The sequence below is a fragment of the Oerskovia douganii genome (genome assembly GCF_015142735.1).
In the GTDB taxonomy this organism is placed as follows: Bacteria; Actinomycetota; Actinomycetes; order Actinomycetales; family Cellulomonadaceae; genus Oerskovia; species Oerskovia douganii.
Genome location: NZ_JACSPN010000001.1, coordinates 125,618 through 181,949, shown reverse-complemented (window position 1 = coordinate 181,949; position 56,332 = coordinate 125,618). Strand labels below are relative to the sequence as shown.

General features: G+C 73.5%; 51 protein-coding genes and 1 pseudogene (1 of these 52 only partly in view). 25 read left to right on the top strand and 27 right to left on the bottom strand.

Annotation, left to right across the window (positions count from 1 at the left end):
- On the bottom strand, nt 1–347 hold the 5' portion of the coding sequence (locus H9623_RS00785) for a potassium channel family protein (protein WP_227747942.1). Its footprint begins 181 nt before the window's first position; the window shows 347 of its 528 coding nt (coding positions 1–347); the start codon lies at nt 345–347; its stop codon lies off the left edge, out of view.
- Between the two features lie 144 nt (nt 348–491).
- Here H9623_RS00785 and radA point away from each other — a divergent pair, with 144 nt between their 5' ends.
- On the top strand, nt 492–1,976 hold the full coding sequence (gene radA, locus H9623_RS00780) for a DNA repair protein RadA (protein ID WP_321575186.1): 1,485 nt from the start codon (nt 492–494) through the stop codon (nt 1,974–1,976).
- Nucleotides 1,977–2,092: 116 nt separating this feature from the next.
- The gene (disA, locus tag H9623_RS00775) at nt 2,093–3,148 is read left to right on the top strand and encodes a DNA integrity scanning diadenylate cyclase DisA (RefSeq protein ID WP_193718329.1); all 1,056 of its coding nucleotides are present in this window, start codon (nt 2,093–2,095) and stop codon (nt 3,146–3,148) included.
- 56 nt (nt 3,149–3,204) lie between these two features.
- On the opposite strand, the gene H9623_RS00770 is transcribed toward disA, so the two are convergent.
- Complete coding sequence (locus tag H9623_RS00770) at nt 3,205–4,047, bottom strand: hypothetical protein (protein ID WP_193718183.1); 843 nt, start codon at nt 4,045–4,047, stop codon at nt 3,205–3,207.
- Nucleotides 4,048–4,216: 169 nt separating this feature from the next.
- Here H9623_RS00770 and H9623_RS00765 point away from each other — a divergent pair, with 169 nt between their 5' ends.
- Nucleotides 4,217–5,176: an A/G-specific adenine glycosylase gene (locus tag H9623_RS00765; RefSeq protein ID WP_193718182.1), complete on the top strand. Its 960-nt coding sequence runs from the start codon at nt 4,217–4,219 to the stop codon at nt 5,174–5,176.
- 64 nt (nt 5,177–5,240) lie between these two features.
- Here H9623_RS00765 and H9623_RS00760 read toward each other — a convergent pair whose 3' ends face one another.
- Both H9623_RS00760 and H9623_RS00755 read right to left on the bottom strand, forming a co-directional pair.
- Entirely contained in the window at nt 5,241–5,768 is a 528-nt protein-coding gene (locus H9623_RS00760; protein WP_193718181.1) for an amino-acid N-acetyltransferase, read from the bottom strand.
- Between the two features lie 37 nt (nt 5,769–5,805).
- Nucleotides 5,806–6,810: a sugar-binding transcriptional regulator gene (locus H9623_RS00755; protein ID WP_193718180.1), complete on the bottom strand. Its 1,005-nt coding sequence runs from the start codon at nt 6,808–6,810 to the stop codon at nt 5,806–5,808.
- A gap of 250 nt (nt 6,811–7,060) precedes the next feature.
- Between H9623_RS00755 and H9623_RS00750 the strand changes: the two genes are divergently transcribed.
- From H9623_RS00750 to glpK, 3 genes are all read left to right on the top strand, one after another.
- Entirely contained in the window at nt 7,061–8,809 is a 1,749-nt protein-coding gene (locus tag H9623_RS00750; RefSeq protein WP_193718179.1) for a glycerol-3-phosphate dehydrogenase/oxidase, read from the top strand.
- Nucleotides 8,810–9,027: 218 nt separating this feature from the next.
- Nucleotides 9,028–9,789, top strand: a complete 762-nt coding sequence (locus tag H9623_RS00745) for an MIP/aquaporin family protein (protein ID WP_193718178.1) — start codon at nt 9,028–9,030, stop codon at nt 9,787–9,789.
- Nucleotides 9,790–9,965: 176 nt separating this feature from the next.
- On the top strand, nt 9,966–11,483 hold the full coding sequence (gene glpK / locus H9623_RS00740; protein ID WP_193718177.1) for a glycerol kinase GlpK: 1,518 nt from the start codon (nt 9,966–9,968) through the stop codon (nt 11,481–11,483).
- A gap of 88 nt (nt 11,484–11,571) precedes the next feature.
- Here glpK and H9623_RS00735 read toward each other — a convergent pair whose 3' ends face one another.
- Nucleotides 11,572–11,934 carry a hypothetical protein gene (locus H9623_RS00735; RefSeq protein ID WP_193718176.1) on the bottom strand — a complete coding sequence of 121 codons (363 nt, stop codon included), beginning with the start codon at nt 11,932–11,934 and terminating at the stop codon, nt 11,572–11,574.
- Between the two features lie 40 nt (nt 11,935–11,974).
- Nucleotides 11,975–12,439, bottom strand: a complete 465-nt coding sequence (locus H9623_RS00730; RefSeq protein ID WP_193718175.1) for a Fur family transcriptional regulator — start codon at nt 12,437–12,439, stop codon at nt 11,975–11,977.
- Nucleotides 12,440–12,535: 96 nt separating this feature from the next.
- Here H9623_RS00730 and H9623_RS00725 point away from each other — a divergent pair.
- Nucleotides 12,536–13,195 (top strand): annotated as a pseudogene (locus H9623_RS00725) (alpha/beta fold hydrolase); the annotation flags it as partial.
- Between the two features lie 39 nt (nt 13,196–13,234).
- On the opposite strand, the gene H9623_RS00720 reads toward H9623_RS00725, so the two are convergent.
- Nucleotides 13,235–14,506 carry a hypothetical protein gene (locus H9623_RS00720; RefSeq protein ID WP_193718174.1) on the bottom strand — a complete coding sequence of 424 codons (1,272 nt, stop codon included), beginning with the start codon at nt 14,504–14,506 and terminating at the stop codon, nt 13,235–13,237.
- Nucleotides 14,507–14,672: 166 nt separating this feature from the next.
- On the opposite strand from H9623_RS00720, the gene H9623_RS00715 reads away from it, so the two are divergent.
- Nucleotides 14,673–15,803 (top strand): hypothetical protein, encoded by a 1,131-nt coding sequence (locus H9623_RS00715; RefSeq protein ID WP_193718173.1) that lies wholly within the window; start codon nt 14,673–14,675, stop codon nt 15,801–15,803.
- Nucleotides 15,804–15,925: 122 nt separating this feature from the next.
- On the opposite strand, the gene H9623_RS00710 is transcribed toward H9623_RS00715, so the two are convergent.
- Entirely contained in the window at nt 15,926–17,419 is a 1,494-nt protein-coding gene (locus H9623_RS00710) for an XRE family transcriptional regulator (protein ID WP_193718172.1), read from the bottom strand.
- Nucleotides 17,420–17,557: 138 nt separating this feature from the next.
- Here H9623_RS00710 and H9623_RS00705 point away from each other — a divergent pair, with 138 nt between their 5' ends.
- Complete coding sequence (locus H9623_RS00705) at nt 17,558–19,513, top strand: phosphoenolpyruvate carboxykinase (GTP) (RefSeq protein ID WP_193718171.1); 1,956 nt, start codon at nt 17,558–17,560, stop codon at nt 19,511–19,513.
- 114 nt (nt 19,514–19,627) lie between these two features.
- Here the strand turns inward: H9623_RS00705 and trpS are convergent, their stop codons facing one another.
- From trpS to H9623_RS00685, 4 genes are all read right to left on the bottom strand, one after another.
- Nucleotides 19,628–20,770, bottom strand: coding sequence for a tryptophan--tRNA ligase (gene trpS / locus H9623_RS00700; protein WP_193718170.1), 1,143 nt, complete (start codon nt 20,768–20,770; stop codon nt 19,628–19,630).
- Nucleotides 20,771–21,272: 502 nt separating this feature from the next.
- Entirely contained in the window at nt 21,273–21,770 is a 498-nt protein-coding gene (locus H9623_RS00695; protein WP_193718169.1) for a DUF1269 domain-containing protein, read from the bottom strand.
- Between the two features lie 136 nt (nt 21,771–21,906).
- Nucleotides 21,907–22,671 carry a cation transporter gene (locus tag H9623_RS00690; protein WP_193718168.1) on the bottom strand — a complete coding sequence of 255 codons (765 nt, stop codon included), beginning with the start codon at nt 22,669–22,671 and terminating at the stop codon, nt 21,907–21,909.
- On the bottom strand, nt 22,668–23,000 hold the full coding sequence (locus tag H9623_RS00685; protein ID WP_193718167.1) for an ArsR/SmtB family transcription factor: 333 nt from the start codon (nt 22,998–23,000) through the stop codon (nt 22,668–22,670). Before H9623_RS00685 ends, H9623_RS00690 begins: the two co-directional genes overlap by 4 nt.
- Nucleotides 23,001–23,173: 173 nt before the next feature.
- Here H9623_RS00685 and H9623_RS00680 point away from each other — a divergent pair, with 173 nt between their 5' ends.
- Both H9623_RS00680 and H9623_RS00675 read left to right on the top strand, forming a co-directional pair.
- A complete protein-coding gene (locus tag H9623_RS00680) occupies nt 23,174–23,749 on the top strand; it encodes a tRNA (cytidine(34)-2'-O)-methyltransferase (protein ID WP_193718166.1) in 576 nt (191 codons plus the stop codon).
- A 183-nt stretch (nt 23,750–23,932) separates the two neighbouring features.
- Nucleotides 23,933–24,919, top strand: coding sequence for an aldo/keto reductase (locus H9623_RS00675; RefSeq protein ID WP_193718165.1), 987 nt, complete (start codon nt 23,933–23,935; stop codon nt 24,917–24,919).
- Between the two features lie 158 nt (nt 24,920–25,077).
- Here H9623_RS00675 and xylB read toward each other — a convergent pair whose 3' ends face one another.
- Entirely contained in the window at nt 25,078–26,553 is a 1,476-nt protein-coding gene (gene xylB, locus H9623_RS00670; RefSeq protein ID WP_193718164.1) for a xylulokinase, read from the bottom strand.
- A gap of 11 nt (nt 26,554–26,564) precedes the next feature.
- Complete coding sequence (xylA, locus tag H9623_RS00665) at nt 26,565–27,746, bottom strand: xylose isomerase (RefSeq protein ID WP_193718163.1); 1,182 nt, start codon at nt 27,744–27,746, stop codon at nt 26,565–26,567.
- Between the two features lie 98 nt (nt 27,747–27,844).
- On the opposite strand from xylA, the gene H9623_RS00660 reads away from it, so the two are divergent.
- Together H9623_RS00660 and H9623_RS00655 are read left to right on the top strand one after the other, a co-directional pair.
- Nucleotides 27,845–29,161 (top strand): ROK family protein, encoded by a 1,317-nt coding sequence (locus H9623_RS00660; RefSeq protein ID WP_193718162.1) that lies wholly within the window; start codon nt 27,845–27,847, stop codon nt 29,159–29,161.
- Between the two features lie 136 nt (nt 29,162–29,297).
- On the top strand, nt 29,298–30,071 hold the full coding sequence (locus H9623_RS00655; RefSeq protein ID WP_193718161.1) for an ABC transporter ATP-binding protein: 774 nt from the start codon (nt 29,298–29,300) through the stop codon (nt 30,069–30,071).
- A 92-nt stretch (nt 30,072–30,163) separates the two neighbouring features.
- On the opposite strand, the gene mgrA is transcribed toward H9623_RS00655, so the two are convergent.
- Nucleotides 30,164–31,207 carry an L-glyceraldehyde 3-phosphate reductase gene (gene mgrA, locus H9623_RS00650; protein WP_193718160.1) on the bottom strand — a complete coding sequence of 348 codons (1,044 nt, stop codon included), beginning with the start codon at nt 31,205–31,207 and terminating at the stop codon, nt 30,164–30,166.
- Nucleotides 31,208–31,353: 146 nt separating this feature from the next.
- Entirely contained in the window at nt 31,354–33,630 is a 2,277-nt protein-coding gene (locus tag H9623_RS00645) for an LLM class flavin-dependent oxidoreductase (protein ID WP_193718159.1), read from the bottom strand.
- Nucleotides 33,631–33,747: 117 nt separating this feature from the next.
- Here H9623_RS00645 and H9623_RS00640 point away from each other — a divergent pair, with 117 nt between their 5' ends.
- Nucleotides 33,748–34,266 (top strand): MarR family winged helix-turn-helix transcriptional regulator, encoded by a 519-nt coding sequence (locus tag H9623_RS00640; RefSeq protein WP_321575184.1) that lies wholly within the window; start codon nt 33,748–33,750, stop codon nt 34,264–34,266.
- A 5-nt stretch (nt 34,267–34,271) separates the two neighbouring features.
- On the opposite strand, the gene H9623_RS00635 is transcribed toward H9623_RS00640, so the two are convergent.
- Nucleotides 34,272–34,916: a hypothetical protein gene (locus H9623_RS00635; protein WP_193718157.1), complete on the bottom strand. Its 645-nt coding sequence runs from the start codon at nt 34,914–34,916 to the stop codon at nt 34,272–34,274.
- A 64-nt stretch (nt 34,917–34,980) separates the two neighbouring features.
- The gene (locus tag H9623_RS00630) at nt 34,981–36,003 is read right to left on the bottom strand and encodes a beta-ketoacyl-ACP synthase III (RefSeq protein ID WP_193718156.1); all 1,023 of its coding nucleotides are present in this window, start codon (nt 36,001–36,003) and stop codon (nt 34,981–34,983) included.
- Between the two features lie 183 nt (nt 36,004–36,186).
- On the opposite strand from H9623_RS00630, the gene bsh reads away from it, so the two are divergent.
- Nucleotides 36,187–37,134, top strand: a complete 948-nt coding sequence (gene bsh, locus H9623_RS00625; RefSeq protein ID WP_193718155.1) for a choloylglycine hydrolase — start codon at nt 36,187–36,189, stop codon at nt 37,132–37,134.
- Between the two features lie 72 nt (nt 37,135–37,206).
- Here bsh and H9623_RS00620 read toward each other — a convergent pair whose 3' ends face one another.
- Nucleotides 37,207–38,091: an alpha/beta fold hydrolase gene (locus H9623_RS00620; RefSeq protein ID WP_193718154.1), complete on the bottom strand. Its 885-nt coding sequence runs from the start codon at nt 38,089–38,091 to the stop codon at nt 37,207–37,209.
- A gap of 84 nt (nt 38,092–38,175) precedes the next feature.
- Here H9623_RS00620 and H9623_RS00615 point away from each other — a divergent pair, with 84 nt between their 5' ends.
- The 4 genes from H9623_RS00615 to H9623_RS00600 all read left to right on the top strand — a co-directional run bounded on the left by H9623_RS00615 (nt 38,176) and on the right by H9623_RS00600 (nt 42,646).
- The gene (locus tag H9623_RS00615; protein WP_193718153.1) at nt 38,176–38,568 is read left to right on the top strand and encodes a hypothetical protein; all 393 of its coding nucleotides are present in this window, start codon (nt 38,176–38,178) and stop codon (nt 38,566–38,568) included.
- Between the two features lie 9 nt (nt 38,569–38,577).
- Nucleotides 38,578–39,174 carry a hypothetical protein gene (locus H9623_RS00610; protein WP_193718152.1) on the top strand — a complete coding sequence of 199 codons (597 nt, stop codon included), beginning with the start codon at nt 38,578–38,580 and terminating at the stop codon, nt 39,172–39,174.
- A gap of 79 nt (nt 39,175–39,253) precedes the next feature.
- Entirely contained in the window at nt 39,254–40,852 is a 1,599-nt protein-coding gene (locus H9623_RS00605) for a Na+/H+ antiporter (protein WP_193718151.1), read from the top strand.
- 123 nt (nt 40,853–40,975) lie between these two features.
- On the top strand, nt 40,976–42,646 hold the full coding sequence (locus tag H9623_RS00600) for a peptide chain release factor 3 (protein ID WP_193718150.1): 1,671 nt from the start codon (nt 40,976–40,978) through the stop codon (nt 42,644–42,646).
- 90 nt (nt 42,647–42,736) lie between these two features.
- Here H9623_RS00600 and H9623_RS00595 read toward each other — a convergent pair whose 3' ends face one another.
- The gene (locus H9623_RS00595) at nt 42,737–43,507 is read right to left on the bottom strand and encodes an AfsR/SARP family transcriptional regulator (RefSeq protein ID WP_193718149.1); all 771 of its coding nucleotides are present in this window, start codon (nt 43,505–43,507) and stop codon (nt 42,737–42,739) included.
- 519 nt (nt 43,508–44,026) lie between these two features.
- Between H9623_RS00595 and H9623_RS00590 the strand changes: the two genes are divergently transcribed.
- Nucleotides 44,027–45,109 carry a type 2 periplasmic-binding domain-containing protein gene (locus H9623_RS00590; protein WP_193718148.1) on the top strand — a complete coding sequence of 361 codons (1,083 nt, stop codon included), beginning with the start codon at nt 44,027–44,029 and terminating at the stop codon, nt 45,107–45,109.
- Nucleotides 45,110–45,182: 73 nt separating this feature from the next.
- Entirely contained in the window at nt 45,183–45,530 is a 348-nt protein-coding gene (locus H9623_RS00585) for a hypothetical protein (protein WP_193718147.1), read from the top strand.
- Nucleotides 45,531–45,654: 124 nt separating this feature from the next.
- On the opposite strand, the gene H9623_RS00580 is transcribed toward H9623_RS00585, so the two are convergent.
- Both H9623_RS00580 and H9623_RS19175 read right to left on the bottom strand, forming a co-directional pair.
- Nucleotides 45,655–47,244, bottom strand: coding sequence for an MDR family MFS transporter (locus tag H9623_RS00580; protein WP_193718146.1), 1,590 nt, complete (start codon nt 47,242–47,244; stop codon nt 45,655–45,657).
- Between the two features lie 104 nt (nt 47,245–47,348).
- Nucleotides 47,349–47,936, bottom strand: coding sequence for a winged helix-turn-helix domain-containing protein (locus tag H9623_RS19175; RefSeq protein WP_227747941.1), 588 nt, complete (start codon nt 47,934–47,936; stop codon nt 47,349–47,351).
- A 90-nt stretch (nt 47,937–48,026) separates the two neighbouring features.
- Between H9623_RS19175 and H9623_RS00570 the strand changes: the two genes are divergently transcribed.
- Entirely contained in the window at nt 48,027–49,388 is a 1,362-nt protein-coding gene (locus tag H9623_RS00570; protein WP_193718145.1) for an MFS transporter, read from the top strand.
- A 109-nt stretch (nt 49,389–49,497) separates the two neighbouring features.
- Here H9623_RS00570 and H9623_RS00565 read toward each other — a convergent pair whose 3' ends face one another.
- The gene (locus H9623_RS00565; protein ID WP_193718144.1) at nt 49,498–50,442 is read right to left on the bottom strand and encodes a serine/threonine dehydratase; all 945 of its coding nucleotides are present in this window, start codon (nt 50,440–50,442) and stop codon (nt 49,498–49,500) included.
- Nucleotides 50,439–51,125 carry a FadR/GntR family transcriptional regulator gene (locus H9623_RS00560; RefSeq protein ID WP_193718143.1) on the bottom strand — a complete coding sequence of 229 codons (687 nt, stop codon included), beginning with the start codon at nt 51,123–51,125 and terminating at the stop codon, nt 50,439–50,441. Before H9623_RS00560 ends, H9623_RS00565 begins: the two co-directional genes overlap by 4 nt.
- A gap of 257 nt (nt 51,126–51,382) precedes the next feature.
- Between H9623_RS00560 and H9623_RS00555 the strand changes: the two genes are divergently transcribed.
- The 3 genes from H9623_RS00555 to H9623_RS00545 are packed head-to-tail and all read left to right on the top strand — an operon-like array spanning nt 51,383 to nt 54,422.
- Nucleotides 51,383–52,180 (top strand): (Fe-S)-binding protein, encoded by a 798-nt coding sequence (locus H9623_RS00555; protein WP_193718142.1) that lies wholly within the window; start codon nt 51,383–51,385, stop codon nt 52,178–52,180.
- On the top strand, nt 52,177–53,760 hold the full coding sequence (locus H9623_RS00550; RefSeq protein WP_193718141.1) for a LutB/LldF family L-lactate oxidation iron-sulfur protein: 1,584 nt from the start codon (nt 52,177–52,179) through the stop codon (nt 53,758–53,760). The genes H9623_RS00555 and H9623_RS00550 overlap by 4 nt, the downstream gene beginning before the upstream one ends.
- Nucleotides 53,757–54,422, top strand: coding sequence for a LutC/YkgG family protein (locus H9623_RS00545; protein WP_193718140.1), 666 nt, complete (start codon nt 53,757–53,759; stop codon nt 54,420–54,422). Before H9623_RS00550 ends, H9623_RS00545 begins: the two co-directional genes overlap by 4 nt.
- 45 nt (nt 54,423–54,467) lie before the next feature.
- Here H9623_RS00545 and H9623_RS00540 read toward each other — a convergent pair whose 3' ends face one another.
- From H9623_RS00540 to H9623_RS00530, 3 genes are read right to left on the bottom strand one after another with little or no spacing between them, the layout of a single operon-like run.
- The gene (locus H9623_RS00540; protein WP_193718139.1) at nt 54,468–55,034 is read right to left on the bottom strand and encodes a TetR/AcrR family transcriptional regulator; all 567 of its coding nucleotides are present in this window, start codon (nt 55,032–55,034) and stop codon (nt 54,468–54,470) included.
- Nucleotides 55,031–55,615: a sugar O-acetyltransferase gene (locus H9623_RS00535; RefSeq protein WP_227747940.1), complete on the bottom strand. Its 585-nt coding sequence runs from the start codon at nt 55,613–55,615 to the stop codon at nt 55,031–55,033. The genes H9623_RS00540 and H9623_RS00535 overlap by 4 nt, the downstream gene beginning before the upstream one ends.
- A 35-nt stretch (nt 55,616–55,650) precedes the next feature.
- Nucleotides 55,651–56,235, bottom strand: a complete 585-nt coding sequence (locus tag H9623_RS00530) for an NUDIX hydrolase (RefSeq protein ID WP_321575183.1) — start codon at nt 56,233–56,235, stop codon at nt 55,651–55,653.
- Between the last annotated feature and the right edge of the window lie 97 nt (nt 56,236–56,332).

Genomic DNA, 56,332 nt, shown 5'->3' with positions numbered 1-56,332 from the left:
GTGAAGTACAGCGCGTCGGTGCGCGTCTCGATCCCCACGAACTCGGTGTCGCTGTGGATCGCCAGGAGGTAGTAGGCGATCGAGAAGAAGACGATGATGGGCGACAGCAGCCCGATCACGGACTGGACGCGCACGCTCGGCTCGCGACCCGCGCGGAGCTGGCGCCGCACCTGGAACCTGACGAGGTAGCACAGCCCCAGGAAACCGACCGCGAACAGCAGGATCTGCACCCACTCGCGGTCGGCGTCCCCGAGCGGCACGCCGTAGTAGAGGAGCAGGCACGCCGCGAGCGAGCCCAGGGTGGTGATGACGGTCCACCACGGGCTGTCCTTCCGGAGCCTGCGCATGGCTTCATGATGGGCAGGGGCCGGGCCGCGCGCCATCGGGACCACTTCCGCCGCCCCCGGGGCGGGCGCCCCTCGCCGCCGACGGCGCGCCGCGCGGGCCGCGGCCCCGCCGGGCTGTGGGTGCCGACGGCTAGCGTGACGCGCGTGACCACATCGACCTCCGCCTCCCGTGCCACGAGCAAGCGCCCGGCCAAGCCCGCCTACCGCTGCAGCGAGTGCGGGTGGACCACGGCCAAGTGGGTCGGCCGCTGCGGCGAGTGCCAGGAGTGGGGCACCGTCACGGAGGAGGCCGCGGCGAGCGCCGGGCCCCGGACCGCGGCGGTCGCCCCGACCCGCAACCCGGCGCGGCCCATCGGAGAGATCGACGTCGAGACCGCGCGCGCCACGCCCACGGGCGTCGCCGAGTTCGACCGCGTGCTGGGCGGCGGCCTGGTCCCGGGGGCCGTGGTCCTGCTCGCGGGAGAGCCGGGCGTGGGCAAGTCGACGCTGCTGCTCAAGGTCGCGAGCAACGTCGCGGCCGGAGTGAGCGACAAGGTGCCGTCCCCGGGCGACTCCCCGCGCCCGACGCCGCAGCCTCGCACGGTCCTGTACGTCACGGGCGAGGAGTCGGCCGGGCAGGTCAGGTTGCGGGCCGAGCGGGTGGGCGCGCTCGCGCCGGGCCTGCTGCTCGCGGCCGAGACGGACCTCGCGACCGTGCTGGGGCACATCGAGGCCACGAACCCCGCGATGCTCGTCGTCGACTCGGTGCAGACGATCGCCTCGGCGCAGGTCGAGGGCGCCCCCGGCGGCGTGAGCCAGGTGCGCGAGGTCGCCGCGGCGCTCATCGCCGCGGCCAAGGAGCGGGACCTGCCCGTGATCCTCGTCGGGCACGTGACCAAGGACGGCTCGGTCGCCGGGCCGCGCACGCTCGAGCACCTGGTGGACGTCGTGTGCCAGTTCGAGGGCGACAGGCACTCGCGCCTGCGGCTCGTGCGAGCCGTCAAGAACAGGTACGGGCCGACCGACGAGGTCGGCTGCTTCGACCTGTCGGAGACCGGGATCGTGGGTCTCACGGACCCCAGCGGGCTGTTCATGTCGCACTCGGGGGCCGGCGCCCCCGGCACCTTCATCACCGTGACGCTCGAGGGGCGTCGCCCGCTCGCGCTCGAGATCCAGTCCCTCGTGGTCCCCAGCTCGCTGACGAACCCGCGGCGCACCACGAGCGGCGTGGACTCGAGCAGGCTCGCGATGATCCTCGCCGTCATGCACCGGCACGCCGGGGTCCGCCTGGTCGACCAGGACGTCTACGTCTCGACGATCGGCGGCGCCCGCGTCACCGAGCCCGCGGCGGACCTCGCGATCGCGCTCGCGACGTTCTCGGCCCGCGAGGACCAGGTCATGCCACCCGGGACCATCGCGATCGGCGAGGTCGGGCTGGCCGGCGACATCCGCCCGGTCTCCGGCCTGGACCGGCGCCTGGGCGAGGCCGCGAGGCTCGGCTTCACCCGTGCCGTGGTTCCTCGCGGGTCGTCCCCCAAGCCCCCTGCGGGCATGACCGTGCTGCCCGCGCAGCACCTGGGCGAGGCCGTCGAGCTGGCGCGCGCCGGTCACCTTCCCTCGCAGCAGGAGCGCACGCGCTTCGACGAGTGAGAACCGTTGCGCCATCGTGACCTCCGGTCGTCCCAGGAACGGTGTTTTCTCGCCCCTCGAACGGCCCGGCAGCGTAGGATGCCCACGTGGCCAACTCCCCTGTGCACCCTGACGACATGCTCCGGGAGACCCTCGCAGCAGTGGCTCCGGGCACCGAGCTCCGCGACGGCCTCGAGCGCATCCTGCGTGGCCGGACGGGCGCACTGATCGTCCTCGGCCTGGACAAGGTCGTCGAGACCATGTGCTCGGGTGGTTTCGTGCTGGACGTCGGTTTCTCCGCGACCCGCCTGCGCGAGCTCTCCAAGATGGACGGCGCCGTGGTCCTCGACCGGGACGCGAACCGCATCCTGCGCGCGGCGGTCCAGCTCCTGCCGGACGCGACCATCGAGACCACCGAGTCGGGCACGCGCCACCGCACCGCGGAGCGCGTCGCCAAGCAGTGCGGGTTCCCCGTCATCTCGGTCAGCCAGTCCATGCGGATCGTCGCGCTGTACGTGGGCGGTCAGCGCTACGTGCTCGAGGACTCGGACACCATCCTCTCCCGTGCCAACCAGGCCCTCGCGACGCTCGAGCGCTACCGCGCCCGCCTCGACGAGGTCAGCGGCACGCTGTCGGCCCTGGAGATCGAGGACCTCGTCACGGTCCGCGACGTGTGCGCCGTGGTCCAGCGCCTCGAGATGGTCGGCCGCATCTCCGAGGAGATCGCGGGCTACGTCGTCGAGCTCGGCACGGACGGTCGACTGCTCGCGCTCCAGCTCGACGAGCTGATCGGCGGGATCGGCTCGGACCGCGAGTCCGTCATCCGCGACTACGTCGAGCTCGGCCGCAAGGAGCGCTCGCTCGCGGACGTCAAGAACGCCCTCGGTGCACTCGACTCGACGCAGCTCCTCGACCTCACCCTCATCGGGCGCGTCCTCGACCTCCCGGGTGGTGGCGAGGCCCTCGACGCGGCGGTCGCACCGCACGGGTACCGGCTCCTGTCGAAGGTGCCCCGCCTGCCGGGCACCATCATCGACCGCCTGGTCTCGCACTTCGGTGGTCTCCAGAAGCTCCTGGCCGCGAGCATCGACGACCTCATGGCCGTGGACGGCGTGGGCGAGCAGCGGGCCCGCGCGGTCCGCGAGGGCCTGTCGCGCCTCGCCGAGTCGAGCATCCTCGAGCGGTACGTCTAGCCCAGCGAGGCGGTGACGTCCGGCGTCCGGGGCAGCCCCGGGACCAGAGACGGGGACTACCCCTCGGGCGGGACGTCCCCCTCGGGGGTCGCCGCTCCGTCCTGCGACGGCGCCTCCCCGTCTCCGGCGGCGGGCGGCTCCGTGCCCTCCGCGGGCACGGCCGGGGCCTCGTCGGCCCCTTCTGCGGGAGCCCCGTCGGCCGGGGTCCGCGGCGCGGGCGGCGTCACGGGTTCGGGCGCGACCAGCGTGAAGGACACGGCGGGGCTCGTGAGCCCCTCGGCCTCGTTCGACGCCACGACCACGCTGTAGGTCCCCGGGAGCGTCGCCGGCAGGCCGGTGGCGCACTCGGGGGCCGAGCGTTCCCTCGTCCACGTCACGGTCTTCGGCCACTCGTCGCCCGGGGCCATGAGGAGGGGCTCGGACTCCGCGGGGCAGTCGGCCGACGACCAGATGCGCTCGCTGCCGGAGGTGATCGTGAGCTCCTGGACCGCGAACGAGGCGTCGACGAAGCACGGCCTGGAGCCCACGTGCGTCAGCGTCACGGTGAAGGACGGGTTCTCCCCGACCGCGTACTCGGTGCTCGAGGCTGCGAGCCACAGCGTGACGTCCTTGGCCTGGCAGGCCTTGTACCCGGTCGCGGCGACCTCCTGGGGAGGCGGAGGGGCGACCTTGCCCTGGGGGTCCTCCGCGAGCAGTCCCGTGCCGAACGCGATCGCGGCCCGGACGAGCATGACGACCCCGACCACGATCACCGCGAGCAGGACGAGTGCCATGGTGCGGCGCACGCGCAGCGTCCGGGACGTGGGCCTGCCGGCCGACGCGCCGCCCGGCCTGTGCCCGGGGGCCCCCGGGACCGGGTTCGACCCGGTCGGCGGCCGGGTACCTTGCGCCGTGCTCACGTGCGGCTCCGATCGACTGTCCGCGCAGGCTCGCCCTGCACTAGGGGCAACGGTACGTCGCCACGGGGGCCGTTCCTCACCGCCACACCGCGCGGCTCCCGTCGGGTGGCGGACGGGCGCGGCCCCGTCGACGCACGGGGTGCGCAGGGTCGGCGAGAATGGTCGCACCATGCCGTCCTCCCGCACCTCGCTCGACGCCCCGCGTCCTCGCACGCCCGACCGCCGACCTGCCCTGGCGAGCCTCCAGGGACCTGACCCGCACGCGGACCTGCGCGACGCCGTCGGGCAGTGGTTCGCCGCGAGCGCGCGCGACCTGCCGTGGCGGCGCGACGACTGCTCCCCCTGGGGCGTCCTGGTGAGCGAGGTCATGCTGCAGCAGACGCCCGTGGTGCGGGTCGAGCCCGCGTGGCGTGCGTGGACGGCGCGGTGGCCCGAGCCCGCGGACCTCGCGGCGGCGTCGACGGCCGATGTGCTGCGCGCCTGGGGGCGCCTCGGCTACCCGCGCCGCGCCCTGCGCCTGCAGGACTGCGCGCGCGCAGTCGTCGAACGGCACGCGGGGCAGGTCCCCCAGGACCTGGACGAGCTGCTCGCGCTGCCGGGCGTCGGGGAGTACACGGCCGCGGCAGTGAGGGCGTTCGCGCACGGGCGCCGTGCGGTCGTCGTCGACACGAACGTGCGGCGCGTCCTGGCGCGCGCGGTGGCGGGGACGGCGCTGCCCGCACCGTCGTACACCGCGGCCGAGCGCCGGCTCGCGACGCTCGTCGCGCCGACCGGGGACGCCGAGGCCGCGTCGTGGGCGGCCGCCTCGATGGAGCTCGGTGCGCTCGTGTGCACGGCACGCTCGCCGCGCTGCGACGAGTGCCCGGTCGCGGACCTGTGCGCGTGGCGGGCTGCGGGCAGCCCACCGGACGAGCACGCCGCCCGACGCCGGACCCAGGCCTGGGAGGGCACCGACCGGCAGGCACGGGGCCGGGTCATGGCCGCGCTGCGCGGCGCGGACGGGCCCGTGCACCGCGACGTCGTCGCCGGGCTGTGGCCCGACGCCGCACAGCTGGGGCGGTGCGTCGCGAGCCTGGTCGAGGACGGCCTCGTGGAGCAGGACGGCGAGGTCTACCGGCTGCCCGCCTGACGGTGCGGATGCCCCTGCCGGAGCGCCGGGCGCGGGCGAGCGGCGGCGGGCGCGAGCGCGCCCCTCAGAGCGTCAGCAGCATCCGGGTGTTGCCGAGGGTGTTGGGCTTGACCCGGGCGAGGTCGAGGAACTCGGCCACGCCGTCGTCGTGCGAGCGCAGGAGCTCGGCGTAGACGTCGGGCGAGACCGGGGTGCCCTCGATCGGCTCGAACCCGTGCGCACGGAAGAAGTCGACCTCGAACGTCAGGCAGAAGACGCGCCGCAGGCCCAGGGAGCGGGCCCGGTCGAGGAGCTCGGTCACCAGCCGGTGCCCCACCCCCTTGCCGAGCCAGGCGCGGTCGACCGCGAGCGTGCGGATCTCGGCGAGGTCGTCCCACATGACGTGCAGCGCCCCGCAGCCGACGACCTGGGGGGCGTCCGGCTCGCCGACGTCGGCGACCACGAACTCCTGGACGGCCTCGTAGTAGCCGACCATCTCCTTGGCCAGGAGGATGCGCTCCTCGGCGTAGGGCTCGACGAGCCCGCGGATGGCGCGGACGTCCGCGGGCAGTGCGGGGCGGAGCGTGAGGGTGGTCGTGGGGCTGCTCGTCACCCGGACAATCTACGCCTCCACGGCCCCAAGTGCGTACTCATGCACCCGACTGCATAGTTTCGATGCGCGTGCGGGCGACCGCGATGCGCCCCGTCTCCTGCTCGATCAGGTGCGAGGCCGTGATCTCGTCGATCACCAGGTGCGTCACCACACCGGCCCGCAGCGCGGCCCGCAGCGGCGCGACCTTGTTGTCGCCCGCGACCGCGCAGATGCGCTGCGGGATCCGCTTGAGCTCGTCGGGACCGGGGCCCGTGGCCCGCTCGTTGAGCGCGATGTCCCGGTAGGTGCCGTCGGCCCGCAGGAAGACGGTGCACACGTCCCCGACCACCTTCTCGGCCTCCAGCACCGCGATGTCCTCGGGCTCGAGGTAGCCCGCGGAGTACACGTGGCTGGGCACGGCTCCCGACACCGCGCCCACCGAGAACAGCGCGACGTCGGCCCGCCGCTGGACGTCGAGCACGCGTCGCACCGACCGTTCGCGCCACATGGCCTGCTTGGTCTCGGCGTAGTCGAAGAACGCGGGCACTGGGAAATGGTGCACGTGAGCGTCGAACGCCTCGCCGTACCCGGCGATCAGGTCACCCGCGTAGTGCACCCCGGACGTGCGCGTGTTGGCCGCGCCGTTGAGCTGCACGACGGCGGAGCCCCGGGTCGGCTTGCGGCTCAGGTGCCGGGAGATCGCGGCGAGCGTGGTCCCCCACGCGATGCCGAGGATCATGTCGGAGTCGAACCACGAGCCGAGCAGGCGGGCCGTCGTGAGGGCCACCTGGTCGAGCCGGTCGACCTGCTGGGTCGAGTCCGGGACGGGCACCACGTAGGCGTCGATGCCGTAGGTGGCGGAGATGTGCGCGCCGAGCCCGGGCGCCCTGCTCTGCGTGGGGCGCAGCGTGATCTCCACCAGACCAGTCTCACGCGCCTTCTTGACCAGACGCGAGACTGTCGAGCGCGACGTGCGCAGGTGCTTCGCGATCGCCTCCATCTTCATGTCCTGGAGGTAGTACATCGAGGCCGCCCGGAGGACGTCCTGCTCACGATCCGCCATCTGCGGGTCTCCTGCCTCTGCCTTCGGCGTCTGCACGTTTGTGCACTGCGCTTGCGCGTACGTTCCTGACATGTTGACGTTAATACGTGCAGCGGCATTTCGACAGCGCTGTGCCGCGGCACGGCGCCCTCCTGGGCCCCGCCTCGTACCGCTAGCGCGGGACGCGGAGCCGTGGGAACGTCACAGGAGGGGCGCCGCACCCCCTGCCTCCCCGTGACGCACCAGATCGACGACGAGAGAAGGCCATCGGATGACTTCCAGCAGACTCACCGCAGAGTCTCGCCAGCGAGCGCTGAGCGCGCTCGAGGCGAGCACGAGCGCGGACCAGGAGCTCGACGTCCTCGTGATCGGCGGCGGCGTGACCGGGGCGGGCATCGCCCTCGACGCCGTGACCCGCGGGCTGTCGACCGCGATCGTCGAGGCCCAGGACTGGGCCGCCGGCACGTCGAGCCGCTCGAGCAAGCTGGTCCACGGCGGGCTGCGCTACCTGCAGATGCTCGACTTCCACCTGGTCCACGAGGCGCTCACCGAGCGCGACCTCCTCATCAAGGACCTCGCGCCGCACCTCGTGCGCCCCGTCCCCTTCCTCTACCCGCTCGAGCACCGTGTGTGGGAGCGCGCCTACGTCGGCGCCGGCATCGCGCTCTACGACACGCTCGCGAGCATGGCCCCCGGCAAGCGGGCCCTGCCCCTGCACCGCCACCTCTCGCGCAAGCAGATGGAGCGCAAGTTCCCCGACCTCGCGCACGACGCCGCGATCGGCGCTGTCCAGTACTGGGACGCCTCGGTCGACGACGCCCGCCTGGTCTCGACCCTCATCCGCACCGCGACCTCCTACGGCGCGCACGCCGCGTCCCGCACCCAGGTCGTCGAGCTGACCAAGGGCCCCACCGGGGCGGTCAACGGCGCGATCCTCGAGGACCTCGAGACGGGCCGCCGCATCACGGTCCGCGCACGCGCCGTCATCAACGCGACGGGCGTGTGGACCGAGGACACCGAGGCCCTCGCGGGCTCCGAGGGAGGCCTGCGCGTGCTCGCCTCGAAGGGCGTCCACATCGTCGTCCCGCGCGAGCGCATCAAGGGCCAGGTCGGTCTGATCCTGCAGACCGAGAAGTCGGTCCTCTTCATCATCCCGTGGTCGCGCTACTGGGTCATCGGCACGACCGACACCCCGTGGGAGCAGGAGCTCACGCACCCCGTGGCGACGTCGGCCGACATCGAGTACATCCTCGAGCACGCCAACGCCGTCCTCGCCCAGCCCCTGACGCGCGACGACATCATCGGCACGTACGCCGGCCTGCGCCCCCTGCTCCAGCCGGGCACCAAGGAGGGCACGAGCTCGGCCAAGGTCTCGCGCGAGCACACCACCGCGTCGCCGACGCCCGGCCTCACGGTCATCGCAGGCGGCAAGCTCACGACCTACCGTGTCATGGCCAAGGACGCGGTCGACTTCGCGATCGGCCAGCGCTCGGCGGCCCTGCCCTCGATCACGGACAAGATCCCGCTGATCGGGGCCGTGGGCCTCGACGCGGTCCGCCGCCAGGCGCGGCCGTGGGCCTCGAAGTTCGGCTGGACGCCGCAGATGGTCGACCACCTGCTGCACCGCTACGGCTCGAACCTGCGCGACATCGTCGCCCTGTGCGAGGCCGACCCCACGCTGGCGAAGCCGCTCGAGCACGCGCCCGCCTACCTGCGGGCCGAGATCAGCTACGGCGTGACCCACGAGGGCGCGCTCCACCTGGAGGACCTGCTCCTGCACCGCACGCGCCTCAACTACGAGGTGCTCGATCGCGGGCTCGGCGCTCTCCCGGAGATCGCCGACATCGCGGCACCGCTCCTCGGCTGGAGCGACGAGCAGCGGGCTGCGGAGATCGAGTCCTACACGGCTCGCGCGGCGGCCGAGGAGGCCGCCGAGCAGGAGCCCGACGACGCCACGGCCGAGCGCACCCGGCTCGCCGCGGACGACATCGCCCCGCTCAAGCCGCTCGACGCCTCCTGACCGGCCTGCCTTCCTGACCATCCCCTGACCGCCCGGAGCCTCGGCTCCCCGAGAACAACTTCATCCGCCGGTCCCCGGCCCGTTCGGCTCACGTCGACGGACCGGGGGGCGGCACCCCCCAACCTCACGGTGCGCACCTCGCGGCGCACCGGGGCCCCGCCGCACGGATGCGCCGGGGTGGTTGCGACAACGAAGTCCACCAAGAAAGAGAGAACCTGATGGACACACTCATCCTCAACGCCTTCTGGTCCGAGATCCTCGGCACCGCGACCCTGATCCTGCTGGGTGCCGGCGTCGTGGCCAACGTGATCCTCCCCAAGACCAAGGGCTTCAACGGCGGATGGCTCCTCATCAACTTCGGATGGGGCCTCGCTGTCTTCACCGGCGTCTACGTCGCGTACAAGTCGGGCGCACACCTGAACCCGGCGGTGACCATCGGTCTCTTCACCGCGGACCGGCCCTTCTACCAGGTCACGGGACCTGAAGGGATCCTCACGGCCACGATCGAGCCGACCGTGAGCAACATGTTCATCTACTTCGGTGCACAGATGATCGGTGCGATCGTCGGTGCCGTGCTCGCGTTCGTCGCGTACAAGAAGCACTTCGACGAGGAGGCGCCCGCCGCCACCAAGCTCGCGGTCTTCTCGACCGGCCCCGAGCTCCGCTCCTACGGCTGGAACTTCGTCACCGAGGTCATCGCGACGTTCGTGCTCGTGTTCTTCGTCGTCGCGTCGGGCAACACGCCGTCCGGTCTCGGGCCGCTCGCGGTCGCACTCGTCGTGGTCAGCATCGGTGCGTCGCTCGGTGGTCCCACCGGGTACGCCATCAACCCTGCTCGTGACCTGGGTCCCCGCATCGCCCACGCCCTCCTGCCCATCCGTGGCAAGGGCTCGAGCGACTGGGCCTACTCCTGGGTCCCGGTCGCAGGTCCGCTCGTCGGCGGCGTGCTCGCCGGCCTCCTCGGCAAGGCCTGGGGCTGATCCCGGGCACCTGCCCTGACCTACCCGCGCGACCGGGGCGTGGGCGCCCCGCCCCGGTCACGCGGCCCCCCGCCGTCGGGCCCGGCCGCCCCGCGCGATGCCCACGGCCCCCTGCTCCTCCGCCGCGCCCGGCGCGGCGCCCCCTCGACACCTCCGACGTGAAGGACTGACACACCATGGCCGACTACGTTCTCGCCATCGACCAGGGAACCACCAGCTCCCGGGCCATCGTCTTCAACCACTCCGGGCAGATCGTCTCCTCCGGTCAGCTCGAGCACGACCAGATCTTCCCGCGGGCGGGCTGGGTCGAGCACAACCCGGAGCAGATCTGGAACAACGTCCGCGAGGCCGTGGGCCTCGCCCTGACCCGCGCGAACGTGACCTACACGGACATCGCCGCGGTCGGCATCACCAACCAGCGCGAGACCGCGGTCGTGTGGAACCGCAGGACGGGCAAGCCCGTCTACAACGCGATCGTCTGGCAGGACACGCGCACGCAGAAGATCGTCGACGACCTGGGTGGCGACGCGGGCCCCGAGAAGTACAAGTCGATCGTCGGCCTGCCCCTCGCGACCTACTTCTCGGGCCCCAAGGTCAAGTGGATCCTCGACAACGTCGAGGGTGCCCGCGAGGCCGCCGACGCCGGCGACCTCGTGTTCGGCAACACCGATACCTGGGTGCTGTGGAACATGACGGGCGGCGTCGACGGCGGCGTGCACGTCACGGACGTGACCAACGCGTCGCGCACCATGCTCATGGACCTCGACACCCTGAGCTGGCGGGAGGACATCGCGGCGGACATGGGCATCCCGCTCTCGATGCTCCCGGAGATCAGGTCGTCGTCCGAGGTGTACGGCGTCGGGCGTCCCGGCGGGCTGCTCCCGGGCGTCCCGATCGCGGGCATCCTGGGAGACCAGCAGGCCGCGACGTTCGGGCAGGCGTGCTTCGAGGTCGGCCAGGCCAAGAACACGTACGGCACGGGCAACTTCATGCTCCTGAACACGGGCACGGAGAAGGTCCAGTCCCGCAACGGTCTGCTGACCACGGTCTGCTACAAGATCGGTGACCAGCCCGCGCGCTACGCGCTCGAGGGCTCGATCGCCGTCACGGGGTCGCTCATCCAGTGGCTGCGCGACAACCTGGGCATGTTCTCGGACGCGCCCGACGTCGAGTGGCTCGCCCAGAAGGTCGAGGACAACGGTGGTGCGTACTTCGTGCCCGCGTTCTCGGGCCTGTTCGCGCCGCACTGGCGCTCCGACGCCCGTGGCGCCCTGGTCGGCCTCACGCGCTACGTCAACAAGAACCACATCGCGCGCGCCGCGCTCGAGGCCGTCGCGTTCCAGTCCCGCGAGGTCCTGGACGCCATGAACGCGGACTCGGGCGTCGACCTCACCGAGCTGCGCGTCGACGGCGGCATGGTCCAGAACGAGCTGCTCATGCAGTTCCAGGCGGACCAGCTCGGCGTGGACGTCGTGCGGCCCAAGGTCGCGGAGACGACGGCGCTCGGTGCGGCGTACGCCGCGGGCATCGCGGTCGGGTTCTGGCAGGGCGAGCAGGACGTCATCGACAACTGGGCCGAGGACAAGCGCTGGAGCCCGTCGATGGACGAGAGCGAGCGCGAGCGCCTCTACCGCAACTGGAAGAAGGCCGTGAGCAAGACCCTGGACTGGGTCGACGAGGACGTCGAGAAGTAGGTCGTCGCGTCCCCGTCCCCCGGAGGGACGACGACGGAGGGTGGGGTGCTCGTCGAGCGCCCCACCCTCCGTCGTCGTGCGGCCGGTGTCAGCCGCAGTGGACGGCGAACCCGCCGCGCGTGCCCGTGTCCTCGAGGAGCCGGTAGCGCGCCTCGGTGCCGTGGTCGGCGTCGAGGGACCAGATCCGTCGTTCGACCCGGCCGGCCGACTCGTAGGCCAGGGCGATGCGGTCGTAGGCGCGGCCGTCGGCACGCCGGCCGATGACGTGGCTGGGCGCGCCGGGGCTGTTGCAGGCCAGGGTGGCCACGAACTCGTCGTCGCGCAGGGTGCGCGGCGCCTCGTGCTGCTGGCGCAGGTCGGACATGCTCACGGTCCCCACCAGCACGGTCTCCTGGAGAACGGACGGCTGGTCGAGAACGGTGGTGTCGGGGGTCTGGGCGATGGTCGCCATGGTGTTCCTCTCGGTGGAGATGTGGAGCCGGTGGCGCGCGTCAGTCCGCGGCGCGGGCCGGTTCCGTCTGCTCGCAGGATCGACAGATCCCGCGGAAGGTCACGTCGGTCACGAAGACGCGCATGTCGTGGCTGTCCGACGGCACGAGGCAGGGCGCGTGCCCCACCACGCAGTCGACGTCCTCGACGCGGCCGCACACCACGCACTGCACGTGGTGGTGGTTGTCGCCCGTGCGGGTCTCGTACCGCGCACCGCCGGAGTCGGACAGGTCCGTCCGGCGGAGCAGGTCCCGCTGGTGCAGGTCCTGCAGGATGTTGTGGACGGCCTGGGGCGACGTCGACGGCAGCTCCTCGCGGAGCGCCCGGAAGACGTCGGAGGCGGTCACGTGCGGGTGCTCGTCGATGTAGGCGAGCACCGCGACGCGGCCTGCCGTCGCACGCAGCCCTCGGGCGCGGAGGTCTCCGGCCCGGTCGGTGGCGCTGCGCGGTCCCCCGGTCGTGTCCATGGCTACGACCCTACGGCCTTCTTTTGATTGAGTCAAAACAACGAACGACCCAAGGCAACGCACGCGGCTCCCTGGTGCCCCCGTAGGCTGGAGGCCGTGACCACCAGCCCCGCGCACCGGACCGCGTACACCCTCCCCGGCATCCACGTCACGGACCACGCGGTCGAGGTCCCCCTCGACTGGTTCGACGAGACCGACCCGCGACGGATCACGGTCTTCGCCCGCGAGCTCGTCGACCCGGTCCGACGGCACGAGGACCTCCCGCTGCTCGTGTTCCTCCAGGGCGGCCCGGGCGGCAAGGGCCCGCGCCCCACGGGACCGGACGGCTGGGTGGGCACCCTGCTCGCGACGCACCGCGTGATCCTGCTCGACCAGCGCGGGACGGGTCGCAGCTCGGCCGTGCGCGGACACCACCTGGCCGCGCTCGGCGACGCGGTCGCGCAGGCCGAGTACCTCGCGCACTTCCGCGCGGACTCGATCGTCGCCGACGCCGAGCACCTGCGGCGCACCCTGTTCGGCGGGCGCCGCTGGGCCACGCTCGGGCAGAGCTACGGCGGCTTCCTCACGCTCACGTACCTCTCGCACGCCCCGGAAGGGCTCACCGCCTGCTACGTCACGGGCGGGCTCGCGGGCCTCGAGGCCGACGCGACCGAGGTCTACCGTCGCACCTACCCGCGCACGGCCGCGAAGAACGCGCGCTTCGCGGCACGCTTCCCCGACGACGTCGCGCGCCTCGCGCGCATCGCCGACCGGATCGCGCGTCGCCGGCCGTCGTGCGGCCGGGGCGCGGGAGCGCTAGCCCGCCTCGGCGACCCGCACGACCTGGCGGGCCGCGGAGACGATGTCCGCCAGGGTGGAGCGCACCTCGACGTCCGTCGAGCCGAAGGGCGCGCCCGGCAGCGCGGCCGCGGCCGCGAGGGCGTCCAGGTACCGGTCGGTGTCGCGCGTGGACTCGCCGGTCCCCCGGTCCGGGTCCCACGCGGAGCGCGCCTCGTGCTCGTGCTCGACGAACACCGCGGTGAGCTCGGTGACCCAGGTCGCGTCGACGCCGCACGTGGCGACGGCCTGCTTGACCGCGACGCGCGTGCGGGACAGCGCCGGTCGGCCGGGGCGGGCCCGGTCGGCCAGGACGTCACGGACGAGGAGGTGCGCGATCTTGCGTCCGTACTCGTGCGTGGCGACGGTCTCGACGTGCTCGTCCTCGTACGTCGCCCACAACTCACCGAGGGTCGCGACACGCGGGTCCAGCGGGCTGTCCGTGAGGGCCAGGACCGAGCGCAGCGCGAGGCTCTCGTCCTCCTCGACCCAGGCGAGCATGCGGGCGCGGACGTCCGGGTCCAGGGGACGCTCGAGCGTGGGGAGCGCGAACGCGTCGCGGATCGCGGCGGCGTCGACGTGGGTGCGCAGGACGCCACGCTGGCGGGTGGCGGCGCTCTCGTGCGCGGCGCAGAGACGGTCGAGCTCCTCGTCGCGCCCCGCGTCGAGCACCTGGCCGGCCAGGTCGGGGACGACCGGGAGCTCGTGCACGAGCCCGGCGAGTCGCCCCTCGCTGTCGATCGTGCCTTCGAGGAAGTCGGTCGAGACGATCTGGCCGATCTTGCGTGCGGCCCGGACGCTGCGCAGCAGGGTCCGGTGCATGAGCGTGTAGTCGCCGAGCGCCTGGCGGATGGATCCGGCCGCGCTCGCACCCCCGGCGAAGACCTCGAGGTCGAAGAACTTCGTGCCGTTGCGCCCGGTGGAGTCGCCCTCGGCTCCGTCGACGCTCGGCAGGTCGAGGATCTTGCGGGTGTAGAAGTCCACGGCTGCGTCGACCATGTCGTCGTGGAGGAAGCGGGCGATGCTGTGGCGGTAGCAGTAGCGCATGGTCTCCGAGGGGACGATCCCCGTGCGGAAGACCGCCTCGAAGACGATCATGCGTGCCTCGCGCTCGGCGAGGTCGCCGGAGCGCACCCTCCGGGCGACCTCGGTCGTGGTGCGGTCCAGCTCGTCGCTCGCGCGGTCGTGGACGTTCGGACGGACGGCGGCGGCGTCGGCGTCGGCGTCGGCGGTGACGGTGATGGTCTGCATGGCAGGTGTGTGTGCGGCGTGATCACGGAATTCGGGCTTCGGCGCCCCCCTGGTGATGTGATCTGCACCACACTCGCCCCAGCGGGCCCGGACCTCGCACCGCGCAGGCTGCCGCACGCTGCCGCGGCATAGGCGACCCGAGACCGTAGGCGAGGAGAGGACGAACGTGGAGCACAGGCGCCGAGCGCTCGACGTCGGGCCGGGGGAGCATCTCCTCCTGCCCGCATCGGCGCTCGACACGATGGGGCGGCTGCACCTGTGGCGCGCCTTCACGGGGCTGCACGACGGCGAGCTCCTGCTCTCGCCGTTGACCGCCAGCCCCCTGCCGATGCCGTGGACCGTGCCCGCGGGGCACCGCCGTTGGCCCGGGCTGCGGCCGGCGGCCCTGTGGCACCCCCTCCTGTGGCTGCCCGCACGACTCCGGTCGCCGAGCACCCTGCACGACCCGACGACGGGCCGGACCTGGGGCGAGACCTACGACGAGTGGGCCACCCGCGTCGTGCTCGAGATGACCGAGTCCGGTCCCGTGGTCATCGACGGCGAACGGTGGGTGCTCCTGCACGACCCGCACCGCGGCCGGCACGTGCGGCCCCTCGGCCCCTCCGACGAGCACCTCGTCCCGCTGTACGACCCGACGACCGGCACCTGGCTCGACGTCCTGGCGACGGTGGGGCTCGACGTCGACCGCCCCGACGACCTCGCCCGCGTCGGACGATGGCTGGCCGGGGAGGACGACGAGGCCCTCGACGCCGTCGACCTGGACCGTTTCCTGCACGCCGCGGACCGCGACCCGACCTGGGCCCTCGACCGCACCCAGCGCGTCCTCGTCGAGGGCGGCGGCCACCGCACCTACGTCGAGGACCTGCGCGACGCGTCCTGCGCCCTCGTCGCCCGCGAGCTGGACGACCGCGCGACGGATCTCGCGTCCGCCCGCCTGTCGGCCCGGGACCTCGGGCAGCGCGTCGGCGCGCTGGCCCGCGCCGCGTCCACCCTCCTGACGGCCCGGTCCGACGTGGCCGAGGACCTCGGCCTGAGCCTCGGCCTCGTGACGGCCCGGGCCGAGCGGGCGACCACGGTCGACGCCGCGTCCGCCGCGGTCGCCGACCTGCGTGCGCTGCTCGGCTCGGCGGCCGACGCCGCGGCCATCGGCCTCGACCGCATCGAGCTGCGCGTCCAGGTCGAGACGACCGAGGTGCTCGGGCAGATCGCCGACCTCGCACGAGCGGCCGACGCCGCCGAGGCCTCGCGCGACACCGCGGTCGGCGCGGTCGGCGCGGTCGCCGACGCCATGGCCTGAGCCGCCCGGCCTCCGCCCGGCCGGCCCGGGGCCCGTCCCCCCGGGTCCCGGGTCCCGTACCCCGGGTCCCGGGTCCCGTACCCCGGGTCCCCTGACGCGCCTGCCCGGCGGCAGACGCCGGGTCAGTCGTCGCGCGGGGCGTGCTTCTCGAGGAACGCGTAGACCTCCGAGGCGTCGACGCCGGGGAACGCCCCGGACGGCAGCGCGGACAGCACGTACTGGTGCATGCGAGCGCTGGGCCACGCGACCTCCTCCCAGTGGCGCGCGAGCTGGGCTGCCGGTCGCCGGCAGCAGGCCTCGTCGGGGCACGTCGAGGCCCGCCGCGCGGTCGTCTCGCGCCCCCGGAACCACTTGGCCGAGGAGAACGGGACGCCGACGGTGATCGAGAACTCGCCCGTCGTCGTCGTGCCCGTCTGGGTGCTGCACCAGAACGTGCCCGCGGGGGTGTCCGTGTACTGGTAGGACTCGGTCGCGCGGTCGCGGCGCGCGAACGCCTCGCGCGCAGCCCACCGGCGGCACACGAGCTGCCCCTCGATCGCCCCCGTCACGTCGGCGGGGAACGGCAGCCCGTCGTTGGCGTACCCGCGGTACAGCGCGCCGTCGTCGCCCACGCGCATGAAGTGCACCGGGATGCCCAGTCGCGACGTCGCGAGGTTCGTGAACCGTTGGGACGCGGCCTCGTGCGAGACGCCGAACGCGTCGCGGAAGTCCTCGACCGCGAGGTCCTTCTCCTTCTTGCGCTGCTCGAGGAACTCGACGGCCGCGGACTGCGGCATGAGGCAGCACGCCGCGAAGTACGTGATCTCGACCCGTTGGCGCAGGAAGTTCGCGTACGACGTCGGGCGCTGGTGTCCCAGCACGCGGTGCGCGATCGCCTGGAGCCCGAGCGAGCGCAGGCCGTGGCTGCCCGGGATCGAGGCAGGCGGGAGGTAGATGCGGCCGTTGCGCAGGTCCGTGACCGTCCGGGTCGAGTGGGGCAGGTCGTCCACGTGGAGGAGCGTGAAGCCGAGCTGCTCGGCCATGCGCGCGACCGTGCGGTGCGTCAGGGCGCCCGAGGTGTAGCCCGCGCGGCGCGTCATCTCCTCAGCCAGCTCCTCGAGCTCGGGGATGTAGTTGTTGCGCGACTGCCGCTCGAGGCGCAGCTCGGTGTTGGCGCGCCGCGCCTCCTCGGGCGTCGCGATGGCCTCGGACGCACGTCGTGCGAGCTCGCCGTGCAGGCCGACCAGGTTCTCGAGCACGGGCATGGGCAGCTTCTGCGAGGCCTTGACCGTGGGCAGGCCGAGGGTCGCGAACAGGGGGCCGCGCTGGGCGCGGTCCAGCTCGATCTCGAGCGCGGCGCGGCGCGACGGCGGCTCGTCCGCGAGCAGGTCCGTCACCGGGACGTCGAGCGCGCCCGCGAGCGCCTGGAGCAGGGAGAGCCGGGGTTCGCGCTTGCCGTTCTCGATGAGCGACAGCAGGCTCGCGGTCGTGCCCACCTGCGCACCGAGCGCGTCGAGCGTGAGTCCGCGGCCGGTCCGGAAGTACCGGATCCGGCGACCGAGCGTGATGAGGTCGGTGCTCGCCGGGGTGGGGACCTCAGGGGTCGTGGGGATCTTGCGGTCTTCGTCGACTGCCATTCCTTGACCCTATGTCAAGATCAGCGATTCTTGACTGGAATCTGGGTGGAAAACCGTTGAGTTCCGGGTCGATGGTGGAAACAGCACCACGACGCCCACCGGGCGGAACCGACACCCGCCCAGGACCGGAGACCCACCATGACCGCCACCACGACCGCCCGCCACGACCGCCCGACCGACACCACGACCCGTGCGCGCACGAGCGCCGCACGGACCACGGCCGGCACCCCGTCGGGCAGCACGGTCGCCGTCGACGGCGCCCGGTCGCGCGACCCGCGCGCCTGGGTCCGGGAGATCGCCGACCTCACGGAGCCCGACGCCGTCGTGTGGTGCGACGGGTCCGCGGCCGAGAAGCAGCGGCTGATCGACCTCATGGTCGACGCGGGCACGCTCCTGCCGCTCGACCCCGAGCTGCGCCCCGGCAGCTACCTCGCCCGGTCGAACCCGAGCGACGTGGCCCGCGTCGAGTCGCGCACGTTCATCTGCTCGCGCGACGAGGCCGACGCGGGACCTACCAACAACTGGCGCGAACCGGACGCCATGCGCACCGAGCTGCGCGGGGTGTTCGACGGGTCGATGCGCGGTCGCACCATGTACGTCGTGCCGTTCTCGATGGGCCCCGTCGGCGGGCCCCTGTCGCAGGTCGGCATCCAGGTCACCGACTCGCCCTACGTCGTCGTGAGCATGGGGGTCATGACGCGCGTCGGCAGCGACGTGCTCGCGCAGATCGACGCGGGGGCCGCGTTCGTCCCCGCGGTGCACACCGTGGGCATGCCCCTCGTGGTCGACCACCCCGACGGCTCGGTCGACCTCCACGAGGACGTCGCCTGGCCCTGCAACGACACCAAGTACATCGCGCACTTCCCCGAGACCCGCGAGATCTGGTCGTTCGGGTCCGGGTACGGCGGCAACGCCCTGCTGGGCAAGAAGTGCTTCGCGCTGCGCATCGCCTCGGCCATGGCCCGCGACGAGGGCTGGCTGGCCGAGCACATGCTGCTCGTCCGAGCGACGTCGCCCGAGGGGCGCGCCTACCACCTGGCCGCCGCCTTCCCCTCGGCGTGCGGCAAGACGAACCTCGCGATGCTCCAGCCGACGGTCCCCGGGTGGAAGGTCGAGACCATCGGCGACGACATCGCGTGGCTGCGCCCCGGACCCGACGGGACGCTGCGCGCGATCAACCCCGAGGCCGGGTTCTTCGGCGTCGCTCCCGGCACGGGGATCGACACCAACCCCGTCGCGGTCGCGACGTTCGACCGGGACACCATCTTCACCAACGTCGCCCTGACCGACGACGGCGACGTCTGGTGGGAGGGGCTGACCCCCGAGCCGCCCGCGCACCTGACCGACTGGCGCGGCAACGACTGGACCCCGCAGGACGGCGCCGCGGGCACCCCCGCCGCGCACCCCAACTCCCGGTTCACGGTCGCGGCCGCTCAGTGCCCCACGATCGCCGACTCGTGGGAGGACCCGGCGGGCGTCCCGATCGACGCGATCGTCTTCGGCGGGCGGCGCGCGACCAACGTCCCTCTCGTCGCGCAGGCGTACGGCTGGGAGCACGGCGTGTTCATGGGGGCGACCATCTCGTCCGAGCGCACGGCCGCCGCCGAGGGGGCGTTGGGCGAGCTGCGCCGTGACCCCTTCGCGATGCTCCCGTTCTGCGGGTACAACATGGCCGACCACTGGGCGCACTGGCTGAGCGTGGGTGCGGGCCTCGACCCGGAGAAGCGGCCCAAGATCTTCCAGGTCAACTGGTTCCGCAAGGACGCCGAGGGCTCGTTCCTGTGGCCCGGGTTCGGGGAGAACTCGCGCGTGGTCGAGTGGATCGCGCAGCAGGTGGACCGTTCGCGCGGCCTGCGCACCGACGCGGGCGCCGTCACGAGCCCCGTGGGGCTGCTGCCCGCGCCCGGCGCGCTGAACGTCGACGGGCTCGACCTGCCGCAACGTGACCTGGAGGCCCTGTTCGAGGTCGACGCCGACTCGTGGCTCGCCGAGACGCGGCTCACGAGCGAGTTCTTCGACACGTTCGGCAACCGCGTCCCGGACCAGCTGTGGGCACAGCTCGCACGGCTGCGGTCGCGCCTCGGGGCCGAGTGAGCCGTCGCCCTCCTCGCCGAGGGTGACCACGGGGCGCCGTCGGTCCCGCACGCCGACGACGGCCCACCGCGCCCGGCGAGGGTGACGCGACGTCACCCTCGCCGGGCGTTCGCGTCACCCGTGGCGGTAGACCATGCCCATGAGCTCGCGCACGTCGGCGAGCGTGCGGTCCGCGATCTCGTTCGCCCGCGCGTTGCCGCGCGCGAGGATCTCGAGCACGTCCGGTCCGTCGTCGGCGGCGAGCGCCGCGCGTCGGGCCCGGACGGGCCGCAGGTGCTCGACGAGCGCCTCGGTCACGAGCGCCTTGAGCCGCCCGGCCCCCGCGCCGCCCACCTCGTCCGCGACCTGCTCGGGCGTGCTCCCTGTGCACAGCGACGCGATCGTCAGGAGGTTCGCGACCTCGGGGCGGGTCTCGGGCTCGTAGGTGATGGCCCGCTGGGCGTCGGTCCTGGCCCGCTTGACCCACCGGGCCGTCTCGTCCTCGCTCGCTCCGAGCGGCAGGGTGTTCCCACGGCTCTTGCTCATCTTGGTCCCGTCCGTCCCCAGGATCGTGGGCGAGGGTGCGAGCAGCGCGTCGGGCTCGGGGAAGTAGGGGTCTGCGGCGGAGTACCGCTGGTTGAAGCGCCGCGCGACGGTGCGTGTCATCTCGAGGTGCGGCAGCTGGTCCTGCCCGACGGGCACGAGGTTGCCGTGGCAGAACAGGATGTCGGCGGCCTGGTGCACGGGGTAGGTCAGCATGAGCCCGCTCATCGCCCGGCCGCCGGTGGCCGCGGTCTCGGCCTTGACGGTCGGGTTGCGGTCGAGCTCGGCGACGCTCACGAGGCTCAGGAACGGCAGCAGGAGCTGGTTGAGCGCGGGGACGGCGCTGTGCGTGAAGACCGTGGTCCGGTCGGCGTCGATCCCCGCGGCCAGGTAGTCGAGCAGGATCTCGCGCACGGTCGCGGGCAGGTCTCCGGCCTCGTCGCGGTCGGTGATGACCTGGTAGTCGGCCAGGACCAGGAAGATCTCGACGCCCGCCTGCTGGAGGCGCACACGGTTGGCGACGGTCCCGAAGTAGTGCCCGATGTGCAGCGCTCCCGTCGGGCGCTCGCCCGTCAGGACGCGGAAGCCGGCGGGGTCCGTGGCGATCCGGGCCTCGACCGCGAGGCTGCGGGCCCGGGCCGCGTCGAGGGTCCCGACGGCGGAGCCCGCCTCGTGCGGGCGGGTCACCTGGGCGGGGGTCGTCGCTGCGACGGGGGCCGCGGTGGAGAGGGTCATGGGTGCTCCTGGGTTCAGGAGCCGCCCTCGCTCGCCGCAGGCGACGGAGGGCCGTCCCGGGCTGCACGGAGGGCAGCTCGGGGACACGACTGGTCACGGCTGCGAGGGCAGCCACCACCAGTTGCGCGTTGTCATGGGTCCAGGCTACGCCTCTCGTCGCCCCGGTCGGGCCGCCGTCGCGCTCGTCCGCGTCGCACACCATCCGTCCTGCATTGCACAATCCTGGGATCGGAGGCGTAGCGTGAGCGGAGGACGGTCGCACGCAGGACCGAGGGTTGTCCGCGTAGTCCCGTCCACCGGCGAGCGCGCGCTGCGCGCGCCGCCCCTCGGACGCGGAGCCCGGTCGGTCACCCCCCTTGATCGACCGGGCTTCGCTCGTCCGTACCGGGCCCCAGGGCCGCGCGCCGCCGCGCGGTCCCGGTCCCCGCTCCCGGGGCCCGGCACGACGACGGCCCCGGTCCGCGAGGGTCCGGGGCCGTGCGTCTCGTGCGTGCGGACGTCCTCAGACGTTCTCGTCGAAGGCCTCGCGCAGCTTGGCCTCCTCGTCGGCCGACAGGTTCGTCTGGATGAGCTCGCCGTGGATGCCCTGCGCCTGGAGCGCCTCGTGGACGCGGTCCATGACGGCCCCCGAGGTCAGGACGAACAGGGCCGACGTGCCGGGCGTGACCTTGGACCGCACCGTGTCGATGAAGTCGTCGTCGATCCCGACGTCGGTCAGCGACCCCGCGAGGGCCCCGGCGGCCGCGCCGATCGCGACGCCGATGATCGGGATGAAGAAGATGAGCCCGAACAGCAGGCCCCAGAACGCCCCGCCGAGCGCCCCGATTCCGGTCGTGTTGTTGGACTGGTGCGTCTTGGGCTTCTTCTTGCCCTCCTCCCAGGACACGATCGCCGCGTCCTGCACCTGGATGAGCTCTTGCTTCTGGAGCGCCAGGAGCGCGTCCTCCGCCTGCTGCGCACCCTCGGGAGTCTCGAACTTCCATACGGTCAGCGTCGCCACCACATGCCTCGTTCCGTCGTCGTCGGTTGTCGGAGGACGCCGTCCCCGTGGGGGCGCGGGTCCACCTCGACGGTAGATGGGGTTCTCCGGGGGCGCCATCGGAGGCCGGGGCGGAGCGCCGGCGACCGGTCGAGAGTCAGTCGGCGCAGCAGGTGCACCCGTCGGCGTCGGGCGTCGCGCCGCGCACCTCGCCGGGTGTGCCCGACGGCGCGGACACCTCCGCGGCGTGGAGCGCCGCGACCGGCGAGCAGCACGCGTCGCCCCGCCAGGCCTCGACGCCCTCCCTGATCGCGACGGCTGCGATGACGAGGGCTGCGACCGGGTCGGCCCACGTCCAGCCCAGGGTCGAGTTGAGCAGCAGACCCAGGAGCAGCACCGCGGACAGGTAGGTGCACAGGAGCGTCTGGCGCGAGTCGGCGACGGCGGACGCCGAGCCGAGCTCGCGGCCCGTGCGGCGCTCGAACCAGGACAGGAACGGCATGACCGCGAGGCTCACGGCCGCGAGCACGATCCCGACGGTCGAGTGGTCGGGCTCCGAGGCCCCGAGCAGGGTCCGGACGGCGTCGATGCTCACGAACACCGCGAGGCCGAAGAACGACACCGCGATGAGGCGCATCGCCGTCCGCTCGCGGCGGTGCGGGTCGGGGGCCGCGAACTGCCACGCGACGGCAGCCGCGGACAGGACCTCGACGATCGAGTCGAGGCCGAACCCTACGAGGGCCGCCGAGGACGCGATGCGTCCGGCCGTGATCGCGACGACCGCCTCGACCACGTTGTAGGCGATGGTCGCCGTGACGACCCACCGGACGCGTCGTTCGAGCAGGGCCCGGCGGGCGGGGGCGAGGTCGGCTGGCCGGCCGTGGCCTGCGGGCCGGCGCGACCCGGTCGTCACCTCGGTCATGAGCACGTGCACCCGTCGGGCGAGCAGCACGTCGGGTCGACCGCGACGACGAGGCGGAGCAGGTCGTCGAGGGCGGGCGCGAGGTGGCTGTCGGCGAGCCGGTACCAGGTCCGCCGTCCGTCGGGCACGGACTCGACGAGCCCGCAGCCGCGCAGGCATGCGAGCTGGTTGGACATGACCTGACGTGAGACCCCCAGGGCGTCCGCGAGGTCCGAGGGGTACGCAGGGGCCTCCCGGAGCGTGAGCAGGATGCGGGTGCGCGTCTCGTCGGACAGCGCGTGGCCGAGCCGTGCGAGCGCGGCCGTGTGCGTGAGGGTCGCGGTCTCCATGGGTCGGACAGTACACGATTCGATGAACTCACGGGAGCGTGCACCTCGGTTCGCCGAGTGTGACGACCGGGTCGTCGATCCGCCGCGACGACGACCCGAGCTGCACGCTCGGCGCTCGGGTCGTCCCCGTGCGCGGCGGGAGCGCCCCTGCTCCCGGTGGGAGAATCAGGACCATGCCCGACGACGCACCCTCCGCTCCCGCGCCCGCACCGTCCACCGGGGTCACCGGCACCGAGGACTGGCGACCGCACCTCGGCACCGACGCCGGGCGCCCGGCCCCGACGCTCCCCCACCTCGTGTTCTTCGAGCCCCGCATCCCCGGCAACACCGGCAACGCGATCCGGCTCGCCGCGGTGACCGGGGCGCGCCTGCACCTGGTCGAACCCCTGGGCTTCGACCTCGACGAGCCCAAGCTGCGTCGCGCCGGGCTCGACTACCACGACCTCGCCGCGATGGAGGTGCACGCCGACATCGACGCCGCGCTGTCCTCGATGCCCGAGGCCCGCGTCTTCGCCTTCACGACCAAGGCGACCACGCGGCACACCGACGTCGAGTACCGCCCGGGCGACGTGCTGCTGTTCGGCCCCGAACCGACCGGGCTGCCCGACGACGTCCTGGCCCACCCCCGCGTCACCGACCACGTGAAGATCCCCATGCTGCCGGGGCGCAGGTCGCTCAACCTCACGAACAGCGCCTCGATCGCGATCTACGAGGCATGGCGGCAGACGGGGTTCGCGGGCGGGGTCTGACCTCGGGAGCGGGGGCCGGGCCGGAGGGCGGGAACGCCTCGACGGGTCGGCCGCCGACGATCGAGAGCTGACCGCACCGGACGTCCTGGCGCCGAGGGAGGTACCGCCAGGAACTCCCTGCCTCCTGCCGACCCCCGTACCGTCGAGGTGAAGCGATCGACGGCACGACCTGAGGAGGACCGCATGGAGAAGCGAACGCTGGGCCAGGGGCTCGAGGTGTCCGCGCTCGGGCTCGGCTGCATGGGCATGAGCCAGAGCTACGGGCCCAACCCCGGTGACCGGGACGAGATGATCGCGGTGCTGCGTGGCGCCGTCGAACGGGGCGTGACGTTCTTCGACACGGCCGAGGTGTACGGCCCGTACGTCAACGAGGAGCTCGTGGGCGAGGCGCTCGAGCCGCTGCGCGACCAGGTGGTCCTCGCGACCAAGTTCGGCTTCGACATCCGCGACGGGAGGTCGGTCGGGGTCGACAGCCGCCCCGAGCAGATCCGCCGCGTCGCCGACGCGTCGCTCCAGCGGCTGCGCACCGACCGGATCGACCTGTTCTACCAGCACCGCGTGGATCCCGCGGTGCCCGTCGAGGACGTCGCGGGCACGGTCGCCGAGCTCGTGGCCGAGGGCAAGGTGGCGCACTTCGGGCTCTCGGAGGCCGGCGCAGGCACCATCCGCCGCGCCCACGCGGTGCACCCCGTGACCGCGCTGCAGAGCGAGTACTCGCTGTGGACCCGGGAGATCGAGGCAGAGATCCTGCCGACGCTCGACGAGCTGGGCATCTCGCTCGTGCCGTTCAGCCCGCTCGGCAAGGGCTTCCTCACGGGCACCGTGGACACGTCGACCGAGTTCACCCCGGGGGACGTCCGCACCCTCATCCCGCGCTTCACCGAGGAGAACCGGGCCGCGAACCAGGCGCTGGTCGACCTCGTCGAGGAGGTCGCCGCAGCCCACCGGGCGACCCCGGCCCAGGTCGCGCTGGCCTGGTTGCTGGCCCAGCGGCCGGACATCGTCCCCATCCCGGGCACGCGCCGGCTGTCGCGCATCGAGGAGAACCTGGGCGCGGTCACGCTCGACCTTCCCGCGGCCGACCTCACGGCGCTGGGCGAGGCCGCCGAGCGCCTGGGCGTCGCCGGGGCGCGCTACAACGAGGCGATGCAGGCGATGACCGGGCTGTAGCCGGCGCCGGCCGGGCTCGCACACGGCGAGTGCGAGCCGGCCGGGCTCGCACACGGCGAGTGCGGAGCTCTTGTGCGACACGCCTGGCGTGTCGCACAAGAGCTCCGCACTCGACAGCTCCGCACTCGGCGGCTGCCCTCCGGCCGTGGCGCCCGACCTCAGGTCAGGTCGCGCACCGCCGCGTACCGCGCGCGGATCCCGGGCTCGGGCTCCGCGTCGTAGCCCGTGCTCGACGACGTCTCCCACCGGGGGGCCTCCGCCTCGCCCGACAGCACCCAGGCCGCCTGGCGAGCGGCGCCGTCGGCCACGTACTCGCCCGGCTCGGGGACCGTGACGGGCAGGCCGAAGACCTGCGGCGCGATGCGCCGCACCGCCTCGGACTGCGCGCCCCCGCCGATGAGCTGGAGCCGCTCGACCGTGACGCCCTGCGCACGCAGGGCGTCGAGGCCGTCGGCCAGGCCGCACAGCATGCCCTCCACGGCGGCCCGCGCCAGGTGCGCGGGCGTCATGGTCGCGAGGCGCATCCCGTGGAGGGTGCCGCTCGCGTCGGGCCGGTTGGGGGTCCGCTCGCCCTCGAGGAACGGGACGAGCACCAGGCCGTCGGCCCCCGCCGGCGCCTGGAGCGCGAGCCGGGACAGGCCCGCGTGGTCCACGCCCAGGACCCGCGCGGTCGCGTCGAGGACGCGGCTCGCGTTGAGGGTCACCCCGAGCAGCAGGTAGTTGCCCGTGGCGTCGGCGAACCCGTTGACGAGCCCGCTCGCGTCGGCCGTGGGGGACGACGCGATGGCGGACACGACCCCCGAGGTCCCGATCGAGACCGCGACGTCGCCCGCCCGCATGCCGAGACCCAGGGCCGCGGCCGCGTTGTCCCCGGCACCGGGGCCGATCAGGGCCCCAGCGGCCACCCCGGCCCCGGCCACGCCGCGAGCCGCGGGCCCGGTGGACTCCCCCGGTCCGAGGACCCGGGGCAGCGCGACGTCGGAGCGTCCGAGCGCGAGCTCGAGCAGGTCGGCGCGGTACGCACCGCGCCCGCCGTCGGCCGAGGCGTCGAAGTAGCCCGTCCCGGACGCGTCGGAGCGGTCGGTCACGAGCGCGCCGAGGTCGGGCTCGAGGCCCTCGCTCCGCGGACCGTAGCCCGCGATGCGCCACGTGAGCCAGTCGTGCGGGAGCGCGACGGCCGCGACGCGCGCCGCGTTCTGCGGCTCGGCGTCACGCAACCAGCGCAGCTTGGTCACGGTGAGCGACGCGACGGGCACGGACCCGACGGCCTCGGCCCACGCCTTGGCCCCGGCCCCGGGGTCCCCGTCGCCGAGCTCACGGACCAGGTCCTGCGCGGCACCGGCCGAGCGGGTGTCGTTCCACAGGAGCGCGGGACGGATCACCTCGCCGTCGGCGTCGAGCACGACCATGCCGTGCTGCTGCCCGCCCACGGCCAGGGCCGCGACGTCGTCGAGCCCGCCCGCGACCTCGGCCGCGGTCCGGAACGCGACCCACCACGCGTCGGGCGAGACCTCGGTGCCGTCGGGGTGGGACGCCGAGCCGGAGCGCACGAGCGCCCCGGTCCGTGCGTCCCGGACGACGACCTTGCACGACTGCGTCGAGGAGTCGATCCCTGCGACGAGAGCGCTGGTCATGAGTTCGCCCATCAGCCGATCAGGTGCTTGAGCGCGAGCTGGTTGAGGCGCACGAAGCCGAAGTCGCGCTCCGCGGCGGCCTCGACGTCGAACTCCTCGTAGGCCGCACGGTCGGCGAGCAGGTCCGCGACGGTCTCGTCCGCGCCCAGGGTGCTCTCGCCGAGCTCGAACACGCCCGCGTGCTTGAACGCGGCCTGGACCTCGGGGTCGGCCCGGTACTCGGCGGACTTGCGCGCGAGCATCGAGTACGTCTCCATGTTGGCCTTGGCCGAGTCCCAGACGCCGACCTCGACCTCGGTGCGCGAGGGCTTGTAGTCGAAGTGGCGGGGGCCCTCGTAGCGGGGTCCGCCGTTGGGGAACCCGTTCTCGATCAGGTCGACCGTGAAGAACGCGGAGAGCAGGTCGCCGTGGCCGAACACGAGGTCCTGGTCGAACTTGATGGACCGCTGGCCGTTGAGGTCGATGTGGAAGAGCTTGCCCGCCCACAGGGCCTGTGCGAGGCCGTGCGTGTAGTTCAGGCCCGCCATCTGCTCGTGGCCGGTCTCGGGGTTGAGGCCCACGATGTCGCCGTGCTCGAGCTTCGCGATGAGCGCGAGGGCGTGCCCGATGGTCGGGAGGAAGATGTCGCCGCGGGGCTCGTTGGGCTTGGGCTCGAGCGCGATCTTGATGTCGTAGCCCTGGTCCTTGATGTACGCGGCCGTGAGGTCGAGGCCCTCGGCGTAGCGCTCGTGCGCGGAGTGGAGGTCCTTGGCGCCGTCGTACTCGGTGCCCTCGCGGCCGCCCCACATGACGAAGGTCTTGGCGCCGAGCGAGGCCGTGAGGTCGACGTTGCGCAGGACCTTGCGCAGCGCGTAGCGGCGGACGCCGCGGTCGTTGGACGTGAGTCCGCCGTCCTTGAAGACGGGGTGGCTGAAGAGGTTGGTCGTGACCATCTCGATGGTCAGGCCGGTCTCGTCGGCGGCCTTCTTGACGTCGCCGAGGAGCTGCTCGCGGGTCGCGTCGTCCGAGCCGAAGGGCACGACGTCGTCGTCGTGGAACGTGAAGCCCCACGCGCCGAGGTCGGCGAGCCTGCGGACAGAGTCGGCCGGGTCGAGGTGGGGGCGGCTGGCTCCGCCGAACTGGTCCTGCCCGGTCCAGCCCACGGTCCACAGGCCGAAGGAAAAGTTGATGTTCTGGTCGATCGCGTCAGCCACGACAGTCTCCTCGTCGAGATGGGCCGGCTCCGTCGTCGAGAGCAGGCGTCATTTGTTGTACGGATGAACTTATGCGCTCCTGTCGGTAAGGTCAAGACGTGAACCGCGACGAGGCCTCGACCAGCAGCAGGACGCCAGCCCGAGGGCGCTCGACCGCCGCCCGCCAGCACACCCTGCGCGAGTACAACCTCGCCCTGGTCTCCCACGCCCTGTTCGACGCGCCCCGCCCCCGGTCGCGCGCCGACCTCGCCGCGGCCACCGGGCTCACGCGCGCCACGGTGTCGGTGCTGGTCGACCAGCTCATCGACGCCCGCCTCGTGCGCGAGCTCCCGCCCGTGACACCACAGCGCGCGGGCCGCCCGGCCGTCCCCCTGACTCCCGCCGAGCGCACGATCGTGGGGCTGGGCCTCGAGGTCAACGTCGACTACCTGGGCGGGACGGTCCTCGACCTCACGGGGCAGGTCGTCGCGCAGGAGGTCGTCCCGGGCGACCTGCACGGCAGCGACCCCGCCGAGGTCCTCGGGCGCCTGGGCGCCCTGGCCCGCCGCCTCGTCGAGGAGGTCGAGGCCCAGGACATGCAGGTCGCAGGCGCACGGCTGGCCCTGCCCGGCCTGGTCGACGCGCGCGCGGGCCGCCTCCAGGTCGCGCCCAACCTCGGCTGGTCCTCGTTCCTGCCCGTCCCGCTGCTCGGCCTGCCCGAGCGCCTGCCCGTCGAGATCGCCAACGAGGCCAACCTCGCGGGCCTCGCCCAGCTCGCGGCGCCGGGCGACGCCGCGGGCCCGGCCGGCACGCGACCACGGTCCGGCGAGCCGTCCGGCGACCGTCCCGGCAGCACGCCCGACGGCGCCGCTCCCCCCGTGCCGTCGTCGTTCCTGTACGTCTCGGGCGAGGTGGGCATCGGTTCCGCGATCGTGATCGACCGCGAGCTCTTCCTCGGCAACCGCGGCTGGAGCGGCGAGATCGGGCACGTCGTCGTCGACCCGAACGGGCCCCGCTGCCTGTGCGGGGCCACGGGCTGCCTCGAGCAGTACGCGGGCAAGGACGCGATGCTGCGCGCGGCCGGCATCGCCCTGGACGCGCCCATCGAGACGTTCCTCGACGCGCTCGAGGCGGGCACGCCGTCGGCCCTCGCCGCCGCGGTCTCCGCGGGGACCGCCCTGGGGCGCGCGCTCGCGAACTTCGTCAACCTCGTCGACATCGAGACCGTGCTGCTCGGCGGCATCTACACCGACCTGCTGCCCCACCTGCGCGACGCCGTGACGACCGAGCTCACCACGCGGGTCCTCGCGTCGCCGTGGACCGAGCTCGACCTGCGCCCCGCGCTCGTCGCGGACCACGCGGCCATGGTCGGCGGCGCGCGCACGGTGCTGCGGGACGTGGTCGCGGCACCGTCGGCCTGGACGACGGGCGACTGACGGGCGGGCCGCACGCCCGGCGGCCGGTGTGACCCGCGCCGCACCGGCGACCGGGAGAACGCGGGTACCGTCGTTCGTTGGACCACCGGGGCCACCTCGCCCCGCAGCGGTTGACCCACCCTCGGAAGGACCGAGCATGACGAGCACCCACATCCTCCAGGCACGCGACCTCTGGGCCGGGCACGGTGGCACGGACGTCCTGCGGGGCGTGTCGATCGAGCTCGCGGCCGGGCAGGATCCCGTGGGGATCGTCGGCCCGTCGGGCGTCGGGAAGTCGACGCTGGTGAGCGCGCTCCTGGGCGAGATCAAGCCGTCGAGCGGGACCGTCACGTGGGCCGGGCGGACCGTGACGCGCCTGGGCCGCCGCGACAAGAAGCTCTTCAAGGCCGCGGTCCGGCGCGTGTCGCAGGACGGCCTGCCGGGCACCGACCCTGCCAGCACGGTCAAGCACGTCCTCAAGTCCGGGCTGACCGACGCGCGCAAGGGCGGGCGGCCCTCGGGGCAGTCGATCGAGGACCTGCTCGACCTCGTGGGCCTCGAGCACCGCTACGCCGACCGCCCGTTGCGCACGCTGTCCGGTGGCGAGCGCCAGCGCGTCGCCCTGGCCCGCGCGCTCGCGACGCGCCCCGACGTCCTGCTGCTCGACGAGCCCCTGACGGCGCTCGACCCGACCATGCGCGGCGAGATCGCCGGCCGGGTCAAGGACACGGCCAGGCAGCTCGGCACGGGCGTGCTCCTGGTCTCGCACGACCTCGAGCTGGTCCACCGCATGACGTCGTCGGCGCACCTGCTGGTCGACGGCGAGTTCGTCGAGTCCGGTCCCCTGCAGCAGGTCCTCGCCGAGAGCGAGCACCCCGTGGTCCGTGAGCTGGCGGAGGCCGCGCCGCTCGCGGTCCAGCGCTGGAGCTGAGTCACCCCGCGAGGTGCCGAACCCGAGGTTGGTCAGGCACCCGCGTCACGTTGCCCGACCGACCTCGGGTTCGGCAGCCGCCGGCCAGCGGCTCAGCGCGTCGTGCCGTCGACCGCGTGCGGCTCGATCGCGGCGACCTCCTCGGCCGTGAGCGGCGGGGCCTCGAGCGCGGCGACGTTGTTCTCGAGCTGCGCGACGCTGCTCGCCCCGACGAGCGCCGACGTGATGCGCTCGTCGCGCAGGACCCAGGAGAGCGCGAGCTGCGCGAGCGACTGCCCGCGCCCGGCCGCGATCTCGTTCAGGGCGCGAGCGCGCTCGAGGTACGTCTCGGAGATCGCGGTGGGCTTGAGGAAGTGCCCGACGGCGGCGCGCGAGCCCGCGGGCACCTCGCCCGACAGGTAGCGGTCCGTCAGGAGCCCCTGCTGGAGCGGCGAGAAGACGATCGTCCCGATCCCGAGGTCCTCGACGACGTCGAGCAGGTTCTCGCCGTCCTCGTGCCCGGCCTCGGGCAGCTCGACGTGCCGGTTGAACATCGAGTAGCTGGGCTGGTGGATGAGCAGCGGGGTGCCGAGGTCGGCCAGGATCTGCGCGGCCTCGCGCGTCTGGGACGGCGAGTAGTTGGACACGCCGACGTACAGCGCGCGCCCGCTCACGACGGCCGTGTGCAGCGCTCCCATGGTCTCCTCCAGGGGCACCGTGGGGTCGAAGCGGTGCGAGTAGAAGATGTCCACGTAGTCGAGGCCCATGCGGGCGAGCGACTGGTCCAGCGAGGACAGCAGGTACTTGCGCGAGCCGCCGTCGCCGTAGGGGCCGGGCCACATGTCGTACCCGGCCTTGCTCGAGATCACGAGCTCGTCGCGGTAGGGGCGCAGGTCGCGCGCGAGGTGGCGCCCGAAGTTCTCCTCGGCCGAGCCGTAGGGGGGGCCGTAGTTGTTCGCGAGGTCGAGGTGCGTGATCCCCAGGTCGAACGCGCGGCGCAGGATCGCACGTTGGTTGTCGAACGGGTTCACGTCCCCGAAGTTGTGCCACAACCCCAACGACAGCGCGGGCAGGGCGAGGCCGCTGCGGCCCGCGCGACGGTAGGACATGGACTCGTAGCGGTCCTCGGCGGCGAGGTAGCGGGGTGCGAGAGGCATGGTGCCATTGTGCACCCGAGGCCCCGGGCCACGATCTCGGCCGGCTGCCCGAGCACCTCCCCCACACGGCGCGCAGGTGGCCCCACGATCCCCCGCCGGACGGGCGCGGTGCACATCGCCCCACGCTCGTCCGACGTCCAGGTGTCTCAGCCCTCCGCGGGCGGGATGGGGAAGTTCGCCGAGAACACGTTGGCCGGGTCGACCTGGCGCTTGAGCCGGCGCAGGCGCGCGAGCGTGGGCTCGGGGAACGCCTCGCCCAGGCGCTCGGGACGCGTGTCGGTCTCGAACGACAGGTACAGGCCGTCCGTGTGCGGGTGCACCAGCTCGTCCCACGCGCCGTCGATGCCGACGGGTCCTCCGCGGGACCCGAAGGCCGCGACCGAGAAGTTCTGGGTGCGGTGCGCGTACGCCGTCGCGTCGGCCGCGACGTCGTTGACGGCGCCGCCGACCGCGCGCAGCTGGAGGAGCTGCGCGCCGCCACCGGCGAGGAAGGCCGCGAGGTCGCGCGCGGCGCCCCGGTCGACGTGCTCGATCAGGCCCGAGCGCGAGCCGGGCTCGCCGCCGCCCGTGTGCTGGGCGTCGGCTCGGCGCACGATGCCCGAGTAGGGCGTGAGGACGGCCTGGTGGTCGAGCAGCGGGGCCGCGTCGGCCAGCTCCTCGAGCGCGCGGATCGCAGCGCCCGTGTCGTCGTCGGCCCACACGGTCATGAGCTGGGCCATGGGGCCTCGCCCGCCCCGCGCGGCGCTCATGTGCAGGAAGCTCGTGAGCTCGCGGGGCGCGGCCTCGACGGTCGCGGCCCACCGTTCGACGAGCCCGGCGGTGTCGGACGCGTCCAGGACCATGATCGAGTAGACGAGGTCGGTCACGGGCGTGGCCTCGACGTCGACCCAGGTCACGACGCCCAGGTTGCCGCCCGCCCCGCGCAGGCCCCAGAACAGCTCGGGGTCGTGCTCGGCGTCGACGACGCGGACCTGGCCGTCCGCGGTCACGATCTCGGCCGCGACGACGTGGTCGATCGTCAGGCCGTGCTTGCGGCCCAGGAGCCCGACGCCGCCCGTCGTCGCGATACCGCCGACGCCCACGCCGCCCGAGTCGCCCGAGCTGATCGCGAGCCCGTGCGGGGAGAGGACCTCGGCGACCTGGCCCCACGTCCCGCCGGCACCGAGGCGCACGCGGTGGGTGCCGTCGTCGGGCACGTGGACCTGGTCGAAGGCGCCGACGTCGATCAGGACACCGCCGTCGTTGGTCGAGCGGCCGCTGATGCCGTGCCCGGCCGAGCGGACCGCGAGCGGCACACCCTGCTCCTGGGCCCAGACGACGGCCTCGGCGACCTCGTCGCTCGTGCGGGGGCGCAGCACGATGCCGGGCGAGCCCGAGCGCATGTAGGTGTGGCGGACCGCGTCGTACGCCCTGTCACCGGGCTCGACCGCGCGCTCGGCCAGCGCTGCGGGAACCGACCCGTAGTCGATGCCCTCGCGGCGCGCCGCGAGCGCCAGGGCCCCGCGGCGGCGACCGGCGGGAGCGGTGCCCGTCGACCGGCGCTCGGCCGCGACGAGCTCGCGCAGCGCCGGGCCGACCTCCTCGCCGAAGGTCTGGATGTCGCGCGGGTCGTCGGTCGCCAGGATGAAGCCGGAGACGCCGTCCTCGAGCGCGAGGGCACCGAGCTCCTCGACCCACTGCTCGGGCGGCCCCTGGAGGTGGCCGAGCCGGCCCGCGGAGAACCGGCCGTTGAGGTTGACCATGCGGCGGACCGCGCTGGGGTCGCGCCCGGCACCGAGCGCGGCCTCGTCGATCACGGCGTTGCCCTTGGCGAGGTCGCCGGGCTGCAGGTAGGACATCGAGGGCAGCCAGCCGTCGCCCTTGCGGCCGATGAGGCGCTGCATGCGGGGCTTGACGGCGCCGATCCAGATGGGGATGTCGTGCGCGGGGGCGGGGCCACGCTTGGCGCCGTCGACCTGGTGGTGCGTGCCGTGCACGCGCAGGGGCGTGCGGTCGCTCGTGTCCCAGATGCCGCGGATGATGTCGAGCGCCTCGTCGAGGGCCGTGACCGCCTCGCCCGGCGTGAGCCGCGGCGCCCCCATTGCCTCGATCGCGTCCCAGAAGGCGCCCGCGCCGAGCCCCATGGCGAAGCGGCCGCCCGAGAGCAGGTCGAGGCTCGCGGCCGACCGGGCGAGGACGGCCGGCGGGCGCAGCGGCAGGTTGTGCACGTTGGCCGCGACGTGCACGCGCTCGGTCGCGGCGGCGACCCAGGTCATGAGGGTCCACGCGTCGAGGAACGCCGGCTGGTAGGGGTGGTCCTGGAAGGTCACCAGGTCCAGCCCTGCCTGCTCGGTGACCTGCGCGAGGCGCACGGGCACCTGGGGATCGCTGTTCTGCGGGGTCAGGAAGGTCCCGAGGATGAGGTCGTGGCCGTAGTCCGTCATGCGTGCGCGCTCCGTGTGCCGCGGTGGGCGGCGGTCGTCTCCAAGATCGTCTGAATGACAGACGATATCACCAGCAACTCATCTCGATGGCAGACCATTCCGGTGTATCCTTGTCCCGTGACCCTCGCGACACCCGATGCCACCCGCTCCCCTCTCGGCTGGCCCCTGGCCGCGCTCCTGCGCGGCTGGAGCGCGCGCGTCGACGCGCTCGCCGAGGACCTGCCCGACGGGACGCGCTGCTACCAGGTGCTCTCCGCCGTCGTGCACGACACCCCGCCCAGCCAGGCCGCGCTCGCCGCGCGCCTCGGCATCGACCGGACCGTCATGACGTACCTGATCGACAAGTACGTCGAGTGCGACCTCGTCGAGCGCCAGGCCGACCCCACCGACCGCCGGGCCCGCCGCATCGTCGCGACCGCCAAGGGGCGCGAGGTCCTCGCTGACCTCGACGCCCGCGTCGCCGCAGCCGAGGAGGACCTGCTCGGCGGGCTCGACGCCGCCGACCGCGCGACGCTGCGACGCCTGCTCGACCGCGCCGCCGACGGGGCCGCCCACGACGAGGACCGGTGCGCCGTCGTCGTGCAGGGCATGGACGCCACGTCCTCGGCACGAGCCCGCCCACGCCCCGCGCGATAGCCGGGTCACGACGCCGCGGGCGCCTCCTCGCCGATCGTCCGCCGCGACAGCAGCGCCGCGACCAGGAAGCACGCCGCCCCCACCAGCGTGCCGAGGTTCGCCCAGAACGCGCTCACGAGCGAGCCCGTCTCCGGCACCACGTACGCCCCCACGGCCGACGCGGCGAACGCGACCGACCCCACGAGGTTGAGCCAGGTCCCGTGCCACGTCCGCGCGTCCCTGTCCCACAGGTGACCGCGGTCCCTCGTCGCGAGCACCGCGAACGCGCTCGAGACGAGGAACGCGACCGACCCGTACGCGTCGGGCCGCCAGCCCGCGCCCAGTCGCGCGGGGTCGGCGATCGCCGCGCCCAGCGCGGCCGCCGTGCTGACGTTGAAGAAGAGGGTCCCGGCGAGCTGGACCGCCGCGGCCCACCAGTCCCAGCGGTCGGCCGGGCTGGTCCCCCGGCGGGGAACGCGGCGTCCGCTCAGGCTGAGCTGGACCGCCGCCGCGAGCGTGAAGAGGACCGAGCCCCCGCAGAACGTCACACCGACGACGACGGGTCCCACGGCCTGCGCGTAGAACGGCACCGCGCCGACCAGGAAGCACGCCGAGCCCAGGACGAACCCCCACGCCTCGCGGCGCAGGCGGACGCGTTCCTCGCGAGCCATGCGCCCAGCGTGGCACGGCGGCGCGCGGCCGTCCCGGGATGCACCTGCGAGGGCGCGGAGGACCTCAGCGCGTGGGCGTCTGCACGACCTGCCCGGCCCAGGCGAAGCCGCCGCCGAACCCGATGAGCAGTGCGGGGACCCCGGCGGGGATCTTGCCCGCGTGCCACCACTTGGACAGGCCCAGGGGGATGCTCGCGGCCGAGGTGTTGCCGGACTCGGTGATGTCGGTGACGACGACCTTGTCCTCGAGGCCCAGCGCCTTGGCGAGCGGCTCGATGATGCGCAGGTTCGCCTGGTGCGCGACGAGCACCTCGATGTCGTCGAGCGTCAGGCCCGACCTCTCGACCGCGGCGCGCGCCCGGTCCGCCGCGCGCGTGATGGCCCAGCGGAACACGGCCCGACCGTCCTGCACGAACTTCTCGTCCGGCGCCTCGATGAGCACGGCCGGGGTCAGCTCGGGCTCGGATCCCCATGCGACCGGCCCGACCCCTGGGGTGTCGGTGCCCTGCACCACGAACGCCCCCGCGCCGTCGGCCGTGAGGATGCACGTCACGCGGTCGGTCCAGTCGGTGAAGTCGGTGAGCTTCTCGGCGCCGATGACCAGGGCCGTCGTCGCGGAGCCCGTCCGGATGGCCTGGTCCGCGAGCGCCAGGGCGTGCGCGAACCCCGAGCAGGCGACGTTGACGTCCAGGATCACGGGCCCGACGACGCCGCGCAGGTCCGGCGCGTCCTCCTCCTCCGGCGTGGACTGGCCGGGCATGACGCCCGTGCGCAGGTTGTACGCCACGCGGCCCGCGGTGTTGGGCGAGCGGTCGCGCGCCGTGGCCGTCGCGACGATGACCATGTCGACCTCGCTCGGCGCGACGCCGGCGTCCTGCAGGGCGTGGCGTGCCGCGGCGGTCGCCATGTCGGCCACGGTCTCGTCCTCGGCCGCGACGTGGCGCGTCACGATCCCCGTCCGGGACCGGATCCACTCGTCGTTCGTGTCGACCAGCTGCGCGATGTCGTCGTTGGTGAGCGTCCGCTCGGGCTGGTGGTGGCCGATCCCGACGATGCGCGAGCCGGCGGCTCCGGTGAGGGTGAGCATGGGTCGATCATTCCCCCGGGTGGGCGGATCGACCAAGTCGCCTGTCTCGACGTCCCCGTCGGGTGCGAGCCCCGCTGAGCGCGATCGGCTCCCAAGCACCACGATGGGAAGGACGGGGGCACGACGCGGCGGTGCGACGAGCCGCGTCCGCCGCGAACTTGCATCGACGACGGGAGCAGCGCTATGTGCACGGGAATCCGGTTTTCGGACGGTCAGGGCAACGTCTACCTCGCACGGAACCTCGACTGGACGAGCGGGTACGGGGAGCAGGTGGTGATCACCCCCACGGGCTACGCGCCGCGGTCACCGTTCGGCGCGGTGCGCAGCATCGAGCACGCGACGATCGGCATGGGCATCGTCGAGGAGGACACGCCGCTCTACTTCGACGCGGGCAACGACGCGGGCCTGGCCGTCGCCGGGCTCAACTTCCCCGGGTACGCGGCGTACGCCCCGGGTCCCGTGGACGGCGCGGTCAACGTCGCCGCGTACGAGTTCCCGCTGTGGGTGTGCTCGCAGTTCGCGAGCGTGGACGAGGTGGAGGCCGCGCTCAAGGACGTCGTGATCGTCGACAAGCCGATCAACGACAAGTACCCGAGCTCGTTGCTGCACTGGGTCATCGCCGACGCCGACCGGGCGATCGTCGTGGAGCACACGAGCGACGGCCTGCACGTCTTCGACGACGACGTCGACGTCCTGACGAACCAGCCCGGGTTCGCCTGGCACCACGAGAACCTGCGCAACTACCTCAACGCCTCCCCCGAGTTCCCTCAGGAGACCGTGCTGGGCAAGGCGCACCTCACGCCGTTCGGCTCGGGTTCGCACATGCGCGGGATCCCCGGGGACTACTACTCGCCCTCCCGGTTCGTCCGCGCCGCCTACGTCAACGCCCACTACCCGGCCAAGGGGACCGAGGAGGAGAACGTCAGCCGGGCGTTCCACACGCTGCAGCAGGTCGCGATGGTCGACGGCTGCGCCGCGATGGGATCCGGCGAGTTCGAGATCACGATCTACACCGGGCTCTTCTCGTCCAGGACGACGACGTACTACTGGAACACCTACGACGACCCGGCGGTCCGCAGCGTCGCGCTGGCCGACCACGCGGCGGACGGCGAGAAGCTCGTCCTCGCCTAGGCGAGGGGTCGGAGAACGGGCGCCGTGCGATCACGGCGCTCGCCCTCCGGTCGCCCGCCGACCGCCGGCCGGTCAGCGCGCCTCGACCTCGGCGAGCAGCCCGTCGACCAGCCCGAGGAACGTCACGGGGTCGTCGCGGCGCACGTTGTGCCCGGCTCCCGCGACCCGCACGACCCAGACCGCGCCCGCCAGGACGTCGGCCGCGCGGCGTGCACCGTCGTCGGAGACCAGGGAGCCGTGCGCCTCCTCGCCCGCGACGACCACGACGGGCGCCGCCCCGTCGAACGCGACCGGCCAGTCCCGTGCGGTCCACTCGTGCGGGACCTCCAGGAGCCGGGGCGAGACCGCCTGTTGCGCGCGCGCCCACGGCTCCGACTCCTCGGGCGACCACTGCGGGTAGCGGGCGCGGAACTCGGCGGCGAGCTCCGCCGTCGGGCGCCCGCGGGCCGCGTCGATGCCCGGCGCGAGGAACACGGGGCGCCCGCCCTCGTCGTGCTCGGCGTCGAGGACGCCCCACGCCGGGTCCTCGAGGACCAGGCCCAGGACCAGGTCCGGGTGCCGCAGCGCGAGCTCCTGCGCGGTGAGGCCGCCCATCGAGTGCCCGACGACGACCACCGGGCGCCCGAGGACCTCCCGCACCGTGCGGGCCGCGTCGTCCGCGAGCGCCGCGAGCGTGAACGGCTCGTCGGGCACGTCGGAGCCGCCGTGACCCCGGGCGTCGAGCGCGAGGACGTCGCGCGAGCGCACGAGGTGGCGGACCGTGCCGGGCCAGCACTCCCCCGAGTCGGTCACGCCGTGCAGGAGCAGGACGGGCGGGGGCTGCGGGGCGTCGTGGGCGGGGGACGGGGTCGCCGTCCTGTACAGCCTCCAGGCGTTGTGGCCCGTGCGGCCCGTGGTCGGGGTCGCGCCGGGGTCGGCGGGGGCGGGGACGTCGGTGTCGGGGTGGCTGCGGTGCACGGGTAGATCTTCGCCCCGGACCAGGGCCTGGGAGAAACCGGTGCGGGTCTGGCGGGATCCGGCGGGGCTTGGCAGACTGCTGCGATGCTCGACGACGAGAGCTCCACGGCCCCCGAGGCACGACGCGCCCCTGCCTCGGTCCACCCGGTCCGGCGTGCGGTGCTGCTGGCCGCCGCGGCGTGCGTGGCGCTGGCCTGGAGCGCGACGCTCGAGGTCGTGTGCGCAGCGGCAGGGGGTGGGGCGGGCGGCTCCGTCGTCGCGACTCCTCCCTGCCCGGCGCAGGGCGTCCGGGTGGGCGCGGCGCTGGCGTCGGCGGGTGTGGTCGCGCTGGGGCTGGCCCTGCTGCTCGTCGCGCGACGCCAGGCATGGGCGAGCCGGCCCGGGGCCGAGCGCCTGCTGTTCGCGACGTACGCGGTCGTGACCTGCGCGGCGGTCGTCGCGGCGTTCTTCTCGACCGGGTTCTCCCCGACGATCTAGGCTGCCCGGGTGTCGAGCGTCCTGCGGTTCCACGGTCGCATCGCCGGGTGGGGCACCGCGTCCGGGACGCGTGTGGTCGTCGGCAGGTGGGACGTGTCCCCGTTCGGGTCGTTCGCCGACGTCATGGTCGAGCGGCCCGACGGCGAGCGCGTCCTCCTCGCCCCGTCGCACCACGTCGCGGACCTCGTCGCGGCGACCTACCGGTTCGACCGGGTCGAGGTGTGCCCGGTCGCCGTGTCCGACGGGTGGCACGTGGTCGCCGGGCCGCTCGAGGCGTGGGTCGACGTGGGGCGCCGTACGGCGCTCGGCCGCCTGCTGCGCGGACTGCCCCGGCCGGTCGCCACCTCCCGGCACGCCACCGTCCTCACGGACCCCGTCGCCAGGGTCCTGCTCCGCGGGGTCCGGACGCGCGGGAGCGCGGGGCCGGGACGCGTCGAGCACTACGGCGCGACGGACGTGCACCGGATCACGGCCGCACGGGCCTCGTGGGCGGGCGACCCGCTGGGAGACCTGCGCGACGTCGACCCGCCCGTCCGGTTCGGGTTCGGCTCGGTGCCGCGACGGCCGACCGTGACGGACGTCGTGACGACCATCGTCGAGCGCTGACGCGTGCGCGGACCCGCACGGTGCCGGATGATCGGTGCCATGCGCTCCTGCGGCGGGCGGTGACCGCGAGGAGGAAGCCGTGATCGGTCTCGAGCTCGTCGTGGTCCTCGGAACGGTCGTCGTCGTGTGCGGGGTCCTCGCGCGCCGCGCCCGCGTCGCGCCCCCGATCCTGCTGCTCGTCGCGGGGATCGTGCTCGGGTTCGTGCCCGCGCTGCGTCAGGTGCACCTGCCGCCCGAGCTCATGCTGCTCGTGTTCCTCCCGGTGCTCCTCTACTGGGAGGCCATCACCATCTCGCTGCGGGAGATCCGCGCGGCGCTGCGCGGGATCGTCCTGACGAGCACCCTCCTCGTCGTCGTGACCGCGGCGGCCGTCGCGACCGCCGCCCACGCCCTGGGCCTGCCGTGGGGGCCCGCGTGGGTCCTGGGCGCGGCGGTGGCGCCGACGGACGCGACCGCCGTCGGGGTCCTCGCGCGCGCCCTGCCCCGGCGCACGGTCACGGTCCTGCGGGCCGAGAGCCTCGTCAACGACGGCACCGCGCTCGTGCTCTACGGCGTCGCGGTGGGCGTGACCGTGGGCGAGGAGACCCTCGGCGCGGGACACGTGACATGGCTGTTCGTGCTCGCGTACGGCGGCGGGATCGTGGTGGGTCTGCTCGTCGCGTGGCTCGCCGTCCAGGCCAGGCGCCGCATCGACGACCCGCTGCTGGGCAACGTCGTCGTCCTGCTCATCCCGTTCACGGCGTACCTGCTCGCCGAGCTGATCGAGGCGTCCGGGGTGCTCGCCGTGGTCGTGTGCGGGCTCGTCATGAGCCAGGTCGGGCCGCGCATCGGGCGCGCGGCCACGCGGCAGCAGACCGTCGCGTTCTGGTCCGTCTCGACGTACCTCATCAACGCGTCGCTGTTCGTGCTCGTGGGCCTCGAGGCGCAGTCCGCGGTCCGCAACCTGGTCTCCGAGGACCTGGTGACGGCGGTCGTGGGGGTCGTGGTCGTGTGCGGGGTCATCCTCGCGGTGCGGTTCGTGTTCCTCGTGGTCTCGGCGTACACGATCCGCCTGGTGGACCGCCGTCCCTCCCAGCGTGCGCGGCGCGTCACGAACCGGGCCCGCGCGGTGAGCACGGTCGCGGGCTTCCGGGGCGCGGTGTCGCTGGCCGCTGCGCTCGCCGTGCCCACCACGCTGAGCTCGGGCGCACCCTTCCCCGACCGCGACCTCATCGTGTTCATCACGAGCGGCGTGGTCGCGACGACGCTCGTGGTCCAGGGCCTGCTGCTGGCCCCCACCATCCGGTGGGCGCGCCTGCCCGACGACGACGGCCTCGCCTCCGAGCGTCGCCTCGCCGACGAGACGGCCGCCCAGGAGGCGCTCGACGCGCTCCCCGACGTGGCCGCGACGCTCGGGACCGACCCGTCCGTGGTCGACCGGTTGCGCGGGGAGTACGAGGAGCACCTCACGCTGCTGCGGGCCCGGAGCACCGAGGGCGCAGAGGGCGACGACCCCGCGGTGCTGCGTCTCGACGACGAGTACACCGAGCTGCGCCTCGCGCTCCTGGCCCGCAAGCGCGAGACGGTCGTGCGCCTGCGCGACCAGCGCGCGATCGACGACACGGTCCTGCGGCAGGTGCAGGCGCGGCTCGACCTCGAGGAGATCCGGCTGAGCCGGGGAGACCCGGCACCCGGGTGAGTGGTCATCGTCGCCTCGATCTCGCGGGAGAATGGAGAGCTGGGTGCTGCGTCCCGCGCGGATGCGCCCCGCCCCCTTGACCTCGATCGTGCAGGAAACTGCAGGAAGCCACAGGACGTTCCAGTGCCCTCAGCGGACCAGCCCACCACGACCTCCAGCACCACCGCCCCCGCCTCGCCGGCGGGCGCGTCCGGCTCGCCGGGCAGCGCGGCGAAGGAGCAGGCGACCGTCCTCGCGGAGGCGTCGCGCCGCCGCTCGTTCGCCGTCATCAGCCACCCGGACGCCGGGAAGTCGACGCTCACCGAGGCGCTCGCCCTGCACGCGAACGCGATCCGCGAGGCGGGCCGCGCCGACGGCAAGGCGGGCAAGCGCACGGTGTCCGACTGGATGGACATGGAGCAGGACCGCGGGATCTCGATCACGTCCGCCGCCCTGCAGTTCACCTACCGCGACGCCATGATCAACCTGGTCGACACCCCGGGGCACGCCGACTTCTCCGAGGACACGTACCGCGTGCTGTCCGCGGTCGACGCCGCCGTGATGCTGGTCGACGCGGCCAAGGGCCTCGAGGTCCAGACCATGAAGCTCTTCGCGGTCTGCAAGCACCGCGGCATCCCCCTCATCACGGTCATCAACAAGTGGGACCGCCCGGGCAAGGACGCGCTCGAGCTCATGGACGAGATCCAGGAGCGCACGGGCCTGGTCCCCACCCCGCTCACGTGGCCCGTGGGCGTCGGCGGCGACTTCCGGGGCGTCCTGGACCGCCGCACGGGGCAGTACGTGCACTACACGCGCACGGCGGGCGGCACCACGATCGCCCCCGAGGAGGTCATGGACCCCGACGCGGCCCTGGCACGCGAGGGGGACGCGTGGACGACCGCGACCGAGGAGGCCGAGCTGCTCGCCGACACCAACGGCGACCACGACCAGGAGTCGTTCCTGGCCGGGCAGACGACGCCCGTGCTGTTCGGGTCCGCCGTGCAGAACTTCGGCGTCCACGCGCTGCTCGACGTCCTGGTGGACATCGCCCCTTCCCCGTCGCCGCGCGAGACCGTCACGGGCGACACGCGCCCCGTCGAGGCGCCCTTCAGCGCGTTCGTGTTCAAGATGCAGGCCGGGATGGACACCGCGCACCGCGACCGGCTCGCGTTCGCGCGCATCTGCTCGGGCGTGTTCGAGCGCGGCATGGTCGTGAGCTCGGCACGCACGGGCAAGCCGTTCGCGACGAAGTACGCGCAGCAGGTGTTCGGCCGCGAGCGCACGATCGTCGACACCGCGTACCCGGGCGACGTCGTGGGCCTCGTCAACGCTGCGGGCCTGCGCGTGGGCGACACGCTCTACCTGGACAAGAAGGTCGAGTTCCCGCCGCTGCCGACGTTCGCGCCCGAGCACTTCGCGGTCATGCGCGCCAAGGACGTCTCGCGCTACAAGCAGTTCCAGCGCGGCGTCATGCAGCTCGGCGCGGAGGGTGTCGTCCAGGTCCTGCGCTCGGACCTGCGTGGCGACCAGGCGCCGGTCCTGGCCGTCGTGGGCCCCATGCAGTTCGAGGTCGCCGAGCACCGCATGGCGACCGAGTTCAACGCCCCCGTGACGCTCGACCGCCTGGGCTACTCCATGGCGCTGCGCACCACGAAGGACTGGGTCGCGAAGCTCAACGAGCAGCCCGGTGTCGAGGTCCTGCAGCGCGAGGACGGCGAGTACCTGGCCCTCTTCCCGGACCGTTGGCGCGTCACGTCGGTGCGCAACCGTCTCGAGGGCGTGGTCCTGCTCGAGGACGAGATCTTCGGCCAGTAGCCGCCCGCTCCCCCTGCCCGACGGCGGAGCGCACCCGCGTCCCCGGGTGTGCTCCGCCGTCGGGCGTCCGGGCGCCCCGGGGCAGGCGGGTCAGCTGCGCGCCGCCTGCGGGTCGGCGGGGTCGACCGGGTCGACCAGCGGGTTGCCGAACGGGTAGAGCTGCCGGATCGCCGCCCGGATGTCGGGGCCGGGCTCGACGCCGAGCTCCTGCCCGAGCGCGTGGCGGAAGCGGCGGTAGTGCCGCAGGGCGTTGCTCGGGTCGCCCCTGCGGGCGTGGATCTCGATCGTGAGCCGGTTGGCGCTCTCCGACCACGGCTGCACCTCGACCGCGGACAGGGCGTAGGGCAGCGCCCCGTCCGGGTGCCCCGCGGCGAGGAGCCGCTCCGCGGCGCTCTCGAGCGCCTGTGCCTCGAGCATCTGCAACCGCTCGTTGGGGCCCGTGAGCCACCCGTCCTCCCACCCGGGGAGCAGGGTCCGGCCGATCCACGCGGGCGGTGCGCCCGCCACCGGCAGGACGTCGTCGTAGATGGTCGCGTTGATCCACGCGAACGCGGCCTCGAGGTCGAGCGACGCCTCCTCCGCGAGCGCGAGCACCTCGCCGGACACGTGGACGAACCCCTCGGCGACGTCGCCCAGGCGGGACAGCGCAGCGCGGAGGTTGGCACCGGCGCGCGACGGGTTCGCGTCGGGCCACAGCAGGGCGGCGGCCCGCGACCGGGCGAGCGGACCCACGAGCGCCACGACGGCGAGCACCCGCTCCGCGCTGTGCGGCATGGGGCGCACCTGCCCGTCCACGCGCACCTGGAACGGTCCGATCACCCGCAGCTCGCGCCGCACGCGCTGGGAGTCCGCCGGACTCACTCGGCCCCGATCTTCGGGGGGACAGCATGGTCGCGAGCGGGCTCAGGACTCATAGACGCATGGTAGGGCGCGCACGAGGGACATTCTCTCTGAATCCGGCCGTGCGGGTGTGTCACGGCCCGAGGGCTCCCGCGCCCGCCGCGCCCCGCACGGCCGTCGGTGCGGGGCCTCGCCGGCCGCTCGACCGACCCACCGGCCCGTCCGCCGCGGTGCGCCAGGACGACGCACGGACGGGGGCGCCGGCCGGTCCGACGCGGCGGGCCGGCACGTCCGCACGGGTCCCCGCGGCGGCGCGACGGATGGCGACGCGGCCCGCGGCGAGCACCCGTGCGCGCCCGGGACACCGCCGTGCGGTGCGGCGACGCGCCCCGTCGTCGCAGCCCCTCGAGCGTGCGGCGACGCCTGCCGCACGCGGCGTGCGGGCGACGCCGGACCGTGCCGCCCGGTGCGCCGGCCCTGCTCCGATGAGGAGGTTCTCGGCGCCGCCCGGCGCCGTCCTGCGATGCGATGGAGGACCTGATGAGCACCAACTGGAACCTGGGATTCACCCAGATGCTGCGCAACACCCAACCGTCCTACTGGGGCAACTGGAGCCTGGACGCGCACGTCGCGGCGGGGGCCGTCGGCATCGTCACCCCGACGACCGGCGCCTTCCAGTACGTCTCGACGCTCCCGGACGCGGACGTCGCGACCACGACGTCGCCGTCCAACGAGTGGAAGGTCCAGTCGTCGGACGTCTCGACGTCCTCCGCGGCCGTCAACCTCAACGGCTCGGTCGTCGACCCCGACACCGGGACCAAGGTCGACGCCGGTCTCGAGCTGACCTGGAAGTTCGGGCACGAGGGCTCGCTGAGCTCGACGTTCCTGCTCGCCAACCAGTCCTACCTCGCGTCGCCCCTGAGCCAGATCGACTCGCACCGCGACTGGCTCGTCGCGCAGGCCAAGAGCGCGGGGATGTACCAGAACGGGCAGATCACGCAGGGGTTCGGCATCATCACGCAGGCCCTCATGGCCGTGAGCGGGCTCAACCTGGGAGCCCAGTCCTCGAACTCGTCGTTCTCGATCACGGGGTCGGTCGGCGCCACCAACGCCATGGCGGGCAACGCGGGCGGCGACGCGAAGGGCTCCTACGCGCAGACGAAGTCCAGCAGCTCGTTCGAGCAGCACCTGTGGCCGGCGGACCCGAACGTCGTCGCGACCACCCTGATGCCCGTCGCGTACCAGTTCGCGTCGTTCGTGGGGCAGACCCCGGTGCTGGGGTGGGTCAACAACCTCTCGGGGATCTCGATCCTGCTCGACGACTCGCACAGCGGGACGTACATCGTCGACGCCACGGCCACCTACACGGTCGACGGCGTCCAGCACTCGTCGAGCGCGTCGGTCTCCGGCGGGCGGGCGACCGCGATGAACCCCATCCCGGTGAACGCGACGGGCCTCCAGCTCGACCTGGCCTTCAAGGGGATGTTCGACGACGAGAAGCACCGGTTCAACTGGCCGTCGCCCGTGGGGCAGTTCCCGAACGGCCAGATCGTCATCGACCTCTACGGGGTGTGGCCGGGCGCCACGCGCGCGGTCGAGCGCGGCACCGGCGCGGTCGGCTGACCACGCACGTCCGCACCTCAGCACGAACCACCCCGTCCCGACCACCCGATCGACCCGACCGAAGGAGAGAACCATGCCCTGGGATCCCATCAAGTGCGTCAACGGCTTTCCCGTCCCGTTCACGAACGCCGACGCGACCAACCTGGTCCACGCCGCGAACTTCGCAGCCCCCGTGTACGTCACCACGGCGGCCGCGGGCGTGACCCGCTACGCATACACGTTCGTGCCGTTCGGCGGCATGACGCTCTGCGTCGTGGGCCACATCCACTTCACCCCCGCCGGCGCCGTCGTGGCCGGCAACTCGTACATCCCGGGGTGGGCGAACTGGGCCATGCAGACCCCCGCGGCGCAGGTGGCCGCGATCGCCGCCCTCCCCCCGAACGCGGGGGCCTTCCCGGGGGTGAACCGCTACCCCCACTGAGAGGCGCCCGACGCCGGAGCGCACCCGGGCCTCCCAGGTGCGCTCCGGCGTCGGGCGTCGGGCGTCCGGGACACCGGGCGGCCAGGCCTCCGGGTGACCGGCGAGGCCCGTCACGAGGCCGGGCTCACCTCGCGACCGCGGCTCCCCGCGCGACGAGGCCGGCCTGGTCGGAGAGCTTGACCTCCCTCATGAAGAACGCGATGACGAAGCCCAGCACGCCCAGCGGCACCAGGTACCAGAACGCGGGGGCGAGCGCCTCGGTGTAGGCCGTGACGACGAGGTCGTGCAGCTGCGCGGGCAGGTCCTTGACCGCTTCCGGCGTGAGGGAGTTCGCACCGAAGCCCTCGGGGACGTCGCTCGGCGGGATCCCCTTGGTCGCCTCGGACAGCCTGGACGTGAGGTTCGTGGTGAACACGGTCGAGAACAGGCTGGTGCCGACCGCCGCACCGATCTCCCGCAGGAAGTTGTTGGTCGAGGTCGCCACACCGACCATCTCCGGGGCGACCGAGTTCTGGACCGCGATCACGATGGTCTGCATGACCAGCCCGAGGCCGAACCCGAGCACGAAGATCATGGCGCCGAACGTCACCATGGACATGTCGGCCGTGAGCTGCGTCAGCAGGACCAGCCCGACCGTCGCGATCCCCATCCCGAGGATCGGGTAGATCTTGTACCGACCCGTGCGGGCGATCAGCAGGCCCGAGCCGATCGCCGTGATCATGAGCCCGATCGTCATGGGCAGCATCAGCAGCCCCGCCTCCGTGGCGCTGTACCCCTGCGCCATCTGCAGGAACGTCGGCAGGAACGACAACGCGGCGAACATCGTCATGCCCAGCACCAGGGCGATCGACACCGACACCGAGAACGTGGGGCTCCTGAACAGGTGCAGCGGGATGAGGGGATCGGCGACCCGGGTCTCGACGACGAGGAATGCGACCAGCGCGAGCACCGTGACGGCCACCAGACCGAGGAGGCCCGGGCTGCTCCAGTCGTACGTCCGGTCGCTCGAGATCGTCCGCCAGCTCGTGAGGAGCACGATGCCCGCGGTCGTGACGGCCATCAGGACGGCGCCGCCGACGTCGAACCGCGTGCTCGGGGTGCGCGACGGGAGCCGGAGCTTGAAGTACGCGATCGCGAGCGCGGCCAACCCGATCGGCACGTTGAGCCAGAAGCACCAGCGCCACCCGGGCCCCTCGGTGAACCACCCGCCGAGCAGGGGCCCGGCGACCGTCGCGATGCCGAACACCGCCCCCATGGGCCCCATGTAGCGGCCGCGGTCCCGTGCCGAGACGATGTCGGCGATGATCGCCTGGCTCAGGATCACCAGACCGCCCGCCCCCAGGCCCTGGACCGAGCGCCACACCACGAGCTCGACGAACGACGACGACAGGGCCGAGCCGGTCGAGCCGACCACGAAGATCGCGATCGCGACGAGGAACGGCAGGCGCCGTCCGCGCAGGTCGCCGACCTTGCCGTAGATCGGCATCACGATCGCGATCGCGAGGAGGTAGGCCGTGATGATCCAGCCCTCGTCCTGGGCCGCGCCGAGGTCTCCCACGATCGTGGGCAGAGCCGTGCCGACGACGGACTGGTCCAGCGCGGACAGGAACATCGCGGCCAGCAGCGCGCTGAAGATGACGTAGACGGTGCCCTGGGAGAGGACCAGCTCGGGCTGGTCGGCCCCCTGGGTCGAGGACTGCGCGGTGTCGCTCATCGCTGGTCTCCTCCTGGCGTGTGCCGACCGACGTCCCTCCAGCGTGGGAGGGGCCACCCCGAGGCGCAACACCAGGGCGACCCGCCGCCGTCGCGGCGCGGAGGCTAGCCCTGCCCGACGGCGGGCGGGTCGTCGTCCGGATCGCGCTTCTCCGCGCGGGGCGCGAGCACCGTCAGGGCCTGGTACGCGCGCCGCGCGGGGTCGGGGTCGTCCTGGGCCTCGGTGAGCGCGCGGTGCGCCCAGCGCTCGAGCAGCTCCGTGACCTCCTGGGTCATCTCCGCGGCCTGCTGGGGCGTCAGGACGAGGGCGCTGATGGCGAACAGCCGGTCCTCGTGCCGGGCCCCCGCGCTGTTCGCCTCCGCGAACAACCGCTCGGCCCACCTCAGCGCGGGGCGCACCACCTCGCGGACGACCTCGGGAGACCCGGGGTCGACGACGTAGCTCTCGGCGACGTTGGTCCACACCCGGTCCCGCCGGTCGCGCGCCTGCTCCGGCGCCTCGACGATCATCCCGGCCCTGGCCAGGACCCGCAGGTGGAAGCTGACGGAGTTCGCGGGCTCGCCGATGACCTGTGCCAGGTCCGCGGCACGGGCGTGCCCGAGGACCGCGAGCTCGGTGAGGATCCGCTGCCTCGTCGGGTGGGCGATGGCCCGGAGCGCCGCGGGGTCCTGGACACGGAAGGTCTCGAGCATGGGTCGAGGCTAGCAACGCGACGCTCATCCGCACGACAGATTGCGCAATGACTATTGCGCATTGGATGTTGCGGGATTAGCGTGTGCCGCATGTCGACCGCCCAGAGCACGCCACCCCCGCCCCGCGACGCTCCGGGCGACGAGCCCGCGCCGCCCGGGGCGGCACAGGCGTCCGCCGTGCCGGCCGTGCCAGCCGTGCCGGCCGTGCCGAGCCTGCTCCGCAACCGCTCCTACATGCTCCTCATGACGGGGCTGACGACCGAGTCGCTCGGCGCCGGCCTCGCCCTCTTCGCGGTCCCGCTCGTGGCGTACTCGCTGACCGGGTCGGTCCTCCAGGCCGGTCTCGTCGCGGCCGTGGGCCAGGTCGGCGCGCTGCTCACGACGCTCCCGGCCGGGGTCGTCGCGGACCGCGTCGACCGTCGACGCCTGGTCGTCGGGGCGAGCACCGTAGGTGCAGCGCTCTGGGTCACGGCAGGCGTCGCCGCCGCGCTCGGGTCCCTCACCGCCTGGCACCTCGCCCTCGTGCTGTTCGGCGCATCCGTCGTGGGGGCGTTCGTCGATCCCGCGACGAGCGGGGCCTTCCGGTCCGTCGTCCCGCCCCCGCAGCTCCCCACCGCGCTCGCCGCCTCCCAGGGACGCGACGCCGTCGCGAGCCTGCTCGCCGGGCCGGTCGGCGGCCTGCTCTTCGCGATCGGGCACGCCGTCCCGCTCGCCGCGGCCGCGGTCGGGTCGGCGGCGACCGCGGTCTGCACCTGGGCGGTGCGCGAGCCTCTCAACAGGGACACGGCCGCGGCGCGCGCGACCCGCCCCGTCGAGGCCCTGCGCCAAGGGCTGCGCTTCGTCTGGTCGGTCCCCGTCTTCCGGGCCCTCCTGGGACTCTTCGTCGTCATCAACATCGCGTTCGGGGGGCTCCTCGTCGGGATCAACCTCGAGCTCGTCCGGACCGGGGTCGCCCCCGTCCTCATCGGGGTCGTCGACCTCTCCGTCGGCGCAGGCGTCCTCGTCGGCGCCGTGCTCGCACCACAGCTCGTGGCGCGCGTCCGCGCGGGCGCCCTCACGGTCGCGGCCCTCACCCTGCTCGCGGTCGGCGCGGTCGTCATGGCCACCGCGCAGACCTACGCGGTCTACGTCGCGACGCTCCCCGTCGCCGTCCTCCTGGTCCCCGCCGTCAACGCCGGCCTGGCCGGCTACGCCGCAGCGATCACCCCGCACGAGATGCAGGGGCGCCTCGCGTCGATCATGGGCCTGACCGGACTCGTCGCGGGGCCGCTGATCCCGCTCGTGGGGGCCGGTCTGCTGGAGCGCTACGGGATCGGCACGGCGCTCGTCGTGCTCGCCGGGCTGCTCGCCGGGACCGTCGGCGCGATCGCGACGGTCCGACCGCTGTGGCGGATCGGCACCCCGCAGACCTGGGCCGACGACTCGCTCCCCGCCACCGGCGGCGCAGCCTGATCCCGCCGCGCCGACCCTCGTCGGTGCGCTGCGCCGTCGGGTGCCGGGCCGTCGGGCGCCGGGCTGTCACGAGCGCTCGGGGCGGGCGGCCGCCCGCCCCGACGACCGCTCAGCGTGCGAGGTCCGCCGGGTCCGTGTTCGCCCCGCACAGCACGATCGCGATCTTCTCGCCGGGCTCCGGCACGTAGGCTCGCGACTCGAGGGCCGCGAGCGCCGCGGCGGCCCCGTGCTCGACGGCGAGCCGCCGCTCGTCCCACAGGTGCCGACGCGCGGCCACGATCGCGGCGTCGGTCACCAGGACCGAGCGCACGTCGGCGTGCTGCGCGAGGCGCAGCGCCGTCTCGGACGTCCGACGCGCACCGAGCGAGTCGGCCGCGACCGACGCGACGGGCACGTCGACCACACGGCCCGCGTCGAGCGCCGCGTGCATCGCCTGCGCCCCGTCGGGCTCGACCGCCACGACCCGGATCCCTCGCGGGCGCGCCGCTGCCGCCACGCCGCTGAACAGCCCGCCGCCGCCCACCGCCACCACGACCGTGCCGACGTCCGGGCGGGCCGCGACGATCTCCTCCAGGAGCGTGCCCGCCCCCGCCGCGATCAACGGGTCGTCGTAGGCGTGCGAGGACAGGGCCCCCGTCCGGGACGCGAAGCGCTGCGCGGCGTCGAGCGCCTCGGCGTACTCGGCACCGACCTGGTGGACCTCTGCGCCCAGCGTGCGCAGCCGAGCGACCTTGACCGCCGGGGCGGTCACGGGCACGAACACGGTCGCGCGGACCCCGTGCGCCCGCGCGGCCCACGCGTTCGCCATGCCCGCGTTGCCGCCCGACGCGATCACGACCCCGGACTCGGGCAGCGTGCCCGCCTCCAGGTGCGCCCCGACGAAGTTGAGGGCCCCCCGCGCCTTGAACGAGCCGGTGTGCTGCATGAGCTCGAGCGCGAACACCCCCGTGGCCGCCCCCAGCGCCCCCGGGTCCAGGGGCGCGAGCGTGACGGGGCGCACCTGGCCCGCGATGCGCTGGGCCGCGGCGAGGACGTCCAGGTGGTCGATGCTCACAGCCCCGCCTCCCGGTAGAAGCCCTCGATGTGCTCACGCACCGCCGCCTCGGCCCCCGGGCCGTCGCCGCGTGCGACCGCGTCGAGGATCGCCCGGTGCTCGGCGCGCAGCCGCACGGCGGTACGGGGCCAGTCCTCGAGCCGGTCCGTCCCGGCCTCGACGTAGGACTCGATCGCCCCGCGGAGCCCGGTCATGACGGCCTCGACCAGCGTGTTCCCCGCGAGCCGGACGAGCTCGACGTGGAACGCGGCGTCGAGCTCACGGAACCCGGCCGCGTCGAGCGCCGGGTCCTCCATGGCGTCGAGCAGCGCGACGGCCTCCGTGAGCCCGGCTCCGGCGGCGGTCGTGGCGGCCCGTCCGACCGCCCAGGTCTCCAGCAGCACCCGGGTCTCGACGACGTCGCCGACCACGAGCGTCCCGGACGCGACGTGCAGCCGCACGGCCGCACCCAGGCCTGCGGCGGGCCGGTCGATCACGGTCGCGCCGGCGTCGGGCCCGGAACCCACCGCGGTGCGGACGATGCCCATGGCCTCCAGGACCCGCAGCGCCTCACGGACCGACGGGCGCGAGACGCCGAGCTCCTCGGCGAGCGCGCGCTCGGCCGGGAGGCGTTCGCCGAGGCCCCAGCGGCCGGCGGTCAGGTCCGCCTCGATCCGGGCGAGGACGATCTCGTGGGTGCGCACGGGGTCAGCGTAGTGCCGGGCGGGCCGGTCGGAACGGGTGCGACCGCGAGGCCGCCCCGATCTGACGCACCGTGGCCATGTGGTCCGACCACAGCCGCTCGATGGTCTACAGTGGCTCGGACACCGTGTGGTCAGACCACAGTCGGCTCATCGCTGAGCAGAACCCAGGGCCCGCCCGCGCGATGCCCCGACAGGCACTCGCCGCCCGCCGGGACCAGACTGAATCCCACCGCCCCCTGCCCGGCTGGAGTCCCCCAGTGCGCATCGCCCTCGCCGCCACCTGCATCGCCGACGCGATGTTCCCCCAGGCCCCCCAGGCCACCGTCCGGCTCCTCGAACGCCTCGGCCACCAGGTGTACTTCCCCGAGCAGCAGACGTGCTGCGGGCAGATGCACGTCAACACGGGCTACTTCGACGAGGCCGTGCCCGTCATCAGGAACCACGTCGAGACGTTCGCCCCCGCGCTCGACGGCGAGTGGGACGCGATCGTCGTGCCGTCGGGCTCGTGCACCGGGTCCATCCGCCACCAGCAGGCCATGGTGTGCCGTCGCGCGGGGCAGGAGAGGCTCGGAGCGACCGCCGAGGCCCTCGCGGCCAAGACCTACGAGCTGTCCGAGCTGCTCGTCGACGTGCTGGGCCTGACCGACGTCGGGGCGCACTTCCCGCACCGCGTCACCTACCACCCGACGTGCCACTCGCTGCGCATGATCCGCGTGGGCGACAAGCCCCTCCGGCTCCTGCGGGCCGTCGAGGGGATCGACCTCGTCGAGCTCCCCGGAGCCGAGAGCTGCTGCGGGTTCGGCGGGACGTTCGCGCTCAAGAACTCCGAGACGTCGACCGCGATGCTCGGCGACAAGATGACCAACGTGAAGTCGACCGGTGCCGAGGTCCTCACGGCGGGCGACTACTCGTGCCTCATGCACATCGGCGGCGGGCTCTCCAAGCTGCGCACCGGCGTGCGGACCATGCACCTCGCGGAGATCCTCGCCTCGACGCAGGACGCACCGACGTTCGAGCCGGCACGCTCCGACGACGAGACGGAGGCCGCGCGATGAGCACCTTCCTGGGCTTCCCCACCCGCCGAGGCGCCAAGTCCCTGCCCGACGGCGGCGCGCCCCCGGGCACGCCCGGCACCACCGTGGGCCCCGGCTGGGCCACCGACGTGCCCCACCCCGACGCCCCGCTGCGCTGGGGCGAGACCTTCCCCGAGGCCGCCAGGCAGGCCCTGCAGAACACGCAGCTGCGGCGCAACCTGGCCCACGCGACCTCGACCATCCGCGCCAAGCGGGCTGCGGTCGTCGGCGAGGTGCCCGACTGGGAGGAGCTCCGCGACGCGGGCTCGACCATCAAGGCCCACGTGATGAGCGACCTCCCGCAGCTCCTCGAGGAGCTCGAGCGCAACGTGACCGCGCGCGGCGGCGTCGTGCACTGGGCCCGGGACGCGGCCGAGGCCAACCGGATCGTGACGGACCTGGTCAAGGCCACTGGCGAGACCGAGGTCGTCAAGGTCAAGTCGATGGTCACCCAGGAGATCGGCCTCAACGAGGCCCTCGCCGAGGAGGGCATCGCGGCGTTCGAGACGGACCTCGCCGAGCTCATCGTGCAGCTCGCGGACGACATGCCGTCCCACATCCTGGTGCCCGCGATCCACCGCAACCGCTCGGAGATCCGTGAGATCTTCCTCGAGCGCATGGGAGACGCACCGCCCGACCTGACCGACGCGCCGCGCGAGCTCGCCATGGCGGCGCGCGCGCACCTGCGCCGCAAGTTCCTCTCCGCGAAGGTCGCGATCAGCGGCGCGAACTTCGCGGTCGCGGACACGGGCACGCTCGCGGTCGTCGAGTCCGAGGGCAACGGGCGCATGTGCCTCACGCTCCCCGAGACCCTCATCACCGTCATGGGCATCGAGAAGCTCATCCCCACCTACCAGGACCTCGAGGTCTTCATGGCGCTGCTGCCCCGGTCCTCGACCGGCGAGCGGATGAACCCGTACACGTCCCTGTGGACGGGCGTCACGCCGGGCGACGGGCCCCAGGAGTTCCACCTCGTCCTGCTCGACAACGGGCGCAGCAAGGCCCTGGCCGACGACGTGGGCCGCGCGGCCCTGCACTGCATCCGGTGCTCCGCCTGCCTCAACGTGTGCCCGGTCTACGAGCGCGTGGGCGGGCACGCGTACGGGTCCGTCTACCCGGGCCCCATCGGCGCGATCCTCACGCCCCAGCTCACGGGGTCGACCGGGAGGTCGGACCCCAACAACTCGCTGCCGTACGCCTCGACGCTGTGCGGTGCGTGCTACGACGTGTGCCCCGTGAAGATCGACATCCCGACGCTGCTCGTGCACCTGCGGGCACGCGACGTCGACCAGGACCGGGGCCGTCCCACGGCCTGGGGCGCCGCCATGAAGGCCGCGTCGTTCGTCATGGCCAAGCCCGGCCGGTTCGAGCTCGCCGAGAAGGCCGGCGGCGTGACCCGTGTGCTGGGGGGCAGCACGGGGCGCATCACGTCGTTGCCGTTCCCCGGCTCGAGGTGGACTGACGCCCGCGACCTGCCCGTGCTGCCGAAGCAGAGCTTCCGCGAGTGGTGGGCCGACGAGCACACCGCGTCCGACCCCGAGACCACCGGAGACGCCCGATGAGCGCGCGCGACGACATCCTGGCCCGCGTGCGCGCGGCCGTCATCAACGACGGCGCGCACCTCGGGGACGCCGTGGCCGAGCAGGCCCCCGTCTCGCGCGGGTACCGGACCACGGGCGAGCACTCCCCCGGGTCCGCCGAGGCGATCGAGGTCCTCGTCGACCGGCTGGTCGACTACCGGGCGCTCGTGCACCGGGCCGCGACCACCGAGGACCTGGCGCGCACCGTGGGCGAGCTGCTCGCGGGCGCGCGCTCCGTCGTCGTGCCCCCTGGGGTCCCCACGACCTGGACGAGCGGGCTCGCGGACGGGACCGCCGTCGTGCACGACTCGCGCGAGGACCGCCGGACCGCGGCCGAGCTCGACCACGTCGACGCCGTCCTGACCGCGTCGCGGCTGGCCGTCGCGGACACCGGGACGATCGTCCTGGACGGCGAGGACGACCAGGGGCGCCGCGCGATCACCCTGGTCCCCGACCTGCACGTGTGCGTCGTGCGGACCGAGGACGTCGTGCACACGCTGCCCGAGGCCGTGACGATCCTCGCCGCGCACCCCACCCGGCCCCAGACGTGGATCTCGGGGCCGAGCGCGACGAGCGACATCGAGCTGTCTCGCGTCGAGGGTGTCCACGGGCCCCGCACGCTCCACGTGATCCTGCTGGGCTGAGGTCCCCGTCCGCCGGCACCCGCTCGCTGCCGGACGCGCGGGGCCTCATCCCACCTGGCGCCGCACCGCGCGGCGCACGCGGCCGGGGTCGAGCGGGCGGTCGAGGGGTCGGCCGTCGGACCCGGTCGAGAGCGCCGCGTGCAGCACCAGCCCTTCGATGAGCGCGTCGACGTCGGGCGCGACCTCCGCGTCGACGTGCCGGCGCAGGGCGGCGCTGCTCGCAGCCATCCACCGCTGCGTGACCGTGCGGAAGGCGGGCTTGCGGGCAGCGAGCACGTAGAGCTCGAGCGCGACCAGCAGGTCCCGCTGGTAGTTGCCCGCCTCGCCGCACACGAGCGCGACGATCGCCTCGACGGGGTCTCCGCCCTCGGGCACGGCGTCCATGGCCGCCTCGAAGCGCGCCGCGGACTGGACCGCGTGCCGTTCGAACGCGAGCCGCAGCACCTCGTCGAGGTTCTCGAAGTGGTATGTCATGGACCCGAGCGGGACGTCGGCCGCGGCCGCGATCGCCCGGTGCGTGGCTCCCGCGACACCGTGCTCGGCGATGACGTCGAGGGCCGCGTCGACGATCCGGTCCTTGCGGTCGGGGTCGACGCGGCGCACGCCGGTCATTCGTCGATGTGGCGCAGCACGCGGGCCGGGTTGCCCACCGCGACGACGTTCGCGGGCAGGTCGCGCGTCACGACGGAGCCTGCGCCCACGACCGTGTTCTCGCCGATCGTGACCCCCGGGCACACGGTCACGCCGCCGCCGAGCCACACGTTGTCACCGATCGTGATGGGCTGCGCGGCCTCCCACTTGTCGCGGCGCGGGCCGGGCTCGACGGGGTGCGTGGGGGTGAGGAGCTGGACGTTGGGGCCGATCAGCACGTCGTCGCCGATCGTGACGGGCGCGACGTCGAGGCACACGAGGTTGAAGTTGACGAACACGCGTGCGCCGATCGTCGTCCGGTAGCCCAGGTCGCAGCGGAACGGGGGGCGGATGTCGCTGCCCTCGCCGAACGCGCCGAGCAGCTCGGTCAGCACCTCGCGACGGGCAGCGCCGTCGTTCGGGTCCAGGGTGTTCAGACGGTGGCTGAGTGCCATGGCGCGCTCGGAGTCGGCGGCGATCTGCGGGTCGTCGGCGAGGTAGAGGTCGCCGGCGAGCATGCGCTCGCGCATGGGGCGCTGGTCGGTGGGGTCGGGAAAGGTCATGTGTACAAGCGTACACATGGGTGCGGGGCGCCTCGTCAGACGGAGGCCCGACGGCGGTGGGTCATCTCCTCGAGGACCGTGCGGAGCCGCACGGGGAAGTCCTCGGGCGTGTCGGACGGGAGCCGGTCGACACGGAACCACGCGACGGCCTCGCTCTCGTCGCTGACCACGGGCAGGGCGTCGAGGTCCGCGAACGCGACGTACCCCACGTCCCAGTGGACCAGGCACGTACCGAAGCGCGAGGACAGCGCGTGGCGGTGGAGGTCCACGGGGGCGCCGTCGGGCTCGAAGGGCTCGAGCGTCTCGATCCCGCTCTCCTCGCGGGCCTCACGGAACGCCCCCGCCGCGAGGCTCCGGTCGCCCGGCTCGACGTGCCCACCGACCTGGACCCAGAACTGGCCCTTGCGGTGGAAGCACAGCAGCACGTGCAGCAGGTCCGGGGTCAGCACGAAGCAGCTCCCCGTGAGGTGCTCCGGGCCGCCGCGGAGGATCACGTCGCCCCGGCCCTCCTCGACGAACGCCACGTACTCCTCGCGCAGCGCACCCTGCGCGGGGCTCAACGGTTCCCAGGACCGGATCGAGTCGAGGGCTGAGGCGGCGAGGTCTTCGGCGGAGGTCACCCGGGAAGCCTACGACCGCCGGCGCCGAGCAGGAGGTCGTGGCCGGTCGACCAGGGGTGGGGGGGGGGGGGGGGGGGGGGGGGGGGGGGGGGGGGGG

Excerpts from the sequence above, each read along its gene's own strand:
- H9623_RS00570 (WP_193718145.1), top strand. The coding sequence starts at position 48,027 with ATGTCGACCGCCCAGAGCACGCCACCCCCGCCCCGCGACGCTCCGGGC.
- H9623_RS00750 (WP_193718179.1), top strand. The coding sequence starts at position 7,061 with ATGACTTCCAGCAGACTCACCGCAGAGTCTCGCCAGCGAGCGCTGAGC.
- H9623_RS00765 (WP_193718182.1), top strand. The coding sequence starts at position 4,217 with ATGCCGTCCTCCCGCACCTCGCTCGACGCCCCGCGTCCTCGCACGCCC.
- H9623_RS00680 (WP_193718166.1), top strand. The coding sequence starts at position 23,174 with ATGCCCGACGACGCACCCTCCGCTCCCGCGCCCGCACCGTCCACCGGG.
- H9623_RS00590 (WP_193718148.1), top strand. The coding sequence starts at position 44,027 with ATGAGCACCAACTGGAACCTGGGATTCACCCAGATGCTGCGCAACACC.
- H9623_RS00655 (WP_193718161.1), top strand. The coding sequence starts at position 29,298 with ATGACGAGCACCCACATCCTCCAGGCACGCGACCTCTGGGCCGGGCAC.
- H9623_RS00755 (WP_193718180.1), bottom strand. The coding sequence starts at position 6,810 with ATGGCGGATCGTGAGCAGGACGTCCTCCGGGCGGCCTCGATGTACTAC.
- H9623_RS00720 (WP_193718174.1), bottom strand. The coding sequence starts at position 14,506 with ATGCAGACCATCACCGTCACCGCCGACGCCGACGCCGACGCCGCCGCC.
- H9623_RS19175 (WP_227747941.1), bottom strand. The coding sequence starts at position 47,936 with ATGCTCGAGACCTTCCGTGTCCAGGACCCCGCGGCGCTCCGGGCCATC.
- H9623_RS00635 (WP_193718157.1), bottom strand. The coding sequence starts at position 34,916 with ATGGCTCGCGAGGAACGCGTCCGCCTGCGCCGCGAGGCGTGGGGGTTC.
- H9623_RS00645 (WP_193718159.1), bottom strand. The coding sequence starts at position 33,630 with ATGACGGACTACGGCCACGACCTCATCCTCGGGACCTTCCTGACCCCG.
- H9623_RS00630 (WP_193718156.1), bottom strand. The coding sequence starts at position 36,003 with ATGCTCACCCTCACCGGAGCCGCCGGCTCGCGCATCGTCGGGATCGGC.
- H9623_RS00615 (WP_193718153.1), top strand. The coding sequence starts at position 38,176 with ATGCTCGACGACGAGAGCTCCACGGCCCCCGAGGCACGACGCGCCCCT.
- H9623_RS00745 (WP_193718178.1), top strand. The coding sequence starts at position 9,028 with ATGGACACACTCATCCTCAACGCCTTCTGGTCCGAGATCCTCGGCACC.
- H9623_RS00585 (WP_193718147.1), top strand. The coding sequence starts at position 45,183 with ATGCCCTGGGATCCCATCAAGTGCGTCAACGGCTTTCCCGTCCCGTTC.
- H9623_RS00535 (WP_227747940.1), bottom strand. The coding sequence starts at position 55,615 with ATGACCTTTCCCGACCCCACCGACCAGCGCCCCATGCGCGAGCGCATG.
- H9623_RS00730 (WP_193718175.1), bottom strand. The coding sequence starts at position 12,439 with ATGGACACGACCGGGGGACCGCGCAGCGCCACCGACCGGGCCGGAGAC.
- H9623_RS00690 (WP_193718168.1), bottom strand. The coding sequence starts at position 22,671 with ATGACCGAGGTGACGACCGGGTCGCGCCGGCCCGCAGGCCACGGCCGG.
- glpK (WP_193718177.1), top strand. The coding sequence starts at position 9,966 with ATGGCCGACTACGTTCTCGCCATCGACCAGGGAACCACCAGCTCCCGG.
- disA (WP_193718329.1), top strand. The coding sequence starts at position 2,093 with ATGCTCCGGGAGACCCTCGCAGCAGTGGCTCCGGGCACCGAGCTCCGC.
- xylB (WP_193718164.1), bottom strand. The coding sequence starts at position 26,553 with ATGACCAGCGCTCTCGTCGCAGGGATCGACTCCTCGACGCAGTCGTGC.
- H9623_RS00685 (WP_193718167.1), bottom strand. The coding sequence starts at position 23,000 with ATGGAGACCGCGACCCTCACGCACACGGCCGCGCTCGCACGGCTCGGC.
- H9623_RS00550 (WP_193718141.1), top strand. The coding sequence starts at position 52,177 with ATGAGCACCTTCCTGGGCTTCCCCACCCGCCGAGGCGCCAAGTCCCTG.
- mgrA (WP_193718160.1), bottom strand. The coding sequence starts at position 31,207 with ATGCCTCTCGCACCCCGCTACCTCGCCGCCGAGGACCGCTACGAGTCC.
- H9623_RS00705 (WP_193718171.1), top strand. The coding sequence starts at position 17,558 with ATGACCGCCACCACGACCGCCCGCCACGACCGCCCGACCGACACCACG.
- H9623_RS00675 (WP_193718165.1), top strand. The coding sequence starts at position 23,933 with ATGGAGAAGCGAACGCTGGGCCAGGGGCTCGAGGTGTCCGCGCTCGGG.
- H9623_RS00580 (WP_193718146.1), bottom strand. The coding sequence starts at position 47,244 with ATGAGCGACACCGCGCAGTCCTCGACCCAGGGGGCCGACCAGCCCGAG.
- trpS (WP_193718170.1), bottom strand. The coding sequence starts at position 20,770 with ATGACCCTCTCCACCGCGGCCCCCGTCGCAGCGACGACCCCCGCCCAG.
- H9623_RS00540 (WP_193718139.1), bottom strand. The coding sequence starts at position 55,034 with ATGACCGGCGTGCGCCGCGTCGACCCCGACCGCAAGGACCGGATCGTC.
- H9623_RS00710 (WP_193718172.1), bottom strand. The coding sequence starts at position 17,419 with ATGGCAGTCGACGAAGACCGCAAGATCCCCACGACCCCTGAGGTCCCC.
- H9623_RS00545 (WP_193718140.1), top strand. The coding sequence starts at position 53,757 with ATGAGCGCGCGCGACGACATCCTGGCCCGCGTGCGCGCGGCCGTCATC.
- H9623_RS00735 (WP_193718176.1), bottom strand. The coding sequence starts at position 11,934 with ATGGCGACCATCGCCCAGACCCCCGACACCACCGTTCTCGACCAGCCG.
- bsh (WP_193718155.1), top strand. The coding sequence starts at position 36,187 with ATGTGCACGGGAATCCGGTTTTCGGACGGTCAGGGCAACGTCTACCTC.